Annotated in this window: 37 protein-coding genes (1 of these 37 cut by a window edge); 19 read left to right on the top strand and 18 right to left on the bottom strand. The window is 59.2% G+C overall.

Translation table 11 applies throughout. The annotated features are described in order from the left end of the window. Positions 1 to 372 precede the first annotated feature (372 nt). On the bottom strand, positions 373 to 1311 hold the full coding sequence (locus tag AC0ZWN_RS20600) for a LysR substrate-binding domain-containing protein (RefSeq protein ID WP_476336312.1): 939 nt from the start codon (positions 1309 to 1311) through the stop codon (positions 373 to 375). 118 nt (positions 1312 to 1429) lie between these two features. On the opposite strand from AC0ZWN_RS20600, the gene AC0ZWN_RS20595 reads away from it, so the two are divergent. The 6 genes from AC0ZWN_RS20595 (at position 1430) to AC0ZWN_RS20570 (ending at position 8997) form a co-directional block, all read left to right on the top strand. Next, the gene (locus AC0ZWN_RS20595; RefSeq protein ID WP_095047473.1) at positions 1430 to 1894 is read left to right on the top strand and encodes a (2Fe-2S)-binding protein; all 465 of its coding nucleotides are present in this window, start codon (positions 1430 to 1432) and stop codon (positions 1892 to 1894) included. Further along, positions 1894 to 4107, top strand: a complete 2214-nt coding sequence (locus AC0ZWN_RS20590; protein ID WP_476336310.1) for a xanthine dehydrogenase family protein molybdopterin-binding subunit — start codon at positions 1894 to 1896, stop codon at positions 4105 to 4107. Before AC0ZWN_RS20595 ends, AC0ZWN_RS20590 begins: the two co-directional genes overlap by 1 nt. 6 nt (positions 4108 to 4113) lie before the next feature. Next, a complete protein-coding gene (locus AC0ZWN_RS20585) occupies positions 4114 to 5007 on the top strand; it encodes a LysR substrate-binding domain-containing protein (RefSeq protein WP_476336309.1) in 894 nt (297 codons plus the stop codon). Between the two features lie 188 nt (positions 5008 to 5195). Further along, positions 5196 to 6692 carry a PAS domain S-box protein gene (locus AC0ZWN_RS20580; protein WP_476336308.1) on the top strand — a complete coding sequence of 499 codons (1497 nt, stop codon included), beginning with the start codon at positions 5196 to 5198 and terminating at the stop codon, positions 6690 to 6692. Positions 6693 to 6828: 136 nt separating this feature from the next. Beyond that, positions 6829 to 7086 carry a DUF1652 domain-containing protein gene (locus tag AC0ZWN_RS20575; RefSeq protein WP_186624872.1) on the top strand — a complete coding sequence of 86 codons (258 nt, stop codon included), beginning with the start codon at positions 6829 to 6831 and terminating at the stop codon, positions 7084 to 7086. Positions 7087 to 8346: 1260 nt separating this feature from the next. Beyond that, a complete protein-coding gene (locus AC0ZWN_RS20570; RefSeq protein ID WP_228759220.1) occupies positions 8347 to 8997 on the top strand; it encodes a trimeric intracellular cation channel family protein in 651 nt (216 codons plus the stop codon). A 130-nt stretch (positions 8998 to 9127) separates the two neighbouring features. On the opposite strand, the gene AC0ZWN_RS20565 is transcribed toward AC0ZWN_RS20570, so the two are convergent. The 6 genes from AC0ZWN_RS20565 to AC0ZWN_RS20540 form a co-directional block, all read right to left on the bottom strand. Continuing rightward, on the bottom strand, positions 9128 to 9895 hold the full coding sequence (locus tag AC0ZWN_RS20565) for an SDR family oxidoreductase (protein ID WP_034152479.1): 768 nt from the start codon (positions 9893 to 9895) through the stop codon (positions 9128 to 9130). A 22-nt stretch (positions 9896 to 9917) separates the two neighbouring features. Next, entirely contained in the window at positions 9918 to 10985 is a 1068-nt protein-coding gene (locus tag AC0ZWN_RS20560; protein ID WP_093437060.1) for a phosphotransferase family protein, read from the bottom strand. A gap of 220 nt (positions 10986 to 11205) precedes the next feature. Further along, on the bottom strand, positions 11206 to 12174 hold the full coding sequence (locus AC0ZWN_RS20555) for a 2-hydroxyacid dehydrogenase (RefSeq protein ID WP_093437063.1): 969 nt from the start codon (positions 12172 to 12174) through the stop codon (positions 11206 to 11208). A 171-nt stretch (positions 12175 to 12345) separates the two neighbouring features. After that, positions 12346 to 12774: a hypothetical protein gene (locus AC0ZWN_RS20550; protein ID WP_476336306.1), complete on the bottom strand. Its 429-nt coding sequence runs from the start codon at positions 12772 to 12774 to the stop codon at positions 12346 to 12348. Positions 12775 to 12789: 15 nt separating this feature from the next. Further along, positions 12790 to 13269, bottom strand: a complete 480-nt coding sequence (locus AC0ZWN_RS20545) for a DUF4822 domain-containing protein (RefSeq protein WP_099758669.1) — start codon at positions 13267 to 13269, stop codon at positions 12790 to 12792. 467 nt (positions 13270 to 13736) lie between these two features. Beyond that, positions 13737 to 14120 (bottom strand): tautomerase family protein, encoded by a 384-nt coding sequence (locus AC0ZWN_RS20540; protein WP_093437072.1) that lies wholly within the window; start codon positions 14118 to 14120, stop codon positions 13737 to 13739. A gap of 242 nt (positions 14121 to 14362) precedes the next feature. On the opposite strand from AC0ZWN_RS20540, the gene AC0ZWN_RS20535 reads away from it, so the two are divergent. The 4 genes from AC0ZWN_RS20535 (at position 14363) to AC0ZWN_RS20520 (ending at position 18044) form a co-directional block, all read left to right on the top strand. Then, on the top strand, positions 14363 to 14557 hold the full coding sequence (locus AC0ZWN_RS20535; RefSeq protein ID WP_016982943.1) for a hypothetical protein: 195 nt from the start codon (positions 14363 to 14365) through the stop codon (positions 14555 to 14557). Positions 14558 to 14606: 49 nt separating this feature from the next. Further along, entirely contained in the window at positions 14607 to 14777 is a 171-nt protein-coding gene (locus AC0ZWN_RS20530) for a hypothetical protein (protein ID WP_476336303.1), read from the top strand. 253 nt (positions 14778 to 15030) lie between these two features. Beyond that, positions 15031 to 16311, top strand: a complete 1281-nt coding sequence (locus AC0ZWN_RS20525; RefSeq protein ID WP_093437075.1) for an HAAAP family serine/threonine permease — start codon at positions 15031 to 15033, stop codon at positions 16309 to 16311. Between the two features lie 80 nt (positions 16312 to 16391). Further along, the gene (locus AC0ZWN_RS20520; protein ID WP_476336302.1) at positions 16392 to 18044 is read left to right on the top strand and encodes a SulP family inorganic anion transporter; all 1653 of its coding nucleotides are present in this window, start codon (positions 16392 to 16394) and stop codon (positions 18042 to 18044) included. Positions 18045 to 18095: 51 nt separating this feature from the next. Here AC0ZWN_RS20520 and acnB read toward each other — a convergent pair whose 3' ends face one another. Next, entirely contained in the window at positions 18096 to 20705 is a 2610-nt protein-coding gene (gene acnB, locus AC0ZWN_RS20515) for a bifunctional aconitate hydratase 2/2-methylisocitrate dehydratase (RefSeq protein ID WP_026000438.1), read from the bottom strand. A 468-nt stretch (positions 20706 to 21173) separates the two neighbouring features. Here acnB and AC0ZWN_RS20510 point away from each other — a divergent pair, with 468 nt between their 5' ends. Then, positions 21174 to 21644, top strand: coding sequence for a DUF1289 domain-containing protein (locus AC0ZWN_RS20510; protein WP_064117650.1), 471 nt, complete (start codon positions 21174 to 21176; stop codon positions 21642 to 21644). A 161-nt stretch (positions 21645 to 21805) separates the two neighbouring features. Here the strand turns inward: AC0ZWN_RS20510 and AC0ZWN_RS20505 are convergent, their stop codons facing one another. Next, the gene (locus AC0ZWN_RS20505) at positions 21806 to 22669 is read right to left on the bottom strand and encodes a universal stress protein (RefSeq protein WP_093437084.1); all 864 of its coding nucleotides are present in this window, start codon (positions 22667 to 22669) and stop codon (positions 21806 to 21808) included. Between the two features lie 159 nt (positions 22670 to 22828). Here AC0ZWN_RS20505 and AC0ZWN_RS20500 point away from each other — a divergent pair, with 159 nt between their 5' ends. The 3 genes from AC0ZWN_RS20500 (at position 22829) to AC0ZWN_RS20490 (ending at position 25567) form a co-directional block, all read left to right on the top strand. Beyond that, the gene (locus tag AC0ZWN_RS20500) at positions 22829 to 23440 is read left to right on the top strand and encodes a MiaE family protein (RefSeq protein WP_093437087.1); all 612 of its coding nucleotides are present in this window, start codon (positions 22829 to 22831) and stop codon (positions 23438 to 23440) included. A 132-nt stretch (positions 23441 to 23572) separates the two neighbouring features. Continuing rightward, the gene (locus AC0ZWN_RS20495; protein ID WP_093437091.1) at positions 23573 to 24280 is read left to right on the top strand and encodes a winged helix-turn-helix domain-containing protein; all 708 of its coding nucleotides are present in this window, start codon (positions 23573 to 23575) and stop codon (positions 24278 to 24280) included. Beyond that, the gene (locus tag AC0ZWN_RS20490; RefSeq protein WP_476336301.1) at positions 24281 to 25567 is read left to right on the top strand and encodes an ATP-binding protein; all 1287 of its coding nucleotides are present in this window, start codon (positions 24281 to 24283) and stop codon (positions 25565 to 25567) included. It abuts the gene before it with no gap. Positions 25568 to 25752: 185 nt separating this feature from the next. Here the strand turns inward: AC0ZWN_RS20490 and AC0ZWN_RS20485 are convergent, their stop codons facing one another. Continuing rightward, positions 25753 to 26241, bottom strand: a complete 489-nt coding sequence (locus AC0ZWN_RS20485) for a GFA family protein (RefSeq protein ID WP_257358210.1) — start codon at positions 26239 to 26241, stop codon at positions 25753 to 25755. Positions 26242 to 26379: 138 nt separating this feature from the next. Between AC0ZWN_RS20485 and glsB the strand changes: the two genes are divergently transcribed. Beyond that, the gene (glsB, locus tag AC0ZWN_RS20480; RefSeq protein WP_007911001.1) at positions 26380 to 27288 is read left to right on the top strand and encodes a glutaminase B; all 909 of its coding nucleotides are present in this window, start codon (positions 26380 to 26382) and stop codon (positions 27286 to 27288) included. Positions 27289 to 27477: 189 nt separating this feature from the next. Then, complete coding sequence (locus AC0ZWN_RS20475; RefSeq protein WP_476336300.1) at positions 27478 to 28980, top strand: aldehyde dehydrogenase family protein; 1503 nt, start codon at positions 27478 to 27480, stop codon at positions 28978 to 28980. A gap of 104 nt (positions 28981 to 29084) precedes the next feature. Here AC0ZWN_RS20475 and AC0ZWN_RS20470 read toward each other — a convergent pair whose 3' ends face one another. The 3 genes from AC0ZWN_RS20470 to cynS all read right to left on the bottom strand — a co-directional run bounded on the left by AC0ZWN_RS20470 (position 29085) and on the right by cynS (position 30541). Continuing rightward, on the bottom strand, positions 29085 to 29744 hold the full coding sequence (locus AC0ZWN_RS20470; RefSeq protein ID WP_476336298.1) for a carbonic anhydrase: 660 nt from the start codon (positions 29742 to 29744) through the stop codon (positions 29085 to 29087). A 12-nt stretch (positions 29745 to 29756) separates the two neighbouring features. Beyond that, complete coding sequence (locus AC0ZWN_RS20465) at positions 29757 to 29993, bottom strand: DUF2790 domain-containing protein (RefSeq protein ID WP_116255396.1); 237 nt, start codon at positions 29991 to 29993, stop codon at positions 29757 to 29759. 80 nt (positions 29994 to 30073) lie between these two features. Beyond that, the gene (gene cynS / locus AC0ZWN_RS20460; protein WP_077573389.1) at positions 30074 to 30541 is read right to left on the bottom strand and encodes a cyanase; all 468 of its coding nucleotides are present in this window, start codon (positions 30539 to 30541) and stop codon (positions 30074 to 30076) included. Positions 30542 to 30661: 120 nt separating this feature from the next. Between cynS and cynR the strand changes: the two genes are divergently transcribed. After that, on the top strand, positions 30662 to 31549 hold the full coding sequence (gene cynR / locus AC0ZWN_RS20455; RefSeq protein WP_476336296.1) for a transcriptional regulator CynR: 888 nt from the start codon (positions 30662 to 30664) through the stop codon (positions 31547 to 31549). Between the two features lie 257 nt (positions 31550 to 31806). On the opposite strand, the gene AC0ZWN_RS20450 is transcribed toward cynR, so the two are convergent. The 3 genes from AC0ZWN_RS20450 to AC0ZWN_RS20440 all read right to left on the bottom strand — a co-directional run bounded on the left by AC0ZWN_RS20450 (position 31807) and on the right by AC0ZWN_RS20440 (position 35142). Then, positions 31807 to 32136 (bottom strand): hypothetical protein, encoded by a 330-nt coding sequence (locus AC0ZWN_RS20450; protein WP_093437124.1) that lies wholly within the window; start codon positions 32134 to 32136, stop codon positions 31807 to 31809. Positions 32137 to 32646: 510 nt separating this feature from the next. Further along, complete coding sequence (locus AC0ZWN_RS20445; protein WP_476336295.1) at positions 32647 to 33150, bottom strand: GNAT family N-acetyltransferase; 504 nt, start codon at positions 33148 to 33150, stop codon at positions 32647 to 32649. A gap of 48 nt (positions 33151 to 33198) precedes the next feature. Further along, a complete protein-coding gene (locus tag AC0ZWN_RS20440; RefSeq protein WP_476336294.1) occupies positions 33199 to 35142 on the bottom strand; it encodes a DNA topoisomerase III in 1944 nt (647 codons plus the stop codon). Positions 35143 to 35419: 277 nt separating this feature from the next. Here AC0ZWN_RS20440 and AC0ZWN_RS20435 point away from each other — a divergent pair, with 277 nt between their 5' ends. Next, positions 35420 to 36826: a serralysin family metalloprotease gene (locus tag AC0ZWN_RS20435; RefSeq protein WP_476336293.1), complete on the top strand. Its 1407-nt coding sequence runs from the start codon at positions 35420 to 35422 to the stop codon at positions 36824 to 36826. Positions 36827 to 37117: 291 nt separating this feature from the next. Continuing rightward, complete coding sequence (locus tag AC0ZWN_RS20430) at positions 37118 to 37486, top strand: DUF427 domain-containing protein (protein ID WP_463573606.1); 369 nt, start codon at positions 37118 to 37120, stop codon at positions 37484 to 37486. A gap of 55 nt (positions 37487 to 37541) precedes the next feature. Here AC0ZWN_RS20430 and AC0ZWN_RS20425 read toward each other — a convergent pair whose 3' ends face one another. Both AC0ZWN_RS20425 and AC0ZWN_RS20420 read right to left on the bottom strand, forming a co-directional pair. Beyond that, positions 37542 to 39164 carry an MFS transporter gene (locus tag AC0ZWN_RS20425; RefSeq protein ID WP_095047447.1) on the bottom strand — a complete coding sequence of 541 codons (1623 nt, stop codon included), beginning with the start codon at positions 39162 to 39164 and terminating at the stop codon, positions 37542 to 37544. A 170-nt stretch (positions 39165 to 39334) separates the two neighbouring features. Then, positions 39335 to 40870, bottom strand: the 3' portion of a protein-coding gene (locus AC0ZWN_RS20420) for a GMC family oxidoreductase (protein ID WP_476336292.1). It continues 111 nt past the right edge of the window; 1536 of the gene's 1647 nt are visible here — the last part of the coding sequence; the start codon falls outside the window, past its right edge; the stop codon is at positions 39335 to 39337.

The raw sequence follows: 40870 nt of genomic DNA, 5'->3' as shown, positions 1-40870 counted from the left end.
CTTGATCATCTTCACGACTTGCAGCTTGAAGCTGTCGTCGAATGCCCTGCGTTTTTTAGTCATGAATAACTCCTCGATAGATGTATTTTCCACCTATCGGGGTGTCCGGGGAAATTAGACCACTGCAGACCGAGGTGTCTTTCGCGATGCATCGACCTGAAAGATCGAGTCGATTATGGATTCACGGCAGAAGGTGCACGTCGGTGGAATTCCTCAATATCCCCCAATCAGTCCTCTCAATTTCCAGGAGGGAGAGGGAGCCGACCGAGGTGTCTTGTGCGATACATCGACCTGAATGATCGAATCGATTATGGATTCACAGCAGGAGGTGCACGTCGGTGTCATTCGCCAATATTCCCCGATCGGTCCCCTCTACCTCTGGGCGGTCCGACGTTTCGGGAGGGCTAGGGTGAGGGCAGGGTTCTCAAGCGTACACAGGACTAACTGCCTAACCGCATCAACCACCGGCGCCACACGTTCGGCCTGCCCATGCGGCCACACCGCGTAAAGGTTGTAATGCGCCGCAATCTGCGCCTCGTTCAACGCCACCAATCGCCCACAGCGCAATGCATCAGCCGCCAGTAATCCACGCACCAACCCCGCACCAACGCCGGCCTCAGCCGCCGCAATCAGATTCGCCGCATTATCAAAAATCACCCGCGCTGACGGTTCGGTCGGTGTCATCCCGGCCGCATCCAGCCATGGAATCCACGACCGCCGCGTATACCCCAATAGCGGCAACTGCAGGATCTGCGCCGGGCTAAGCGGCACTTGCAAACCATAGCGTTCAAGCAACTCTGGCGAAGCCACCGCCAATACCCGATCGCCACAAATCTGCGTCATCTCGCAGTCGTCCCAATCGCCATAGCCATAACGCAACGCCAGATCCACTCGCTCAAACGTGCTGCGATCACTGCGCGGCATCGACAGCAGCGTCACTTCGTAATCCGGCAGTTCATCGAGCAACTGCGGCAGGCGCGGATTGAGCCAGCTCTGCGCCAGTTCACTGTCGACGTCGAGGGTCAGGCGTTGCGCCATGCTGCGGTTTTTCACCGAGGACAAGGCGCGATCAATCTGCGCCAGACCGTCCGACAGCACACTGGCAAACAACTGCCCGGCGTCGGTCAGATTGCTGCCGCCACCTTCACGCACGAACAGCGGCTGGCCGATGAAATCTTCCAGCGCGCGGATCTGCTGACTGATCGCACTGTGCGTGAGGTCGAGCTTGCGCGCGGCACTGGAGAAACTGCCGCTGCGCGCCGCGTGGATAAACGCGCTCATGGACTGCACCGACGGGTATCGCTTGTACATGTTGTTAGTCCTGCTTACAGCGGTTGGCAGAAATCGTCGCTGGCCGCGTTTTGCCCGGGGTTCCAATAATCGGTCACCAGGCCCGCACAAAGACGGGCCGCTCTTTTGGAGCCTGACAATGATTGCATTCACGGTTAACGGCGAACGACGCGAGCTGGATGAAGCGTCCTCCTCCATGCCCTTGTTATGGGTACTGCGTGATCAACTGAAACTCACCGGCACCAAGTTCGGTTGCGGCATGGGCCTGTGCGGTGCCTGCACCGTGCACCTGGACGGCGTCGCGGTACGTTCCTGCCAATTGCCGGCGGCGGCCGTCGCGGGCCACCGCATCACCACCATCGAAGGTTTGTCGCCGACGCAAAACCACCCGTTGCAACTGGCCTGGATCGCCGAAGATGTGCCGCAATGCGGTTACTGTCAATCCGGGCAGATCATGTCCGCCGCCGCGTTGCTCAACACCGGTGCGGCGGTGACCGACGATTCGATCCGCAACGCGATGTCCGGAAATATCTGCCGCTGCGGCACTTACGGGCGCATCAACAAAGCGATCAAACGCGCGGCGAATGCGCCGAAGGAGGCGTGATGAGCCTTATCGACGACAGCCGCATAGAATTGCCGCGGCGAGTGTTTCTCAAGCAAGCGGCGACGGTTGCTTCGGGCCTGGCGATTGCCCTTTATCTGCCGGGTGGCATGGCGGCTACTGACCCAAAAGCGCCAGCACCGGCGAGTGAATTCGAGCCGAATGCCTGGGTGCGCATCTTTCCCGACGGCACGGTGAAACTGGTGGTGCACAAGCACGATTCCGGCACCGGCACGCAAACAGCGCTGGCCGCGTGCGTGGCGGAAGAACTGGACGTCAACCCGATGACCGTGCAGGTCATCACCCCGGAAGATCCGTTTTTCGAGACCTACATTCATCCGGTCTGGAAGGTCTTTTCCACTGGCGGCAGCACCAGTGTTTCCCTGGAATACGAGCGCTTGCGCATGGCCGGAGCCATGGCGCGGGCACTACTGATCACGGCAGCCGCCAAGCAGTGGAAAGTCAGCCCTGACAGTTGCAGCACTGAAGACGGGCGGGTTGTTCACATTGCGAGCAAACGCAACCTCGGTTATGGCGAACTGGTCGGCGTCGCGGCGAATCTGCCGGCTCCGACTAACGTCATGCTGAAGGATCCGGCGCAGTTCAAATACATCGGCAAGCTGCGCCACAAGCGTGATGCAGCGGCGAAGGTTTGCGGACGCTTTGAGTACAGCATCGACGTGCAATTGCCGGACATGCTGGTGGCGGTGATTCAGCGTGCGCCGGTAGTTGGATCGAAAGTGCTCAGCGTCGACTCGGCGGCGGCTTTAAAAGTGCCGGGCGTACGCAAAGTGCTGGCGATTCCGGGGCGACCGGATGTGCTCGGCGGCAATCTTGAAGGTGTCGCCGTGCTGGCGGATACGTTCTGGGCTGCGCAGCAGGGACGCAATGTGCTGGAGATCAAATGGAGCGATTCGCCCTTGGCCGGGTTCGACAGCGAGCAACTGATCAGCGCTCAGGCCCGAGCCATCGGCGATCCTGAAGCTCAAACCGTCAAAGCCATGACCCAGGGTGATGTCGCCGGGCAATGGTCGAGTGCGGCGAAGTTGATCGAAGCCGATTACACCATGCCCTACAAGGTGCAAAACCCGCTGGAACCGATCTGCATCACCGCACACGTCAAGGACAAAGCGATCACTTACTGGGGCGGTGTGCAGGTGCCGTCCTCGGCACTGGAAGCGGCGCAAACCGTGTGCGGCATCGACAAGGCCAACGTGACCATTCATGAATTGGTCTCCGGCGGCAGCTTCGGCGCGCGGGAGGCTAAATACTGGTTGTTCGAAGTCGCGTATCTGGCGCAGAAAACCGGCGTGCCGGTGAAGCTGCTCAACAGTCGCGAGGACGAAATGCACGCGCTGTTCAATCACCCCGCGACCTTGCATCGAGTCAAAGGCGCGCTCGACGCCCAGGGCAAACTCACCGCGCTGCAACTGCACGCGGTGTCGCCGGCCTCGCCGGAGCAGTGGGAGCCGGGTTACTTCGAACGGCCGGATCATATGGATTACAGCACCACCGAGGCGATCACCGCGTGGGACTTCGCCTATCGACCACCGCACCTGGAACTGAACTGGGTCAAGCATGAAAGCCACGTGCCCAGCGGTTGGTATCGCTCGGTGAGCTTCATCCCCAACGTGTTCGCCGTGGAAGGCTTCATGGATGAACTGGCCCACGCCGCAGGCGAAGATCCATTGGCGTTCCGGCTGGCCAATATGCAGGAGCGGCCACGGCATGTGGCCGTGCTCAAGCAGGCTGCCGAGCGCGCCGGTTGGGGCAAACCGTTGCCGCCGGGTACGGCGCTGGGGATCGCGACCAATCAGGGTTACACCAGTTTTATTGCGGTGGTCGCGCGACTGGCAACGGTTGATGGCAAGGCCCAGGTCGAGAAGCTCACCTGTGTGGTCGATTGCGGTCTGGCGGTTTCGCCGGGCGGTGTCGAGGAACAGATCTACGGCGGTCTGATGTGGGGACTTGGCCATGCGTTGTTCGATCGGCTCGACATCAAACAGGGCCGGGTGGTGCAGAGCAATTTCCACGATTACCGGGTGATGCGCATGTCCGACATGCCGGCCACCGACATCGTCGTGTTGAATGGCGAGCCGAGTAAGCCCGGTGGCGTCGGCGAGTTGGGCAGCCCTTCGGTAGTGCCGGCCATCGCCAATGCCTTGTTCGCGCTGACCGGCGTACGCCAGCGTTCGACGCCACTGAGTCTGGGGTAAGCCGTCATGGATCTGCGTCTGCTGCGGTACTTCATGGCGTTGGCCGATGAGCTGCACTTCGGTCGCGCCGCCGAGCGCCTGCATATCTGCCAGCCGCCGCTGAGCCAGCAGATTCGTTTGCTGGAAGAGGAACTCGGTACGCCGCTGTTCGAGCGCAGCCATCATCGGGTCGAACTCACGGCGGCGGGGCAGATGCTTAAGGAGCAGGCGCCGCTGGTGTTCGAACAGCTTGAGCGGGCGTTGGACCTGACGCGGCAGACCGGGCGCGGACAACTCGGTGAGCTGGAAATCGGCATGATCAGTTCGGTGATGGTCGGCGTGCTGCCCAAGGCCTTGCACCTGTTTCGCCAGCGTTATCCGCAGGTCAACTGGCGTTTGCATGAAATGACCCCGGCGGCGCAGGTCAAGGCGTTGAAGGAGAAACGCATCGACGCTTGTGTGTTTCGCGTCGGCTATGACGATCCGCAGTTGCGCAATGAACTGCTGATCTACGAGCCGATCAACGTGGTGATGCCGGCGGATCATCCGCTGGCTGGCCGCGAGGTGCTGGCGCCGGTGGATCTGGCGCAGGAGCCGTTTGTGGCGCTGGAATTGAAGCAGTCGCGGTTCGCCCATTTTCTGTTTCAGTGCTGCATTCAGGCCGGGTTCACGCCGCAGATTCGTCAACAAGTGATCGAGGTGCAGACCTTGCTGAGTCTGGTGCGCGCCGGGTTTGGCGTGGCGCTGTTACCAGCGTCCATTGAGCAACTGGCCCCGGCGGGGTTGGTGTTCCGGCGCTTGACCCCGGCGTTGCCGGAGGTGCCGCTGTATGCCACTTATCGGGCGGACGATGCTTCGCCGGTGCTCAAGCTGTTTCTCGATACGCTGCGCGAGTTGGTCGAAACCTCAAGCCAACACTGAATCCTGTGGGAGCGAGCTTGCTCGCGAAGGCACAGTGACAGTCGAAAAATGTTTTGAATGAAGTACCGCATTCGCGAGCAAGCTCGCTCCCACAGGGGATTTGCGTTGTTGCAAGAATTTAACGCTGGCACGATCGCAAGCGCATGCGGTCGTACTCTTCACATGGCCGTATCACTTGTGGAGATCCAATGAGCCAGGAAGTCCTGACCACCGAAACCAACCGCCGCCAGTTGCAGCAGATCATCGCCGGGCTCTCCGACGGGGTGATCCTGTTGGAGCTGGATCAGAGCATTCTCTGGGCCAACGAAGCTGCGCTGGCCATGCACGGTGTCAAACGGATCACCGATCTGGGCCACAATGCCGACGAATACGCCAAGAAATTCAACCTGCGCTATCGCAATAATCACTCGATCACCGCCGAAAACTACCCGATCAGCCGGGTAGCGCGCTGTGAGAGTTTCAATGACGTGCTGATCGAAGTGTCGCCGACCGACGACCCGGAACGCATCTGGGTGCACAGCGTACGCAGCATGATTCTCACGGACCGCGAAGGGCAGCCCGAGTCGCTGGTGCTGATCATGAGCGATGTCACCGATTGGGCCAACGCCGAGCAGCGCTTCGAAAGGACGTTTAATGCCAACCCGGCACCGGCGGTGATCTGCCGGCTCAGTGATCTGCGTTACATCAAGGTCAATCCGGGGTTTCTGGAAATGACCGGGTACACCCGTGAGCAGGTGATTGGCACGTCCTCTTATGAAATCGACATTTTCGAGCAGGCCGAACACCGGGACCTGGCTATTCAGCGCCTGCGCGACGTCGCGACCATCCCGCAGATGCAAGCCGAGCTGCGCCTGCCCGATGGCAGCAGCAAGCAGGTGATCGTGGCCGGCCAGCCGCTGACGCTCAACGATGAGGATTGCATGCTGTTCTCCTTTGTCGACATGGAGCTGCGACATAAGGCGGAAGTGGCGTTGCGGCAGAGTGAGGAGCGTTTTGCCAAAGCGTTTCGCCTGACGCCGGTGCCGATCCTGATTTGCAGTGCCGACGAACAGCAGGTGATCGACGTCAATCAGGCGTTCCTCGAAACCCTGGCCTATGACAGCGACGACGTGCTCGGCAAAACCGTCCCGCAGCTGGACTTTATCGATGACAGCGGCGCGCGCACGCGGTTGCTGGCGGCGCTGGCGAAAAACGGGCGGGTGGATCGGGTGGATGTGCGGGTGCGCAAGAAGGATTCGGATCTTCTCGAGTGCGCGCTGTCCGCTGACACTGTGAATATTCAGGACACACCGTGCTATTTGTTGGTGCTGATGGACATTACCGAGCGCAAGCGTACCGAGCTTGAGTTGGTGGCGGCGATTGAGGAGGTGATGAAAGACGCTTCCTGGTTTAGCCGTACGTTGATAGAGAAACTGGCCAATGTGAAAAAGGTCAACTCGCCGCAACTGCCTAGCGTTTCGTTCACCGATCTGACGGCACGTGAGCGCGATGTGCTGGGGTTGATCTGTGAAGGGCTGGCGGACAAGGAGATCGCCGCGCGGCTGAAACTGGCGCCGAACACGGTGCGTAATCATGTCGCCACGGTGTATTCCAAGCTCGATGTGCACAGTCGCAGTGAGGCGATTGTCTGGGCGCGCGAGCGTGGATTGTTTTCCGGGGAGTGGGGCGCCAAGGGCCAGCGCTGAGGTGCAAATGCACTAGTTCATCAGGTGCATATTGAGGTGTTGGCGGTCGACGGCTGTTCTTAGTCTGGCGGGGTGCGATACGAGTTTTTTCTGGCTCGGGATCGCGGCCCTTCGCAGTCGTTATAGGAACAGTCTGATGATGAATCTTGCGCAGTTGCGCACGCAGCTTGAACACAGTTTTTCGCCGCTGGCGTGTGAGTGTCTGGTGGACGGCGATCATTCGCTGACGGTGAAGCTTTATCACCCGGTGTCGGGGCAGGTGGATCTGGTGATCAGTGGGTTGAAGCTTGATGCGCTGCGGACGCCGGAGTCGGTTGAGGCTTTGATTGAAGAATTGCGGTATGAGTTGGAGAGCAACACTTTGCGTTCTTTTCGGGATCCTGATTTGGCTTAGGGCTTTTAGGCTTGGCGGCCTTTGGGCCGACCATGCTCTTGGGGGTTGGGTGTTTATCCGTTTCTTTGGGTGCTGCGGCTGGCGGTTTCGCTCTTACAGCGACTCACTTTTCCAGACGCCGAAAAGTAAGCAAAAGGCTGGGCCCCGGCGTTCGGCCCGCTCGCTGGGGCTCGGGGTTCCTTCGCTCCGGGATCGATCCGGGCGCAGCGCCTACGGTTTGCTTCGCTGCACCTCCTCTCGCTGTGTTTGGCTTCGCCAAACGGTCGCTGCGCTCCCACCCCCGGATCAATCCCTCCACTCAGCCTGCCGAAGGGGCCAGCACGGCAAGATCAAGAGCTGCAGCCGAGCTAACGCTCATCCTGTTGAGTGGTGAGAAGCACAAGCGATGCGCGATTTGGCTGTTTTGCTTTGGCTGTTCTGTGGGAGCGAGCTTGCTCGCGAAGGCGGCCTGACAGCCGACCAATCTCTGCCAGATGTACTCTGTTCAATTGTAGGAGTGAGCCTGCTCACGAAGGCGGCCTGACAGCCGACCAATTTATGCCATGTGTACTCTTTTCAACTGTGGGGGCGAGCCTGCTCGCGAAGGCGGCCTGACAGCCGACCAATCTCTGCCAGATGTACGCTGTTCAATTGTAGGAGTGAGCCTGCTCGCGAAGGCGGCCTGACAGCCGACCAATCTCTGCCAGATGTACTCTTTTCAACTGTGGGGGCGAGCCTGCTCGCGAAGGCGGCCTGCCAGCCGACTAATCTCTGCCAGATGTACTCTTTTCAACTGTGGGAGCGAGCTTGCTCGCGAAGGCGGCCTGACAGCCGACCAATCTCTGCCAGATGTGCTCTGTTCAATTGTAGGAGTGAGCTTGCTCGCGATGAGGCTCTATCAGGCAAAGCACATTTCAATTTGCCAATCCTCTCGAATCCGAACGCAAAATCGACAGCCACTTCCTTCCGATCCGGCCGATTCACTGGCGCTTGCGGGGGGCTCGGCTATAAAGAATGAGTGGTCAGGTCTTCCGTGGTCGGTTCGGTCGCGGGAGTTGCTCTTCCATTTGTCGCGGGTCGTCCTATGAACAATCTTGGGAAACGCGTGTTGCCGTTGGCTTTCTTTGCAGTGTTGTTGGCGGGTTGCGCCAGTCCTCCCCCCCCTCCACCGGCAGCGCCGCCGCCACCGCCGGAGCGCACGTGTCAGGTGCTCGAAAACACTGAGGTCGCCGGTGACGTGTACGCCGACGGGCAGGTTACTCGACACATCACGACCACCCGTTGCGTCACGCAATAGCGCCGGCGGGGCGGCAGTCCCGGGTTGAGCGGATTGTGCTGGTGGCCGACCTGGCCGGCACTGCGGTGTTTGCCGTGGAAGGCGCTATTGCGGCGATGCGCAGTCAGCTCGACTTGCTCGGTGTGATGGTGATTGCGTTTATCGTCGCCCTCGGTGGCGGGGTGACTCGTGATTTGTTGATCGGTGCGACGCCACCCAATGCTGTGGCCGATTGGCGCTACCCGGCACTGGCGTTTTTCATGGGCGGGCTGGCGTTTGCCTTTCATGAACAGGTGCTGGGCTGGTCCGGTTCAACCTTGATCGTGCTGGATGCAGCAGGCTTGGCGCTGTTTGCCGTGGCCGGTGCGCAGAAAGCGTTGAATTTCGGGATTACGCCGTTTGTGGCGATGCTGATGGGCACCATCACCGGCGTCGGTGGCGGGGTGATACGCGACATTGTGCTGGCGCGGATACCGGTGGTGTTGCAGGCGGATTTGTATGCGAGTTCGGCGTTTGTCGGTGCGGCGGTGTTGATCATCGGTCGCAGGCTGGGCGTTTCACCGGTAGCGGCGGCGTTGCTGGCGGGGGCGGCGTGTTTGCTGTTGCGTTTGCTGTCGGTGCATTTCGGCTGGCAGTTACCGAAAGTCATTGCCTGATACACAAAACCCTGTAGGAGCTGCCGAAGGCTGCGATCTTTTGATTTTGATTTTTTTACAAATAAGATCAAAAGATCGCAGCCTTCGGCAGCTCCTACAGGGACAAGATCAGTTCAAGTCTCGAGTGGAATCAGGACAGAAATCCACCGTCCACATTCAGCGCAACCCCGGTGGTGTAGCTCGACGCATCGCTCGCCAGGTACAGCACCGCGCCGGCCATTTCGCTCGGATCAGCCACACGCTTGAGCGGAATCTGCGTCAGCGCTTGCTTGAGAATCGCATCATTCTTCACCAGCGCCGAGGCAAATTTGGTGTCGGTCAAACCCGGCAGCAGCGCGTTGCAGCGGATGCCGAACTGCGCGCACTCCTTGGCGAAGACCTTGGTCATGTTGATCACCGCCGCTTTGGTCACCGAGTAGATGCCCTGGAAGATCCCCGGCGAAATGCCGTTGATCGACGCGACGTTGATGATGCTGCCGCCACCGTTTTCGCGCATCAGCTTGCCGGCTTCGACCGACATGAAGAAGTAGCCACGGATGTTCACGTCAACGGTTTTCTGGAACGCACTCAGATCGGTGTCCAGCACATTGCAGAATTGCGGGTTGGTCGCGGCGTTGTTGACCAGAATATCGAGGCGGCCGAACTGTTCCTTGATCCCGGCGAACACTTGGCTGATCTGTTCCATTTCACCGATGTGGCAGGCCACGGCCGTGGCTTTGCCGCCGGCGGCGATGATCGCGTCGGCGACATGCTGGCAGCCGTCGAGCTTGCGGCTCGACACGATCACATGGGCGCCTTGCTGGGCCAGCAGTTTGGCGATGGCTTCACCGATGCCACGGCTGGCGCCGGAAACGAAAGCAATTTTACCGTCGAGGTCGAACAACTGAGTCTTGGACATAAGGGTTCCTGGGTGTGGGCCGTCAGAGGCTCGATTTCGCAATGACCTGCAAGCTCATCTGCTCCAGCAGTTTGTTCATGTGAATGAACTGCGCGAAGCGTTTGTCCTGGGTCTGGCCGTGGTAGAAGCGGTAGTAGATCTGCTGCACGATGCCGGCCAGACGGAACAGGCCGTAGGTGTAGTAAAAGTCGAAATTGTCGATCTGGATACCCGAACGTTCGGCGTAGTAATCGACGAACTCGCGGCGGGTGAGCATGCCCGGCGCGTGGCTTGGCTGGCGGCGCATCAGTTGCACCGGCGCCGGATCGTCCGCCTGAATCCAATAGGCGAGGGTGTTGCCCAGATCCATTAACGGGTCGCCGAGGGTGGTCAGTTCCCAGTCGAGTACGCCAATGATCTGCATCGGGTTGTGCGGGTCGAGGATGACGTTGTCGAAGCGGTAGTCGTTGTGGACGATACTTGAGGTCGGGTGGTCGGCCGGCATCTTGTCGTTGAGCCAGGCTTTTACTGCTTCCCAATGCGGCGCATCCGGGGTCAGGGCTTTTTCGTAGCGCTCGCTCCAGCCTTTGATCTGACGGGCGACATAGCCTTCCGGTTTGCCCAGATCGCCCAGGCCGCAGGCGTTGTAGTCGACGCGGTGCAGTTCGACGAAGCGGTCGATAAAGCTTTTGCACAGGGCTTCGGTCTTTGCCGAATCAAGGCCCAGCTCCGGCGGCAGCTCCGAGCGCAGGATGATCCCTTTGACCCGCTCCATGACGTAGAACTCGGCGCCGATCACCGATTCGTCGGTGCAGTGCACGTAGGCCTTCGGGCAATACGGAAAACCGTCGCGCAATTGATTGAGGATGCGGAATTCACGGCCCATGTCGTGGGCGGATTTGGCCTTGTGGCCGAACGGCGGACGGCGCAGGACGAATTCCTGTTCCGGGTATTCCAGCAGGTAGGTCAGGTTCGACGCACCGCCAGGAAACTGGCTGATCGCAGGTGTGCCGCTCAGGCCGGGAATGTGCGCCTTGAGGTACGGATCGATCAGGCTGGCATCAAGTTCTTCGCCAGAGCGGATACGGGTGGACTGGTCAGTAAGCGCCATGCTTATCCCTTCTGCTTATTTTGGAGGCCAGACATCATTGGCTAATCTAATGGCGCGCTCGGGGCGCCACAAGCGCGAGTCGGTCTTATAGGCTAGCGTGTTGCCCGATAATCACCTTTGGGAATGTGCGCGAAAAGTCGCGTTGAACCAGGGTTTTGCGGATATGCCGTGACCGAAAAGGAGGGCTGGGACGAGCGCTCGACACGTCGTCCGGTGTGCTTCAGTGCACGCGCTGATTGTTGAGTTTCGGAGGTAAGGCAATGGGCGTCAGTACCGGTTCGCCCGAAAAAAACGCCACGAGATTTTTGCCCACCAACTCCACCGTGCCTTGAGTGGCTTCCGGTGACAGACCGGCGACGTGTGGCGTCAGTAGCACGTTGCTCAGGGTTTTCAGCGCATCCGGCACTTGCGGCTCGTGGTCGAACACATCCAGTGCGGCGCCGGCAATTTTGCGTTGCTCGAGCGCCGTGATCAGATCCGCCGTGGCGATCACACTGGCGCGGGCGATGTTGACGACAAAGCCTTTCGGCCCCAGCGCATCGAGCACCGGGCGAGTCACCAGATGCTGTGTACCGATGCCGCCAGGCGTGGCGATGATCAGGAAATCCGAGGCCCGTGCCAGTTCGGTCGGCGTCGAGCAGAACGTGTAAGGCACATCGCTGCGCACCTGGCGGCTGTGATAGCTGATCTCCATGTCGAAGCCAAAGTGGGCGCGTTTGGCTATCGCCATACCCACGGCGCCCAGCCCGAGAATCCCCAGGCGTTTGCCGGCCAGCGACGGGCGCATGATCTTCGGCCATTCACCGCGGCGTACCGCAGCGTCACAACGAGGGATATCCCGGACCAGCGCCAGCAGCATCGCCATCGCATGGTCGGCCACCGACGAGGCATTGACCCCGGCGCCGTTGGTGACGGTAATGCCACGGTTACTGGCGGCTTGCAGGTCGACCTGCTCGTAACCGGCGCCGATCACCGTGATGATTTTCAGTGCGGGCAGGGCGGTGATTTCATCGGCGGTCAGGCCCAGCGGCCCGCGAGTCAGCACCGCGTCGATGCGGCTGCCGTGAGTGGCGATGGCTTGCGCACGCTCGGCCGGCGTGGGGGCGAGGATCAGGTGAAAACCCTGATGTTCGAGGATCGGCAAATAGTCATTGATGGTTTCAACCAGTACCAGAACGGTTGCGGGCATTGCGCGGCTCCTGTGAACGTCGGCGGGTCGGTCGCGAAAGTCGTTTCAGAGTGCTGAATCCGCAGCGGCTTGGCAATCGTTGTCATTCACGCAGTGGTGCTTTGATTCTGGACGGCTTCGGGCAAGAAGCAAGGGTAGGCAGCACACCGGTGATCCGGTGTGCTGTCGGCATCATTGGGCTGCTTGGGCTTTGGTTTGTTCTGCGAGGGCAATCGGCTTGAAATCATAGGTTGGATAAAACTCGGTTCGGTAACTGCCCCATGCGGTGTTTTCCAGGGCGAGGTTCACTTCTGCCAGCCGTGAGGCGGAGAAGCGTACGGTCACCACTTGGCCAATGCCCATCATGATGTTCCAGCTCACCACTTCGACCCCGGCGGGGGGGAAGGTCTTGTAGAAGCCTTGTTGTGTGAGCTGGGCCTTGAGTTCGCTCAGCGGGCGGGTCTGATCATGTTTCAGAAACACGGTCAGCATCATTGCATTGTCGGCGGTGGCAACAGTATGTGTGGCGGTTTGGGTGGCAGCTTGCGCACTGACTCCGGCGCAATACACCGAGGAGGCCAGCAACGTCGACATCAGCAGGGTTTTGACTGTCTTTTGCATGTTGAACTCCTGGTTTTATTGTTTGATGGCGGACTTGGTTTCTACGGTGCCGGTATACGGCGCGTGAACGACATGAATACGTACAAGTGGATTGTTATCGATCATGTCGCGGGGGACTTCCCGAGAGTAAGTGAATTCACTGTTGTTCAGTGTTTCCAGGCGCCTGACAATTGTTTTGGTCGGACCGATATCGGGTACCAGAATGTGCTGTTTCTGGTTGCCGGTGACAAAGAAATAACCGCCTCCGCCTTTGTTGTACTTTGACTCGCCTGTGTCGGTGTAAAAGAACTCGTATCGATTACTCTCGGGATCCCAGGTCGATATACCTACGACGCCGGGATACTTCGCCTTGACGTCTGTTTCAGGAGCGCCATCGATGTAGACCTTGGTAGTCAGCCATCGCGGCGAAGAAGCCAGCTCGCGGACATCAGCGCTGGCAAGCGGGGTGAAAAGCAGTCCGGTCAACAGCAGGCCGGTGATCGTGCGCTTTTGCATGCTTTTTCCTCTTTATCAAACTTCGAAGGTCGTTTGCGATTGGTCTTTCGTCATTCAGGGTGTGAAAAATATAGGCCTAAAAAAGTGGATTGTTCAATGGCTGCGTAGTTGCTTGTAACAAATGACTGTTATTCGGATTTCGGTAATATTTCGTCGTGGTTTTATTAGATGTTTTTGGTTGTAGGAGTATTCTGAAGTATCGATAGGCGAAGGGCTTTTTATTGGTGTTTTCTGTAATTCATAGCGCAGATAACATTAGAGAAGTACACGCAGTTGTAGGACGGAGGATAAGGTTACAAATTCGTGAATGACGCAACCGCAGCCGGCGAAGTTGCGTCAATTTCAAGGAGCGTTTCTTTTAAAACCTGACATCCGCACTGTCGATTACTCGTGCGAAGGCAGCGCCGAGGGTTGCCTTGTGATGTTTGATGATCGCTTCGGCCGGTAGCTGGCTGTCAATTGCGGGGTCAGGTGACGTACTGGGCAATGCCATTGCCGAATGACCAGTTCTCTTTTTTCACCTCGACCAGATTGATGAACACGTCTTCCAGGCGCACCGCCAACTGCGCGTGCAGACCCTCGGCGATGGTTTTGAACAGCAACTGTTTTTTCTCCACTGTGCGCCCTTCGCTGATGGTGATCTGAATGAATACCACGCCGTCGCTGCGCTGGATCCCCAGATATTGCGGATCGTAGACCAGGTGCTGGCCATCGTGCTCGGTCAGGATCTGAAAGTTGTCGTGCTCGGGCACATCTATACAACTGCGCAGGGCGGCGTAGATCTGCTCGCCGATGCGTTTGGCGAAGTTGGGGTCGGGGTTTTGTCTGATGTCGACGCGAACCAATGGCATGGGAAGGCTCCGTAGGGCAGGGGGACTCATTTCACGCTAGATCATGTGGGCCAAATTGAAAGGCACGGGTACTTGATCGCGAGGTGTTTTCTGAAAGGTCTTTGTATGAGGCTGCCTACCTGACTCGCGGATTTTGCCTACGAAAACGCCGGATTCATCCGCTATCTGGCGCGAGATGATTTAGGAAATCATGAGGGCACAAAGCAGTCCCGCCAGTCACTGCCAATAGCCAAGGAAGGCGCATGCTTCAGGACGATCGCGAAAACCTGGAGCTCCAAAGGCTCCTGAATGAAACACGGAAACTCGTGGCGGAAAGACAAAAGCTTCTGGCTGAAGCAAAAAAGCTAAAGAGAGAGACGAGTTTTTATCCACTCGCGGTATTGGCTGGAGTGGTGACCGCAATCACTGCAGTAGTAGGCGTTTTTTTCAAGGTTTGAGTGTTCACGCTTCACAACAATCAGACCCATGACCCAAAAGGAAATCAAGATGAACACATTTGACCGCAAGGCTATGATTGAACTATCGGATCGTGAGTACGATGAGTCGGTCGAAAGAATGCGTATCAAGGACAAGGACGATATGTATCCAATCTGGGGGATGCTGGCGTTCGGCATTTTTTGTATGTCGCTCGGATTCATCCTGGCACGATCAATCTGATCGATTCCTCGCGACTGCATCAAACGTTGGAGCTTGCCAGAAAACGACACGACGCCTACCTGAAGCCGACAGTTATTTTCTCAAAAACGACACACCTCTAAACTGCTCCGCATAACCATTCCTCAGCTAAGTCTTTGCTTCTGCTCATTTATCGCGGAGAATCGCGCCCCTGTTTCGGCCGGAGCATGTCTGTCGGTTTTTTCCGACGCGTCTGACCGAGTGGCAAGTGACCGGAATGCGGAGATCCGACCGGATGAATGATCAGGCCAATAGCGTCGAAGAGCGCTTTGATGCAGCAGCACCTGCTGAACTTTCGAGCTGGAATCGCCAGGACACCACCTGGATGTTGGGACTGTTTGGGACGGCCATCGGCGCCGGTACCCTGTTTTTGCCGATCAACGCAGGACTGGGTGGCTTCTGGCCGCTGGTGGTCCTTGCGCTGCTGGCCTTCCCGATGACGTTCTACGCGCACCGTGGCCTGACCCGTTTTGTGCTTTCCGGTCGTGAAGGCGCCGACATCACTGAAGTGGTCGAGCAGCATTTCGGCATCAAGGCCGGCGCGCTGATCACCTTGCTGTACTTCTTCGCGATCTTCCCGATTCTGCTGATCTACAGCGTCGGTCTGACCAACACGGTCGCCAGTTTCCTTGAGCATCAATTGCACATCACGCCGCCACCGCGCGCGCTGCTGTCGTTCGTGCTGATCCTCGGTCTGTTGGCCGTGGTGCGTTGCGGTGAGCAGGCGATCGTCAAGGCGATGAGCCTGATGGTGTATCCGTTTATCGTCGCGCTGCTGTTCCTCGCCGTTTACCTGATTCCACACTGGAACGGCGGCATTCTCGCCACGGCTTCGCACGTGCCGGCACCGTCTGCGTTGCTGCACACGCTGTGGCTGGCGATTCCGGTGATGGTGTTCTCCTTCAACCACTCGCCGATCATCTCGGCGTTTGCGGTCGATCAGAAGCGTCGTTATGGCGTCCACGCTGAAGAGCGCAGCTCGCAGATCCTGTCCCGCGCACACCTGTTGATGGTGGCGATGGTGCTGTTCTTCGTCTTCAGTTGCGTGTTGACCCTTTCGCCGGAGCAACTGGCCGAGGCCAAGGCGCAGAATCTGTCGATCCTGTCGTACCTGGCCAACCACTTCAGCAATCCGACCATCGCTTTCGCAGCGCCGTTGATTGCGTTTGTGGCGATCTCCAAGTCGTTCCTCGGTCACTACATCGGTGCCAGCGAAGGTCTCAAAGGCCTGATTATCAAGAGCGGCAAGCGCCCGGGCGCCAAGGCGCTGGATCGCATCGTGGCGGCCTTCATGCTGGTGGTGTGCTGGATCGTGGCAACCCTGAACCCGAGCATTCTGGGCATGATCGAAACCATCGGTGGCCCGGTGATCGCGGCGATTCTGTTCCTGATGCCGATGTACGCAATCCGTAAAGTGCCAGCGATGGCCCGCTATCGCGGCCAGGCGTCGAACGTGTTTGTAACGGCTGTCGGCCTGGTAGCGATTTCGGCGTTGATTTATTCGCTGACCGCGTAAGCTACAACTCCAGATACTCAGCTACAGTGGCCGCTGCATACGACGTATGCAGCGGCTTTTTTTCGTCTGGAGACAGTGGATTGTCGAGCGCCCCGCAACCTGTAGAACAACCCAATCGCTGGCGGGATGTACTCGCCGGTCTATCGATAGCCGGTCTCTTGCTGCCCGAAGCGGTGGCGTATTCGACCATTGCCGCGCTGGCGCCACAGGCCGGGGTGATCGCCCTCTTTGCCGGGTTGCTGTGTTATGGGGTGTTCGGTACCAGTCGTTTTGCGATTGTGTCGGCAACGTCCTCGTCGGCCGCAGTGCTGGCGGCCGCGACGGCGACGCTGGCCAATGGTGACCCGCAATTGCGCTCGACCCTGGCAGTCGGCCTGGTGTTGGTCACGGGCGGGTTGTTTCTATTGGCTGGGCTCTTTCGTCTGGGCAGTGTCACCTCTTTCATCGCCAAACCGGTTTTGCGCGGATTCGCCTTCGGCCTGGCGCTGACCATCATTCTCAAACAAGTCGCCAGCGTGGTCGGCGTGCATCTGACCGACGCCAATCTGGTGCGCTTCGCCCCGCAATTGCTTGAACAGCTGCTGCAATGGAACTGGCCGGCCGCGGCTGTTGCGGCCCTCGCACTGGTATTGCTCGGAGTATTTTCACGATTCCCGCGGGTGCCCGGTGGCTTGCTGGTAGTAGTGATCGGCATCGCCGCCGGGCAATGGTTGAATCTGTCGGCGTACGGCGTGCAGATGATCGGCATTATCGACCTGAGCCTGGAAGTTCCCAACCTGCCGGTGCTGCCATTCGCCGACTGGCTACGGCTGGGGGAGGTGGGTTTTGCGCTGGTGATGATTCTGTATGCGGAGTCTTACGGGTCGATCAGTGCGTATGCGCTCAAGCATGGCGACCGCGTCACCTCAAACCGTGATCTGTTGGCGCTAGGCGCATCGAATCTGCTCTCCGGGTTGTTTCATGGTATGCCGGCCGGGGCAGGGTACTCGGCGACCTCGGCGAATGAAGCAGCAGGTGCGACGTCACGCTGGGCCGGCGGTGTGGCGGCGTTGGTGGTGTTAATCATCGTGCTGACGGTGTTGCCGTGGATTGCCCTGACCCCGGAGCCGATCCTCGCCGCGATTGTCATGCATGCGCTGGGTCGCGGTTTGAGTCTGCAGCCACTGGGCCGCTACTTCATTTGGCGCCGGGATCGTGTGCTGGTGATCTGCGCGGTTTCGGCCGTGTTGGTATTGGGCGTGCTGGACGGTCTGCTGGTTTCGGTGGCGATCAGTGTGCTGCTGATGCTCAAGCAGATGTCGGCCGCGGACATTCAAGTGCTCGGGCGGATTGATGGCGGGCACGATTTTGTCGATGTGCAGCGTCATCCCGTTGCGCAAACGGAGCCTGGCGTACTGATCATTCGGCCCAGTGAGGCGTTGTTCTTTGCCAACGTTGAACGGATTCTGGGCGCGGCGTTACGGCTGATCCGCCATGCAGAAACGCCGGTGCATACGGTGATTCTGAGTCTCGAGGAGACGCCGGACCTGGATGGCACCAGCATTGAGGCGATGCAGGAGTTCTTTGTGCGGGTGCATCAGGAAGGCAAGCGTTTGATTCTGGCGCGGCTCAAGCATGAGGCGCTGGCGGTGCTGGAGGCGTTGCCCGAAGTGCAAGCCAACGCTGTGATCCTCAGCGGTTTGAGCGTCGATGGCGCCGTGCAGAAAGCCCTCACACTAGACTCCAAGGCATAAAAAAACGCCGCTCATCTCACGATGGGCGGCGTTTTTCAGTGCGTTGTAACGTTAGGCTTGAACGACCGGAATATTGGCGTTCGCAGCAGCTTCACGGAACTCGGCGATCTGGTCGAAGGACAGGTAGCGGTAGATATCGGCCGCCATGCTGTCGATCTTGCCAGCGTATTCCATGTACTCCTCGACGGTCGGCAGGCGACCCAGGATCGAAGCCACGGACGCCAGCTCGGCCGAAGCCAGGTAGACGTTCGCGCCGTCGCCCAGACGGTTCGGGAAGTTACGGGTCGAAGTCGAGACCACGGTGCTGTTCGGCTCAACGCGTGCCTGGTTACCCATGCACAGCGAGCAGCCTGGCATTTCCATGCGTGCGCCAGCCTTGCCGTAGATGCCGTAGTAGCCTTCTTCGGTCAGTTGGTGAGCGTCCATTTTGGTCGGCGGCGACAGCCACAGACGGGTTGGCAGCTGACCCTTGACCTGATCCAGCAGTTTACCGGCAGCGCGGAAGTGACCGATGTTGGTCATGCACGAACCGATGAACACTTCGTCGATCTTCTCGCCAGCAACGCTGGACAGCAGACGGGCGTCGTCCGGATCGTTCGGCGCGCACAGTACCGGCTCGCTGATGTCGGCCAGATCGATTTCGATGACTTCGGCGTATTCGGCGTCGGCATCGGCTTCCATCAGTTCCGGGTTGGCAACCCAGGCTTCCATCGCTTGGGCGCGACGTTCCAGGGTACGCGCATCGCCGTAGCCTTCGCCGATCATCCAGCGCAGCAGGGTGATGTTGGAGTTCAGGTACTCGGTGATCGACTCTTTCGACAGCTTGATGGTGCAACCGGCAGCCGAACGTTCGGCCGAGGCGTCGGACAGTTCGAACGCCTGCTCCAGGGTCAGACCTTCCAGACCTTCGATTTCCAGGATGCGGCCGGAGAAGGCGTTTTTCTTGCCTTTCTTCTCGACGGTCAGCAGACCGTTCTGGATAGCGAAGTAAGGAATGGCATGAACCAGGTCACGCAGGGTGATGCCAGGTTTCATTTTGCCTTTGAAGCGCACCAGGATCGATTCCGGCATGTCCAGCGGCATAACGCCGGTGGCCGCAGCAAACGCAACCAGACCGGAACCGGCCGGGAACGAGATGCCCATCGGGAAACGGGTGTGCGAGTCACCACCGGTACCGACGGTGTCTGGCAGCAGCATGCGGTTCAGCCACGAGTGGATGATGCCGTCGCCCGGACGCAGGGAAACGCCGCCGCGGGTCATGATGAAGTCAGGCAGGGTGTGGTGGGTGGTCACGTCGATCGGCTTTGGATACGCCGCGGTGTGGCAGAAGGACTGCATCACCAGATCAGCGGAGAAGCCCAGGCACGCCAGGTCTTTCAGTTCGTCACGGGTCATTGGACCGGTGGTGTCCTGAGAACCCACGGTGGTCATCTTCGGTTCGCAGTAGGTGCCAGGACGGATGCCTTTGCCTTCTGCCAGACCGCAAGCCTTGCCGACCATTTTCTGCGCCAGGGTGTAACCCTTGGTGCTTTCGATCGGTGCATCAGGTTTCTTGAACAGATCGAACGGTGGCAGACCCAGTTCGGCGCGAGCCTTCTCGGTCAGGCCACGGCCGATGATCAGCGGGATACGGCCGCCGGCACGGACTTCGTCCAACAGCACCGGAGTCTTCATTTCGAAGGTGGTCAGGACTTCGTCGGTGCCGTGTTTGCAGACTTTGCCAGCATGCGGGTACAGGTCGATCACGTCGCCCATGTTCATGTTGGAAACGTCGAACTCGATTGGCAGTGCGCCGGCATCTTCCATGGTGTTGTAGAAGATCGGAGCGATTTTGCTGCCGAAGCAGAAACCGCCAGCACGCTTGTTCGGCACGTAAGGAACGTCGTCGCCGAAGAACCACAGCACCGAGTTGGTGGCCGATTTACGCGACGAACCGGTACCGACCACGTCACCGACGTAGGCGATCGGGAAGCCTTGACCGCGCATTTCTTCGATCTGCTTCATCGGGCCAATGGCGCCCTGCTGATCAGGAACGATGCCGTCGCGGGCCATTTTCAGCATGGCCAGGGCGTGCAGCGGGATGTCTGGACGCGACCAGGCATCAGGAGCAGGGGAGAGGTCGTCGGTGTTGGTTTCGCCGGTTACCTTGAACACGCGCAGGCTGATCTTGTCGGCCAGGGTCGGACGGTTTTTGAACCACTCGCCGTCAGCCCAGGATTGCAGCACGGCTTTAGCGTGAGCGTTACCGTTCTTGGCTTTTTCCGCGACGTCGTGGAACGCATCGAACATCAGCAGGGTGTGCTTGAGCTGCGCGGCAGCGACTGGCGCCAGCTCGGCGTCGTCCAGCAGGTCAACCAGAGTGACGATGTTGTAGCCGCCCTGCATGGTGCCGAGCAGTTCTACAGCGCGTTTTTTGTCCAGCAGAGGGGAGGAAACTTCGCCCTTGGCCAGTGCAGACAGGAAGCCGGCTTTGACATAGGCCGCTTCGTCCACGCCTGGTGGAATGCGATTGGTGATCAGGTCAACGAGAAATTCTTCTTCGCCAGCCGGAGGGTTTTTCAGCAGCTCGACCAGGCCTGCTGTTTGTTCGGCGTTAAGCGGCTGGGGAACGATACCCAGGGCTGCACGCTCTTCGATATGTTTGCGGTAGGCTTCAAGCACAGTTATTACCCTCATCAGTGGTCCCAAATGGGTGTCCGGGACGCTCATCCCGAAATTGCCGTACTCATGCTCCTCACGACGTTGTGGGTCGTTCGGCCAGAATTACCGGCAATTCCTTACAGAAGCTGCTTTCAAAGTTTTACGCCTGCAGAACGGGGAGCTGATGAGGGTTGGCGCTGGATTTTTCCCCGCTGGAAAAATCCCTCGCCAACACCGCTCTGAAGGAACGACTGTGCTCGTGACGCTTTGAAAACAGCTTCTAACGGACATTGGCGCCTTAAAAGGCTGGCTGATTCTACGGCAAAAAAAATTTAAAGGTAAGTCGGGCTCTATTGGACTTTCGTGGCAATGCGCGTGGCCAGGGCAAACGCCGCGCGTGGCTGTGACCCTGAAGTTTGAGGGGTGATCAATGCCCGACAAAGGGCTAACATGCCGACCTGTTCCGCGTTTCAGTGTTTTACCTACCTTATGCCCAATCAGACCATCAAGACCCCCTGCGTCGGCCTCTGCTCCACTGTTTACGGTGATCTGGTGTGCCGTGGCTGCAAGCGTTTCCACCACGAAGTGATCCACTGGAATGGCTACAACGAGGAAGAAAAACGTGCGGTGTGGTTGCGTCTGGAGCAATTGCTGTCACAAGTGATGGCGGCGAAGGTCGAGATTTTCGATTCGGCGCGCCTGCGCGAGCAACTGGAACAGCGCAAGATCCGCTTCGTGCCGCATCAGTCGGAATATTGCTGGGCGTATCAGCTGATTGCCCGTGGGGCGCGGGTGATCATTAATCTGGAAGCCTACGGGATGGTGTTGCTGCCGGAGTTTCGCGACTGGAACCTGCCGGAATTGCGTGATGCCATTGATCGGGAATTCTTCCTGCTGTCGGAAGCGCACTACCAGCGCTATATCGCCCCGGGCTTTCTGAAAGACGCCTTCGGCGCCTAGAAGCTTCGCGAGCAGGCTCGCTCCCACATTTTGCAATCATTCCAATTGTAGGAGTGAGCCTGCTTGCGATAGCGGTCTGTCAGTCAACACTGTTGTCGTATGACACACCGCCATCGCGAGCAGGCTCACTCCTACAGGGATCGCATTTCAATTTGAGCTGTTTAGTGCTTCACCGCCAACTCCACCAGGTGATCCTCAACCTCCTGCGGCTTGAGCACCAGCACATCACTCTCCAGTTCATCCAAAACCACTTCAGCCGTATTGCCAATCAGCGCCCCTGACAACCCGGTCCGCGCCACCGTGCCAATCACGGTCACCGCCGCTTGCAGCTTGTGCGCCATGAACGGAATCAACACGTCCGCCGGGCCTTCCTCGATGTGCAGATGCTCATCATCGACATCGAATTCCGCCTGAAACGCTCGACATTGCTCGCGGTAACGCGCCTCGATGGTTTCGCTCAGTTGCAGCGTCGGGTCTGCAGCCGACAGCATCGGTGATGGATGAGCAGCGATCACATGCAGATGCGCCTTGGCCAGGCTGGCGATGTCGTAGCCATGATCAATGATCGTCGTGTGCAAATGCCGATGTTCACCATCGGCATTGCCCACGTCCACGGCTGCCAGAATCACCTTGTCCTTCCACGAACCGGCGGTTTTCACCAGCAGCACCGGGGTAGGGCAGTGGCGCAGGAGCTTCCAGTCCGCCGGGGTCAGCAGGGCCTTTTTCAGTGAGCTGTCGGGGAAATGCTGCTTGATCACCAAACCGCAGCCCTCGGCCTGCTGCACCTCGATGATGGTTTCATGCAGGCTCTCGTTCCACGCCTGTTCGGTGGTCACGCTGTAGCCGTCGGCGATCAGCGCGGCTTTGAGTACGCCAAGCATGCCTGCGTGGTCGTGCTTCTTGTCGCACACCAGCAGGTGCAGATGGGCCTGGGTCACGCCGGCGATCAATTTGGCGCGCTTGAGCGCCAGGCTTTCCGAATGTTCGGGTTCGATGACCACCAGAATGCTGCGAATGGCTTGCATGAGCGGAGTCTCCAGCAAAGAAAAGGCACGGCGTTGCACAACTATAGTTGCTGTCCGATCGTGCGCGACTTGATGCATATCAACGCCAGCCGCTGGTGGTCTGCGGACAGGCCGGTATAATCGGCGCCCTTCGCTCGAACACCTTTTACCGTGAGCCCCATGATCCTTCCCGAAATCCACGAATTCCTTGGCTGCCGCACCCCCGACGCCTGGGTTCAGGCCGCCCTGGCCGATCAGGAAACCCTGCTGATCGACCACAAGAACTGTGAGTTCAAGGCTGCCAGCACCGCCCTGAGCCTGATTGCCAAGTACCATTCCCACGTCGACCTGATCAATATGATGTCGCGTCTGGCCCGGGAAGAACTGGTGCACCACGAGCAGGTCATGCGCATCATGAAACGGCGCAAGATCGAACTGCGCCAGCTCCACGCCGGTCGTTACGCCTCGGGCTTGCGCAAGGTGGTGCGCAGCCACGAGCCGGTGAAACTGGTGGATACGCTGGTGGTCGGCGCGTTTATCGAAGCACGCAGTTGCGAGCGTTTCGAAGCACTGGTGCCGCATCTGGACGAAGAACTCGGCAAGTTCTACTTTGGCCTGCTGAAAAGTGAGGCGCGGCATTTTCAGGGTTATCTGAAACTGGCCTATCAGTACGGCGATGCGAAGGATATTGCTCAGGTCATCGACAAGGTCCGCGCCGCCGAGCAGGAACTGATCGAGTCGCCGGACGAAGAATTCCGCTTCCACAGCGGTGTGCCTGCACAAGATTGTTAAAAACTCTTAAGAGTATGAAACATCACTGAAGACCGGCCCCAGCGGCCGGTTTTTGCTGCCTGAAGCAAACGCCTTCATCGCGATTGCCGCCATAATGCCGACCACTTCACACATGGGCGGCAGACGGTCGTTATGGATAACCTGGGTTTTGGCAAACTCCTGCTGGTGGAAGACGATGAGCGCCTCGCCGCGCTGATCGCCCACTTTCTCGAACAACACGGCTACGAGGTGCGCACGGTGCATCGCGGTGATCTGGCCGTGGCTGCCTTTCTCGAATTCAAACCGAAAGTCGTGGTGCTTGACCTGATGTTGCCGGGGCAGAGCGGTCTGCACGTGTGCCGGGAGATTCGCAGCGTGTCGGACACACCGATCGTGATTCTGACGGCCAAGGAAGATGACCTCGACCATATCCTCGGTCTGGAGTCCGGCGCCGATGACTACGTGATCAAACCGATCAAGCCACCGGTATTGCTGGCCCGGCTGCGAGCGCTGCAGCGGCGGCAGGTGCCGGACAGCAATGTGGTGAGTTTTATGGAGTTCGGTCAGTTGAGCGTCGACCGCAGTTGCCGTGAAGTGCGGCTGGCGGGCGAGGTCATCGAAATGACCACCATGGAATTCGAGCTGCTGTGGTTGCTGGCCAGCGCGGCCGGCAAAGTGCTGTCGCGGGATGACATTCTCAATCGCATGCGCGGGATTGCCTTCGACGGGCTCAATCGCAGCGTCGATGTGTACATCAGCAAATTGCGCAACAAGCTCAAAGACAATCCCCGCGAGCCGATGTGTATCAAGACTGTGTGGGGCAAGGGTTATCTGTTCAATCCGTTCGCGTGGGAGCTGTAGATGCTGCGGTTATTTCTCGGGCTGTTTCTGGTCATGACGTTGGGTTTGGTGCTGGCCTTGCAGACGGTCGAGCGCACTTTTGATGCCTTGCTCGATTATCAGATGCAGGACTACAACCGTGAGGCCGTGCGCGGCCAAGCCTGGACGTTGGGCCAGCAGTTGCGCGACCTCGACGGCCCGGCCCGGGAACAACAGCTGGAAACGATCCGCCCGCATTACGGTTTGGGGCTGACGCTGGTCGACGCCTCTGAACTGGCCCTGAGCAACGAGGAAAAAGCCGAGCTGGCCAAAGGGCTGCTGGTGATCCGCGACAAGTACAACCAGTACATTTCTGCGATTGACGAGGGGCCGCAGTTGCTCAGCATCCGCTTGCCGGCCGAGCCGAGCCTGATGCCGTTCTACATCGCCAGTGCCTACCTGATGATTGCCGTGTTGATCGGCATCGTGCTGTTTTTCTGGGTGCGCCCGCACTGGCGCGATCTGGAGAAACTGCGCCTGGCCGCCGAGCGTTTCGGCGATAACGACCTGTCGGTGCGCATTCAATTGTCGAAACGCTCGAACATTCGCGATCTGGCCGAACACTTCAACTTGATGGCGGCGCGCATCGAAGGGCTGATCGCCAATCAGCGTGAGCTGACCAATGCCGTGTCTCACGAACTGCGCACGCCGATTGCGCGGCTGTCGTTTGAACTCGACCAGCTTAAGCAACAGCCGGACGCCAGCCAGAACCGCGAGCTGATTGCCGACATGTACGCCGACCTTGGTGAACTGGAGGAGATGGTGTCCGAGCTGCTGACCTACGCCAGCCTTGAGCGCGGCGCGACGGTGATCAAGCGCGAAAACATCCAGGCTGCCAATTGGCTTGATAGCGTGGTTGGCAGCGTGGCGCTGGAGGCCGAAGCGGCGGGGGTGCAGTTGCTGATCGCGGATTGCCGGATCGACACAGTGCGCATCGAACCGCGATTCATGGCGCGGGCGGTGATCAATCTGCTGCGCAACGCGATTCGTTATGCCGAACAGCGGGTGGAAGTGACGCTGGAACGCACGGGCGATTATTACCAGGTGCGGGTCAATGACGATGGGCCGGGAGTGCCGGTGCATGGGCGGGAGAAGATCTTCGAGCCGTTTTCGCGGCTGGATGCCAGTCGGGATCGGCGTACCGGTGGGTTTGGCTTGGGCCTGGCGCTGGTGCGACGGGTCTCGCAATCCCATGGCGGGCAGGTTGAGGTGGGCGATTCGCCTTGGGGTGGGGCGTCGTTCCGGATGACCTGGGCGCATCTGGATTGAATGCGCTGCCCTTTGCCGGCCCCTTCGCGAGCAAGCTCGCTCCCACATTGGATTTGTGAACGCTAGAGATCATTGTGGGAGCGAGCTTGCTCGCGAAGGGGTCAGTCCAATCGGCATTTTTGCTACTGCCCCACCGCTATCGCGAGCAGGCTCACTCCTACAGGGGGGAGCCTGGAGTTACGCGGTCAGCGGGTCAAACCGAGGCGTTCATGCCACTGGGCAATGGATTCTTCGGGGTAGACGTCAAACTGTTTGTCTTTCGCTTTAACGTCGATTTCCACCCACGGTGCTTTCGAACCGAGCATCAGATGCGTATGTTCCGGCGGCACCGGCAACGGCGTGTCGATGGCCGAGGCAAACGGGTGGATCAGTTCCGGCCATTCCGGGCTGAACAGCCACAAGCCGCTGCCGCACAATGAACAGAAATGCCGCTCGGCCGTGCTGCGATGGGCGCGCTGGTCGCCTTCGTCTTTCATCTTCGCGTGGTAAATGCTGATGTGTTTGCGCCCGCGCACCTTGAGGCTGGTCGCGTCGCCGCCAAGGTTGATCGCATAACCGCCACCGCCCTGAGTCTTGCGACAGATCGAGCAATAGCAGCGTTGATAAGGGTAGGGATGGGCGCTGGTGAGACTGAACGTGACCTCGCCACAATGGCAGGAGCCTTCGAGTTGCATGGTTGCTCTCCCGTTTTTGAATGTGCGGTTGAGCCTAGAACATTCAGTGCGATGGCGGCCGGTGTGATTCGACGGGCGGGCGCAGCGTCTAGCCCCAGTGTCCCCGCAATCCCATGGGGCGAGACTTCGGAACCCGGCATGCAAGCGCTGTTGAACGAGATTCTTGACGCTGTCCGCCCGCTGATCGGGCAGGGCAAGGTGGCTGACTACATTCCTGCCCTCGGCACCGTGCCGGCCAATCAGCTGGGCATCGCCGTGTACGGCAACGACGGCGAGATGTATTGCGCCGGTGACGCCGAGACGCCGTTCTCGGTGCAGAGCATTTCCAAGGTGTTCAGCCTGGTGCAGGCGATCGATCATTCCGGCGAAGCGATCTGGGAACGCCTCGGTCACGAGCCGTCCGGGCAACCGTTCAACTCGCTGGTGCAACTGGAATTCGAGCGCGGTCGGCCACGCAACCCGTTCATCAATGCCGGCGCGCTGGTGATCTGCGACATCAACCAGTCACGCTTTGCCGCACCGACCCTGTCGATGCGTGACTTCGTCCGGCGCCTGTCAGGCAATCCGCAGATCATGATCGACGGCAAAGTCGCCGACTCCGAATATCAACACCGTGCGCGCAATGCGGCGATGGCGTATCTGATGCAGTCGTTCGGCAACTTCCACAACGACGTCGAAGCGGTGCTGCGCAGCTATTTCAGCCACTGCGCATTGCGCATGAATTGCATTGATCTGGCGCGGGCGTTCTGCTTTCTGGCCAACGACGGTTTCTGCAAACACAGCGGCGAACAGATCCTTACGCGTCGGCAGACCCAGCAGGTCAACTCGATCATGGCTACCAGCGGTTTGTATGACGAAGCGGGCAACTTCGCTTATCGCGTTGGCTTGCCGGGCAAGAGCGGTGTCGGCGGCGGGATTGTCGCGGTGGTGCCGGGGCAGTTCACGGTGTGCGTGTGGTCGCCAGAATTGAATGCGGCGGGGAATTCGTTGGCGGGCATGGCGGCGTTGGAGATGCTTAGCGCGCGGATTGGCTGGTCAGTCTTCTGACCCGATCACACAAACACCACAAAACCCTGTGGGAGCGAGCTTGCTCGCGAAGGCGTCAGGTCAGCCAACATTGATGTATCAGATCCACCGCTTTCGCGAGCAAGCTCGCTCCCACAGGGTTAGCGGTTGCTTTGGAGGATTGTGTTCCTATACATTTTCCGGCCGCTCCCTGCATGGTGAATCCGCTTCATGTCTCTTGCGCTCGAACGTCTAGTCGCTGGCACGCCGATCCCTTTCGCTGGTAACCGCGTCACCGTGGTCAGCCCCGAACTGGCCGCGCGCTTTCAGCCCGGAGACCATCTGCTGGTGGAGCAGGTCAGTGGCGAGTTGCTGTTGATTCCCGTGGCGGATCAGCAAGCGGCGTCCGTGGCGATCGAGCGCGCGGCAGCGGCATTCACGGCGTTGTCGGCGGTGTCCGATGAGGCCATCAGCCAGTTTTTCGACCTGTTTGCGCAACGTCTGGAAACCCCTGCGTGCTGGGCTCACATCGAAACCGCCAACCGCGCGGACATCGAACGCGCCAAGGCGCGCGGTCGTTCCACCACCCGATTGCTCGCCGATGAGCGCATGCGCCGCGACATGATCGCCGGCCTGCGCGCCTGGCGTGATGCCGCCGCTACGCGCGGCAAAGTCATTAGCAGCGTCGAGCACGACGGCTGGAAGGTTGAACAGGTTGTCTCGCCATTGGGCATCGTCGCGTTTGTCTTCGAAGGACGCCCTAACGTGTTCGCCGACGCCGCCGGTGTCTTGCGCACTGGCAACACCGCTGTGCTGCGCATCGGCAGCGATGCATTGGGTACCGCGCAAGCCATCGTCACTCATGCGTTGAACCCGGCGCTGGCCGATGCCGGTCTGCCGGCCGGCGCGGTCTCGTTGGTGGAAAGCGTCAATCATGCCGCCGGTTGGGCGATGTTCGCTGACCGGCGTTTGTCGCTGGCGGTGGCGCGCGGTTCGGGTCGTGCGGTCAGTCAGTTGGGCAGTATCGCCCAGCAGGCTGGCACCGCTGTCAGCCTGCACGGCACGGGGGGCGCGTGGTTGATTGCCGATCGTGATGCCGATGCCCAACGTTTCGCCGCCGTGGTGCGCAACTCGCTGGATCGCAAAGTCTGCAATACGTTGAACGTCTGTCTGATCCAGCGTGATCGCGCGGTGGAACTGGTGCCGTTGTTTCTTGAGGCATTGCAACAGGCCGGCACCGCGCGTGGTCAGGGCTGCAAATTGCACATCGTCGAAGGCAGCGAAAGTTGCTTGCCGAGCGAGTGGCAGAACGCGACGGTCGAGGTCTATCGCGCCGAGGGCTATCAGACCGAAGCACTGGCCGAACCCTTGGCAGAGTCCGAGTTGGGCCGCGAGTGGGAGTGGGAAGAAACCCCGGAAGTCAGCCTGATGATCGTTGACGATCTGGATCAGGCGATTGCGCTGTTCAACCGCTACAGCCCGCAATTTACCGTGTCGTTGATCAGCGAGGATGCGCAGGTTCAGGAGCGTTTTTACAACGCGGTGAATGCGCCGTTCGTGGGCAACGGCATTACCCGTTGGGTCGATGGGCAGTACGCGCTCAACAAACCAGAGTTGGGGCTTTCGAACTGGGAGAGTGGGCGCTTGTTTGCGCGCAGTGCGATTCTTTCGGGGGATGGCGTGTTTACTGTTCGTAGCCGGATGACCCAGATCGATCTCACGGTAAAACGTTAATCTCGTGTAGGAGCTGCCGAAGGCTGCGATCTTTTGATCTTGTTTTTAAAAGCAAAATCAAAAGATCGCAGCCTTCGGCAGCTCCTACAGGGATGGCTTGAATTTCAGGCGGCTGCAGTGGCGTTTGCCTGAATTGCGCAAGTCGCTGGTTGCTCGGCCAGCGGCACAAACGTGCGGCGGTCGGCGGACAGCGCATCGATCGAGCCGGTCTCGATGTCATACACCCAGCCATGCAGATTCAGCAGGCCTTTCTCCTGAGCCAGACGTACGCTCGGGTGGGTCTGAATGTTCGCCAGTTGCGCGATCACGTTTTCGCGCACCATCGAACTCAACTTCGCCGCGTCATTGGCATGCGGCCGCGCTTCATTCACCACTTTCGCCGACTCGGCATGCTGCAGCCAGCCACTGACGGCGGGCAGGTGATCCATGCATTTGCACTGCGCAATCGCGGTCATCGCGCCGCAGTCCGAATGGCCGCAGATCACAATGTCGGTCACGCCAAGCACCGCCACCGCGTACTCCACCGTCGCCGAAACGCCACCCGGATGCGGGCTGTAGGACGGCACGATATTGCCAGCGTTGCGGATCACAAACAGTTCGCCGGGTTCTTGTTGGGTCAGCAGTTCAGGCACGACACGGCTGTCGGAACAGGTGATGAACAAGGTGCCGGGCTGTTGCGTGGTCGCCAGGTGTTTGAACAGTTCGGTGCGTTGCGGAAACGCTTCGTTCTGGAATTTCAGGAAGCCATCAATCAGGTTTTTCATGGTGTTGTCCTCTCAGTTCGAGCAACCGCTGCCGAATTCGCTGTATTGAAGAATGTGTTTGCCGCCGTGGCTGTCCAGATACGTCATCTCCACCGGCACCACGCCACACACATCGGCAACCGGGGTAATGCTCAGCACTTGGGCGATATCCAGCTGCATGCCGTAGCGGTAGGCAACGGCCTCGTCAGCGGCAGATGCCTGGACGGAAAAGCCGCCGAGCAGGGCCAGGATCAGTAGAATTTTTTGCATGGGGCAGCCTCCAGACGCAGTGGTGACGGGTAACCATTTGGGGTGGGTTGGCCCGCACGCAGGGTGCGGGACGGTGCGGATCAGAACGGACGCAGGGGCAGGAACTTGCCGTCGAGGGTGACCACCGCGCGGGAGCCGCCTTCCGGGTCTTCAACTTTCTTGATGTCGAGCTTGAAGTTGATCGCGCTGATGATGCCGTCGCCGAACTGTTCGTGAACCAGGGCCTTGAGGGTGGTGCCGTAGATCTGGATCATCTCGTGGAAGCGGTAGATGGTCGGGTCGGTCGGCACGCCGCTGAGGCTGCCACGCAGCGGGATGATCTGCATCGCCGCGACGTCTTCAGCGCTCAGCTCAAGCTTGTCGCCGACTACTTGGGCGGCGTTTTCTGGCAGCGGGTGTTGGCCAAGCAGGGCTGCGGTGACGTACGCCAGGCTGAGGCCGGTGCCGTCGGCCAGATCCTGCCACGACAGATCTTTGCGTGCCTTGGCGTCGAGAATGCGGGTGGTCAGGGCCAGGCTGGTGTCGTTGTAGGCGTGGGACTGTTGCATGGTGTCACTCCTTTCAGGGGTTGGCTTGCTGTGTGGGATTGATCTTCTGCCGATTGATCCATAGCGTCCAAGACCGATATACAATGCTTGGCATAAGTCCTGCCTATAGATGGTGTTCCCATGCTGCTGCGACATTTGCGTTACCTGCTGGCCGTTGCCGATCACGGCGGCTTTACCCGTGCCGCCGAGGCGTTGCATGTTTCACAGCCAACCCTTTCGCAGCAGATTCGCCAACTGGAAGAGACACTGGGGGTCAATCTGTTTGATCGCACCTCGCGAACGGTCAAACCCACCGATGCTGGCGAGGCCTACATCGAATGCGCGCGACGGGTGCTGGTTGAGCTGGAGGCGGGTAAGCGCGCGTTGCATGACGTGAAGGATTTGTCTCGCGGGATGTTGCGTCTGGCGATGACGCCGACGTTCATGGCTTATCTGGTCGGCCCGTTGGTGCGCGATTTTGCCGCGCGCTATCCGGGAATTCATTTGCAGATTTTCGAGCTGTCGATGGACGACATCGAGGCGGGGTTAGCGGATGACTCGCTGGATATTGCGATTGCGTTTACGCCGGTGCGCAATGCTGATATCGAATGCATTCCGGCGTTTACCGAAACGTTGGGGATCATGGTCGGGCGTGAGCATCCGCTGTATGACAGTGTGGCGGTGCTGACACCGGAGGATATCGCTTCACTGGATTTCGCCTTGTTGGCGCCGGACTTCATTACGCGGTTATCGGTGGATGAGTATTTTCGCCAACACGGGATTACGCCGCAGGTGCGGATCGAGGTGAATTCGGTGAGTACGTTGCTGGAAGTGGTGCGTCATTCGCCGCTGGCGACGATGTTGCCGCAGGCGATTGCGACCGAGGATCGGGCGTTGCGTCGGTTGCGCGTGGAGAGCGAGGCGCCGCAGCGTGGAGCGGCGTTGTTGCGGCGGCGCAATAATTATCACAGTGCGGCGGCGGTGGCGTTTGCTGAAATGGTGTTGGGCTGGGGGATGCCCTCACCCTAACCCTCTCCCAAGGGGAGAGGGGACTGACGGAGAGATGTTGGAGTAATACGCCGACCTGAAAGTGTTTTGCTGAATCCATAATCAACTCGGTGTTCCGGGTTGACGGATGACTTGAGATCTCTCGATCGGCTCCCTCTCCCTCGGGAGAGGGCTGGGGTGAGGGGCCACAATTCCAGTCACGCCAAATCAATGCAAGCGAACAAAAAAAGGCCTGCTTCCTTTAAGGAAGCAGGCCTTTCAATTATTTAATTACTAGCTCAGCAGAACCGATCAATCACCCGAACTTCATTCTTATTCTGCATCGAATCCCACGCCTGTTTCAGCGTTTGCAGAACATTCCCGATGAAGTCCTTGTCGGCCGCAGCTTTCTTGCCAACATAACCGTGGCCGCGACGGTACATCTTCAGGCGGGCCAGCAGGTTCTGGTGGTTGCGGTCGAACTCGTCTTCGTCAGCATGGGTCGCCAGGCAGTCGATATGCACCTGACCCGACTTGCTGATCCAGAGAATATGGCTGTCATGGCTGTCTTTCTGCGCAGCGAACATACGAGCCAGTTCTTCGATAGTAGGTTGATTGTTCAGATTCATGATATTGCCCCTTGACCAGTCTGGTGATCTTTCAAAGTTGATTCGCTAATACAGGTAGCCCATCGGTTAGTTGATCCCTGGCACCGAAACCAGGACGTCAGCGCTCGCCCGTGTGAAGTACGGGGTCGTGCATCTGTTGCATGTAGTCGTGTTGAATAACTGCTACGCAATAGCGTCACAACGAGGAGAAGCAGCGAAAACCGGGAGGCTCCTTGACGACATTTACCGTGTCAGCCACAAGCGTCTTGAGAATTTTCGCCAGCGCTTCTCGTCCTTGTACTGGACGTTCAGGCCAGGTCAGCTTCTTCAATCTGCCTTGTGGGCAGCGTGTATCCGGAAAAAACAACTCGGCGGTCAGACGAGTTTGCTCAAGCGTGTTACCGATGTTCCCGATCGGGGAACGTCTTCATCATGCAAAAGCAAAACGATGCCGTCAACGGTTTTGTAGTGATTATTTTTGTTCACTACATATTGTCGGACAAAGCTGTTTTGGAATGAGAAAGAATCCGTTCAGGCGACGGAAAAAGGCGTATTCAGCACGTAGAAAGTGCACGGATAACCGTCCACTTCGCGCTGCTGGCGGGTGAAATCGCCGCCGCTCAATTGCGGGATGAGCCCAGCCCAGAAGCGTTGTGCCGGCAGGTTGGCGTTGATATGGAAAATCTGCCATTGACCGGGGATGCGGCTCAAGAGGGCAGAGACGACAAACTGCGCGACGCCTTGGCCACGAAAGCGTCGGGCGATGAAGAAATAGCCGATGTTGTGTTCGGCTCCAGCGATGTGGATTTCGTTATCGACGGTCACGAAACCGGCGAGTTCGCCATCGACGCGAATCAGGAACGGTTGGGTGGCCGGATGGCGCCAGTAGTCGGTTTTCGGCTGGATCGAGAAAAAGCCGTGCTCGGCGAGCTTCAGCGGCAGCCATTCGCTGAAGTCGTACATGTAGAACTGCATGAGGTTTTCGATGATATCCAGCTCATCGCGCTGGGCGGGGTGCAGTTCGATATTGGCCATGCGCCGGGTTCCTGAAAGTGATGAGCCTTGCAGAAACACTAGCGGGTTTTATTTGCCTGACGGTTTCGCTGTGCGTTTTGTCGTACCCGTGGTTTTGCTACGGGTCGATTTGCGTTTTTTCTTCCACGGGGCCGCCGCTTTGCCGGCTGGTGGCGGGCCGCTGATGGTCAGGCTGAGACTGGAACAGCGCGTCACCTGTTTGCTCATCCACGCCGCCTGTTTGGTGACGAACTCTTCCAGACTCATTTCGCCACTTTGCACCATGTCCAGCGCCTGTTCCCAGATCGCCGTGGTGCCGGGGTCGGCAATTGCGCGGGGCACCGCATCGATCAGGCTGAACGCGGCCGGGGTGGCGGCGAGGGCCTTGCCGTTTTTCACCAGATAGCCACGATCCAGCAACCCTTGAATGATCGACGCGCGGGTGGCCTCGGTGCCGATCCCGGTGGTGTCCTTGAGCTTCTGTTTGAGCAGCGGATCCTCGACCAGTTTGGCGACGTTTTTCATCGCCTTGATCAGATCGCCCTCGGTGTAGGGTTTCGGTGGTTGCGTCCACAGGTCCTTGAACTTAACGTCAGCCACCGCGCACTCCACGCCTTGCGTAAGTGCCGGCAAGGTTTGCGGCGCGGGCGCCTCGCGGCCCTTGGCCGCTGCCAGTGCTTCGGGCAATGCGCGTTTCCAGCCCGGTTCAATGATTTGTTTGCCGACTGCGCGCAACGCTTCACCGGCGCAATCGAAATCGGCCTGAGTGCGATCGTATTCATGATTGGGCAGGAACTGCGCCAGATAGCGCGCGCGGATCAGCGTGTACACCGCGCGATGCTTGCCGGTCAGGCGTTCAAGATTCTTCGCAGCAGCGGTGGGAATAATGCCGTGGTGAGCGCTGACCTTGGCGTCGTTCCACGCGCGGGATTTGCGTTGTGGCTCCAGAAACCCCTTGAGCGCCTCAAGACCCGGATCGGCCTGACGCAACGCGGCGAGAATCCCCGGCGCCTCGCTGTGCTGGCTCAGCGGCAAGTAGCCGCAATCGCTGCGCGGGTAAGTGATGACCTTGTAGGTTTCGTAGAGCGCCTGGGCGATGTCGAGGGTTTCCTGCGCGCCGAGGCCGAGTTTCTTCGAGCAGACTTCCTGCAAGGTGCCGAGATCGAAGGGCAGGGGTGCCACCTCGCGCATGCGCTCGGTTTTCAGCTTGACCACCCGCGCACTGGCAGCGCTGCTGATCGCAGCCGCGGCTTGCTGGGCCAACGCCTGATTGAGGCAGCGATCCTGATCGTCACAGGCATCCGCCGGCGCCCGCCACTGTGCGGTAAACGGCGTGCCGTTGTGCAGCAGATCGACATCGATCGCCCAGAACGGCACCGGCACGAAATCGGCGATGCTGCGATCGCGATCGACCACCAGCCGCAAGGTCGGCGTCTGCACGCGACCCACCGGCAACACCCCTTGATATCCCGATTGACGCCCCAGCAGTGTGAACAGCCGACTCATGTTCATGCCGATCAGCCAATCCGCCCGCGAGCGGCCCAGCGCCGAGTGATACAGGCTGAAGGTCTCGGCCCCGGGTTTCAGTGCGGCAAGGGCCTTGCGGATCGAAGCTTCGTCCAGTGCCGAGAGCCATAAACGGCGGATCGGCCCGCGATAACGACAATGCTCGACCAGTTCCCGGGCGATCATCTCGCCCTCACGGTCGGCGTCAGTGGCGATGATCAGTTCGCTGGCTTCACCCAGCAGGCGCTTGACCGCTTTGTACTGGCTGGCCGTGCGCGGCTTGACGGTCATTTTCCACTTGTCCGGAATGATCGGCAGATCGGCCAGGACCCAGCGCTTGTAGCGGGCGTCGTAGGCGTCCGGCGGGGCGGTTTCGAGCAAGTGGCCGATGCACCAGGTCACCGTGACGTCTGTTCCCAGCCAGCAGCCGTCGCCCCGACGCCTGGCGCCGAGCACGGCCGCAATGTCTTTGGCCTGAGAAGGTTTTTCACAGAGGTACAACCGCATAACCACCCACGTCGATCAAGGTCCGCACAGGTGCACAGAATGGCCGGACTTGGCGTCAGCGGCAACTTTTATCTGTATGGATATACAGATAAAAAACATTGCAGTACGTGACGGGCAATACAGGGACGCAGGCCGGGCTATCGAGAAATTGATTAGCGCCCGGTTTGCGCCTGTGTCAGGTTTTTCGCCGATGCAAACACGCGAGTGACAGGACGATCTCGCCAGAAGATCGCCGTGGTCTGTCGACACTGACTACTCAGAAACAAGGAAGTCCACCATGGCTCAAGCCAAATCCAAAACCACCAGCGCTTTCGACCAGGTCGATGCTTTCAGCCACTTGTATGACCGTGGCGTTGGGCTGGTCAACGGCAAACCCTCATTTACCGCTGACCAGGCCGCTGATGAAATCCTGCGCAAAGGCCTGTCGTGGGGCGACAAGAATGCTGATGGCAAGATCGACCTCAGCTACAGCTTTCTGACCGACAAACCGGCGAATTACAACGTCAAACTGGGCAACTTCAGCGAGTTCAGCGCCCAGCAAAAGGCCCAGGCCGTGCTGGCCATGCAATCCTGGGCCGACGTCGCCAACTGCACCTTTAGCGAAGGCAAGGGCGGCGATGGCCACATGACGTTCGGCAACTACGACGTCAGCACCGGTGGTGCGGCATTCGCTTACCTGCCCAGCGGCGGTGGCTATGACGGCCAGTCGTGGTACCTGATCAACGATCAATATCAGGTCAACAAGACCCCGGACACCAACAACTACGGGCGCCAGACCCTGACCCACGAGATCGGTCACACCCTCGGCCTGTCGCACCCAGGCGCCTACAACGCCGGCAACGGCAACCCGACCTACAACGACGCCAAGTACGCTGAAGACACCCGTGGCTACAGCCTGATGAGTTATTGGAACGAAGCCAATACCGATCAGAATTTCAGCAAGGACGGCAGCGGCGCGTACGCCTCGGCGCCGCTGCTCGACGATATTGTCGCGGTGCAAAAACTGTATGGAGCCAACTACGCGACCCGTGCCGATGACACCACGTACGGCTTCAACTCCAACGCGGAGCGCGATTTCTACAGCGCCACTTCGGCGTCTTCCAAAGTGGTTTTCTCGGTGTGGGACGGCGGCGGCAACGATACGCTGGACTTCTCCGGCTTCAGTCAGAACCAGAAGATCAACCTCAATGAAGGTTCGTTCTCCGATGTTGGTGGCTTGGTCGGCAACGTTTCCGTTGCTTACGGGGTGACCGTGGAGAATGCGCTGGGCGGTTCGGGCAATGACCTGCTGATGGGTAATGCGGCCGCCAACGATCTGGTCGGCGGTGCCGGCAACGACATTATCTACGGTGGTGGCGGTGGCGATACGTTGTGGGGCGGCGAGGGGGCAGACACCTTCGTGTTCGGCGCTGCCAGCGATTCGACCATGACCGCACCGGACTGGATCATGGATTTCACCAGCGGTCTGGACAAGATCGACCTGTCGGGCATCGCCGGTTTCGCCACGGGCGCGGCATCGCTGAATTTTGTCAGTGGCTTCACCGGGCATGCGGGCGATGCGATTCTGACTTACTTTGCCCAGACCAATCAGACCAGCCTGATGGTTGATCTGACGGGGCAGGGGGCGGTGGACTTTGCTGTGGGTGTGGTTGGGCAGGCGGTGGCGGCTGATATCGTTGCGTGATGCCTGGAGAGCGGCCCTCACCCTAACCCTCTCCCAGGGGGAGAGGGGACTGATTGGGGGATATTGGCGAAATTCACCGACTTGAACGATTGGCTTTGAATCCATAATCGAAACCGCACGTTCAGGTCGATGTAGAACTAAAGACACCTAGGTAGGCTCCCTCTCCCTCGGGGAGAGGGCTGGGGTGAGGGGCTTTTGAAGTTGATGGGGCCGTTCAGCTGCAAACCCACCCCAACCAGAACCAATGAGCTATACCTGAACCGGTCTCTTCGCCGTATTCAGGAGAACCCCATGAAAAGCTCCGGCCCTAGTCCCGTCATTGCCCTCGAACAACTTCCCGGCTGCCTGATAGTGAAATTCCACGGCATCCAGGTCGCGGCCTCGTCCCACGTACTGATCCTCAACGAAGCCAACTACCCGCCGGTCTATTACATCCCCCGCGAAGACATCGACGAAAAGTACTTCGCCCGCACCGACCACACCAGTTATTGCCCGTACAAGGGCGACGCCAATTACTTCAGTCTGCAAGTGCCGGGGCATGAAGGGGCGAATGCGGTGTGGACTTACGAAAATCCGAAAGTGTCAGTGGCACCGATCCGCGACTACGTGGCGTTTTATCCCGATCAGGTGAAGTTCGAGGTGATCAAGGCAGATGCCTGAGCAAAAAAATCGGCGAGGGTAAAAGCCCTCGCCGATTGATGTGTCTGGTTGAGTTTCAGTTCTTGTCGAGATCGATATTCTTCGTCTCACGCAAACAGATCATCCCCACCACCAGGCTGACCCCGGTGATCAACACCGGATACCACAACCCGTAAAAGATATCCCCGGTGTACACCACCAGCGCAAACGACACCGTCGGCAGGAACCCGCCAAACCAGCCGTTGCCGATGTGGTACGGCAGTGACATCGAGGTGTAGCGAATGCGCGTCGGGAACAGTTCGACCATCAGCGCCGCGAGCGGGCCGTAGCACATGGCCGAGATGATGATCAGCGCCACGATCAGGGCGACGATCATCGGTTTGTTGATTTGCTGCAGATCAGCCTGTTGCGGGTAGCCGGCCAAGGTGATCGCGCCGCGCAGGGCAGCCTCGTCGAAGCCATCGAGTTTGACATCGCCGACGCTTACCTGCACGGCGCTGCCAGCAGGCGCAGCGGCGCTGGAGTAGGGCAGGCCTTGCTTGACCAGGAAGGTTTTGACCTTGTCGCACGGGCTGTCGAATTTGGCTTTGCCCACCGGATCGAACTGGAAGGTGCAAGTTGCCGGATCCGCCAGTACGGTAATTGGCGCCTGACGGCTGGCCTGATCGATCGCCGGGTTGGCGTAGTGGGCGAGGGATTTGAAGATCGGGAAGTACAGCGCCGTGGCCAGCAGCAGGCCGAGCATCAGTACCGGTTTACGGCCGACCTTGTCCGACAGCCAGCCGAAAAAGATAAAGAACGGCGCGCCGATGACCACGCTGATGATCAGCAAGGTGTTGGCCACCGCCGGGTCCATTTTCAGGAACTGGGTGAGGAAGAACAGCACGTAGAACTGCGCCGCGTAGAAGGTCACCGCTTGCCCGGCGTTGATGCTGAACAGGGCGATCAACACGACCTTGAGGTTTTCCCATTTGCCGAAAGATTCGCGGATCGGCGCTTTCGAGGTTTTGCCTTCCTCTTTCATTTTCAGGTACGCCGGCGACTCGTGCAGGCTCAGGCGGATCCAGGTGGAAATGCCCAGCAGCACGATCGACAGCAGGAACGGAATGCGCCAGCCCCAGACTTCAAACTGGTCGCCGGTGAAGTAGCGGCAACCGAGCACCACCAGCAGCGACAGCAACAGGCCGAGGGTCGCGGTGGACTGAATCCAACTGGTGTGGAAACCGCGTTTGCCAATCGGCGCGTGCTCGGCCACGTAGGTCGCAGCGCCGCCGTATTCACCTCCGAGCGCTAGGCCCTGCAGCATGCGCAGCACCACCAGAATGATCGGCGCGGCGATGCCGATGCTGGCGTAGGTCGGCAGCAGACCGACGCAGAACGTTGCGACGCCCATCAGAATGATTGTCGCGAGAAAGGTGTATTTGCGCCCGATCATGTCCCCCAACCGACCGAACACCAGCGCCCCGAACGGTCGCACGATAAAGCCGGCGGCGAAGGCCATCAGCGCAAAGATGAACGCCGTGGTGTCGTTGACCCCGGCGAAAAACTGCTTGCTGATCACTGCCGCGAGGGCGCCGTAGAGGAAGAAGTCATACCACTCGAACACCGTCCCCAGTGAGGAAGCGAAGATGACTTTGCGTGTATCCGGGCTGGTCTCCGCGCTGCGCACGGCGTCCAGCGGCTGAACGTGTTCTGACATATCGGTATCCCTCACAGTGATTGTTTTTGTTGTTCCACTGGTGTTGCGTGTCCGGGTGATGCCTTGAATTAAACGCGGTCCCTTGTAGGAGCTGCCGCAGGCTGCGATCTTTTGATCTTGCTTTTGATCTGGAAAATCCAAAGTCAAAAGATCGCAGCCTTCGGCAGCTCCTACAGGGTTTGGGCCAGCTCCAATTTCGGGGTGCTGCTCCTGGTGTTGGGGTTGAGGATCAGTTGTGCCGCTTTCTCGGCAATCATCAGCGTAGGCGAACAGGTGTTGCCCGAGGTAATGCGCGGCATGATCGAAGCATCAGCGATGCGCAAACCGGGCACACCGTGCACGCGCAGTTGCGCATCGACCACCGCATCGCCGTCATTGCCCATGCGGCAGGTGCCAACCGGATGGAAAATCGTCGTGCCGATCTTCGCCGCCGCTTGCTGCAATTCTTCGTCACTTTGCAGGCTGGCGCCGGGCAGATATTCCACCGGTTTGAATGCGCGCAGGGCCGGGGCGCTGACGATGCGGCGGGTCAGGCGGATGGCATCTGCTGCCACGCGCAGGTCTTCGGGATGGCTTAGATAATTGGGTTGAATCAGCGGTGCTTCCTGTGGATCCGCCGAACGAATATCGATGCGCCCACGACTCTGCGGACGCAGATCGCACACCGAAGCGGTAAACGCCGGAAAGCTGTGCAACGGCTCGCCAAAACGCTCCAGGGACAGGGGCTGCACGTGGTACTCAAGATTCGCTGAGGTCTGCTCCGGCCCTGAACGCGCAAACGCGCCCAACTGACTCGGCGCCATCGACAGCGGCCCACTGCGGTCATACAAATAACGCAGGCCCATGCCCATCTTGCCCCACACGCTGCCAGCGATCTGATTCAGCGTGCGAGCATTTTCCAGTTTGTAGATCAGGCGCAGTTGGAGGTGATCCTGAAGATTGCCGCCGACGCCCGGCAGCTCATGAATCACGCCGATTCCCAAGCGTTCGAGCAGCGGCCGCGGACCAATCCCGGAGCGTTGCAGAATGCTCGGCGATCCAACGGCACCGGCGCACAAGATGATCTCCTTGCGCGCCTTGAACTGTTTGATTTGACCTTCGTGACGCGCGCTGACTTTCGAGGCGCGACCGTCTTCGAGCAGCACCTGATCCACCTCAACCCCGGTCAGCACCGTCAGATTCGTCCGGTCACGCACCGGTTTCAAAAATGCCTTCGCCGCGTTCCAGCGTACGCCGGATTTCTGATTGACCTGAAAGTAGCCGCAACCTTCGTTGTCGCCCTGATTGAAGTCGTCGATGCTGGCAATGCCGCTCTGCTCGGCGGCACTGCGAAACGCATCCAGAATCGGCCACGACAGGCGCTGCTGTTCAACCCGCCACTCACCCTTGGCACCGTGGAATTCAGCCGCACCGGCAAAGTGGTTTTCGCTCTGTTTGAACAGCGGCAGCACATCGTTCCAGGCCCAGCCGGGATTGCCCTCGGCCGCCCAGCCGTCATAGTCGTTGGCCTGGCCGCGCATGTAGATCATGCCGTTGATGGACGAACAACCGCCCAGCACTTTACCGCGCGGATAGCTCAGCGCGCGGCCGTTGAGACCGGGTTGTTCTTCGGTCTTGAAGCACCAGTCGGTGCGCGGGTTACCGATGCAGAACAGGTAACCGACAGGAATGTGAATCCACGCATAGTTGTCGCGCCCACCGGCTTC

It is taken from the genome of Pseudomonas sp. 3B-A001-10F (assembly GCF_056313565.1).
Note: the sequence above shows the minus strand (reverse complement) of the source record. Positions and strands in the feature narration are given on the sequence as shown.

Bases quoted from the DNA above. Each gene is read 5' to 3' on its own strand.
- AC0ZWN_RS20435 (WP_476336293.1), top strand. From the start codon at position 35,420: ATGGCTCAAGCCAAATCCAAAACCACCAGCGCTTTCGACCAGGTCGAT.
- glsB (WP_007911001.1), top strand. From the start codon at position 26,380: ATGCAAGCGCTGTTGAACGAGATTCTTGACGCTGTCCGCCCGCTGATC.
- AC0ZWN_RS20575 (WP_186624872.1), top strand. From the start codon at position 6,829: ATGATGAATCTTGCGCAGTTGCGCACGCAGCTTGAACACAGTTTTTCG.
- AC0ZWN_RS20535 (WP_016982943.1), top strand. From the start codon at position 14,363: ATGCTTCAGGACGATCGCGAAAACCTGGAGCTCCAAAGGCTCCTGAAT.
- cynR (WP_476336296.1), top strand. From the start codon at position 30,662: ATGCTGCTGCGACATTTGCGTTACCTGCTGGCCGTTGCCGATCACGGC.
- AC0ZWN_RS20500 (WP_093437087.1), top strand. From the start codon at position 22,829: ATGATCCTTCCCGAAATCCACGAATTCCTTGGCTGCCGCACCCCCGAC.
- AC0ZWN_RS20475 (WP_476336300.1), top strand. From the start codon at position 27,478: ATGTCTCTTGCGCTCGAACGTCTAGTCGCTGGCACGCCGATCCCTTTC.
- AC0ZWN_RS20580 (WP_476336308.1), top strand. From the start codon at position 5,196: ATGAGCCAGGAAGTCCTGACCACCGAAACCAACCGCCGCCAGTTGCAG.
- AC0ZWN_RS20530 (WP_476336303.1), top strand. From the start codon at position 14,607: ATGAACACATTTGACCGCAAGGCTATGATTGAACTATCGGATCGTGAG.
- cynS (WP_077573389.1), bottom strand. From the start codon at position 30,541: ATGCAACAGTCCCACGCCTACAACGACACCAGCCTGGCCCTGACCACC.
- AC0ZWN_RS20430 (WP_463573606.1), top strand. From the start codon at position 37,118: ATGAAAAGCTCCGGCCCTAGTCCCGTCATTGCCCTCGAACAACTTCCC.
- AC0ZWN_RS20485 (WP_257358210.1), bottom strand. From the start codon at position 26,241: ATGCAACTCGAAGGCTCCTGCCATTGTGGCGAGGTCACGTTCAGTCTC.
- AC0ZWN_RS20445 (WP_476336295.1), bottom strand. From the start codon at position 33,150: ATGGCCAATATCGAACTGCACCCCGCCCAGCGCGATGAGCTGGATATC.
- AC0ZWN_RS20585 (WP_476336309.1), top strand. From the start codon at position 4,114: ATGGATCTGCGTCTGCTGCGGTACTTCATGGCGTTGGCCGATGAGCTG.
- AC0ZWN_RS20565 (WP_034152479.1), bottom strand. From the start codon at position 9,895: ATGTCCAAGACTCAGTTGTTCGACCTCGACGGTAAAATTGCTTTCGTT.
- AC0ZWN_RS20495 (WP_093437091.1), top strand. From the start codon at position 23,573: ATGGATAACCTGGGTTTTGGCAAACTCCTGCTGGTGGAAGACGATGAG.
- AC0ZWN_RS20440 (WP_476336294.1), bottom strand. From the start codon at position 35,142: ATGCGGTTGTACCTCTGTGAAAAACCTTCTCAGGCCAAAGACATTGCG.
- AC0ZWN_RS20470 (WP_476336298.1), bottom strand. From the start codon at position 29,744: ATGAAAAACCTGATTGATGGCTTCCTGAAATTCCAGAACGAAGCGTTT.
- AC0ZWN_RS20525 (WP_093437075.1), top strand. From the start codon at position 15,031: ATGAATGATCAGGCCAATAGCGTCGAAGAGCGCTTTGATGCAGCAGCA.
- AC0ZWN_RS20590 (WP_476336310.1), top strand. From the start codon at position 1,894: ATGAGCCTTATCGACGACAGCCGCATAGAATTGCCGCGGCGAGTGTTT.
- AC0ZWN_RS20465 (WP_116255396.1), bottom strand. From the start codon at position 29,993: ATGCAAAAAATTCTACTGATCCTGGCCCTGCTCGGCGGCTTTTCCGTC.
- AC0ZWN_RS20595 (WP_095047473.1), top strand. From the start codon at position 1,430: ATGATTGCATTCACGGTTAACGGCGAACGACGCGAGCTGGATGAAGCG.
- AC0ZWN_RS20510 (WP_064117650.1), top strand. From the start codon at position 21,174: ATGCCCAATCAGACCATCAAGACCCCCTGCGTCGGCCTCTGCTCCACT.
- AC0ZWN_RS20545 (WP_099758669.1), bottom strand. From the start codon at position 13,269: ATGCAAAAGCGCACGATCACCGGCCTGCTGTTGACCGGACTGCTTTTC.
- AC0ZWN_RS20555 (WP_093437063.1), bottom strand. From the start codon at position 12,174: ATGCCCGCAACCGTTCTGGTACTGGTTGAAACCATCAATGACTATTTG.
- AC0ZWN_RS20560 (WP_093437060.1), bottom strand. From the start codon at position 10,985: ATGGCGCTTACTGACCAGTCCACCCGTATCCGCTCTGGCGAAGAACTT.
- AC0ZWN_RS20550 (WP_476336306.1), bottom strand. From the start codon at position 12,774: ATGCAAAAGACAGTCAAAACCCTGCTGATGTCGACGTTGCTGGCCTCC.
- AC0ZWN_RS20540 (WP_093437072.1), bottom strand. From the start codon at position 14,120: ATGCCATTGGTTCGCGTCGACATCAGACAAAACCCCGACCCCAACTTC.
- AC0ZWN_RS20490 (WP_476336301.1), top strand. From the start codon at position 24,281: ATGCTGCGGTTATTTCTCGGGCTGTTTCTGGTCATGACGTTGGGTTTG.
- AC0ZWN_RS20450 (WP_093437124.1), bottom strand. From the start codon at position 32,136: ATGAATCTGAACAATCAACCTACTATCGAAGAACTGGCTCGTATGTTC.
- AC0ZWN_RS20425 (WP_095047447.1), bottom strand. From the start codon at position 39,164: ATGTCAGAACACGTTCAGCCGCTGGACGCCGTGCGCAGCGCGGAGACC.
- AC0ZWN_RS20600 (WP_476336312.1), bottom strand. From the start codon at position 1,311: ATGTACAAGCGATACCCGTCGGTGCAGTCCATGAGCGCGTTTATCCAC.
- AC0ZWN_RS20505 (WP_093437084.1), bottom strand. From the start codon at position 22,669: ATGCAAGCCATTCGCAGCATTCTGGTGGTCATCGAACCCGAACATTCG.